Source organism: Streptomyces sp. NPDC002734, from assembly GCF_040295685.1.
Lineage (GTDB): Bacteria > Actinomycetota > Actinomycetes > Streptomycetales > Streptomycetaceae > Streptomyces.
Window position 1 is genome coordinate 168,791 of record NZ_JBEOVU010000002.1, and the last position, 57,538, is coordinate 226,328.

Below are 57,538 nucleotides of genomic sequence, written 5' to 3' on the forward strand. Positions count from 1 at the left end.
CGGTGCGCTCCAGGATGTTGAGGGCCTCGCCGACGGTGGTGCCGCCGGACGAGGAGGGCGCCATGCCGTGGACCGTGAGCCCGCGGTAGCGGACGGCCGTGGGCGCCTGCTCCTTGACGCGGTAGCGCGTCAGGTCCCGCTGCGAGAGCTGTCCGGGCCGTGCGCGGTAGTCCGAGGCGGGGTCCACCGGCGGGTGGTTGACCGTCTCGACGACGTCCTCGGCGATCGGGCCGCGGTACATGACGGCGGCGCCCTCCCGGGCCATCCGGGCGTAGGTGCGGGCCAGGTCGGGGTTCTTGAGGGTGGATCCCACCTCGGGCAGCCGCCCGCCGGGCAGGAAGAGCTCCGTGGTGGCCGGGAAGTTACGGAAGCGGGTCTCGTTGGCGGCCGTCTGCGAGCGGAACGTTTCGTCGACCGTGAAGCCGTCACGGGCCAGCCTCTCGGCGGGCGCGAGGACGCCGGACAGCCGCTTGCTGCCCCACTTCTCCAGGGCCTTCTCCCAGGTGGCGGGGGTGCCCGGAGTGCCGACGCTCAGCCCGCTGGTGACGGCCTCCGCGAAGGGGACGGGCTTGCCGGCCTCCAGGAACAGGTCGCTCCCCGCGCTCAGCGGCGCGGTCTCCCGCCCGTCCAGGGTGTGCACGCTGCGGGAGCGGGCGTCGTAGAGCACGAAGTAGCCGCCTCCGCCGACGCCGGCGGAGTACGGCTCGGTGACGCCGAGCGCGGCGGCCGTGGCGACCGCGGCGTCGACCGCGTTGCCGCCCTTCCTGAGGATCTCCAGCCCTGCGGCGGTGGCGTCGGCGTCGACGCTGGAGACGGCTCCGCCGTAGCCGGTGGCCACCGGTGTCTTGGCGGGGCTGTGGCCGCCCGGCGGGCCGGCCGGCGAGCCGTGGGCCGGGGCGGCGACGGTGAGCGAGGAGACGAGGGCGGCCGAGACCGCCAGGATCGCACCCCTTGTGCGCCGTCGTGCTCCGGGCGCTCCCGGCGCTCCGGTCCGGTTCCGTGTGACGGGCTGGGGTGTGACGGAAAGACGCACCTTTACCTCCGGTCATCGGTAATCGCCGCAGCCTAGCCCAAATTGCCGTGCACACTTCAGAGGCGCGCTCGAACGCCAGATGGACGCCCGCTAGGCTGCGCGCCCATGAACAACGTCGTGCTGTACCTCGTCCTCGCCGTGGTCGCCCTCTGCGCGGGCACGGCACTGGGCTGGCTGCTCCGCGGCCGCCTCGCCGAGCGCCGTCTGCGCCGCAAGCAGGCCTTCTTCGGTCTGCCCGACAACGCGGAGTCGCTGCTGGTCGTCAACCGCGACCCGGGGGCCGGTCCGGAGCTCACCGTGGTGCGGCACGACGCCTTCGCGCTGCTGGAACTCGCCGCGGTCGTGCGGGAGTGCAACGCCCACGCGCAGCTGGTGGCGCACGACGCGGCGCAGCAGAGCTTCGGCGAGCGGACCGAGTTCTGCGTCGGCGGGCCGGGCGCCAACCGGCGACTGGCGGCGCACCTGCACTCGCTGCTGCCCGGGGTGCGGATCAACACCGAGCCGGACGCGGGTCCGGACCGCAGCGCCTTCCAGATCGGCACCGAGCGCTACCGGATGGAGCCCGGCACGGAGGAGTACGTGCTGCTGGCCCGGCTGACGGCGGGCCAGGGCAAGGGGGCGCGGCCGGTGTTCCTCTTCTGCGGCCAGCGCGCCATCACCAACCAGGCGGCCACCCGTTACCTGGCCCGCAACCACGAGAAGCTGGCGCGCAAGTACGACGGCGGCTCGTTCGTCCTGCTGCTCAAGGTGGTGAACTCGGCCGCCTACGGCGCGGACGTCGTCGAACTGGTGGGCGACGTGACCAAGGCGGCGCAGTCGGCCCCCGCGGTCAAGGCCCTGCAGGCGCAGCCCAAGCACCGGGCGGGTTCGTGACACCGGGCGCCCTGAACGGGTCCGGTGCCGGGCGGCCGGGCTCGGATCCGGCCGGCGCGCAGCTGACCTTCTCCTCGCCCGTTCCGGACCGCCTTGCGGACGGTCCGGCACCGCGCGAGCAGTGATCTCCGGCTGCTGCCGGGCGGATCCAGGGGTGCCCTGTGAGCCGCCGCTCCCTACGGCCTGTCGGCCGTGGGCGGGGCCTCGCCCGGCAGCAGCGGTCCCGGTCGGTCCGGGGCCACGTCGACGGCCTCGGTCTTCGGGTTGCGCCGCTGGCGCCGGGCGACCCACCCGGCGAACCAGGAGAGCAACATGCACATCCCGATGTAGACCGGCGAGATCACCAGGACCACGGGGATGAAAGGCAAATCATAGTCAAGGTTCGACGCGATGAGTTTCCCGGCGTGCAGAAACTCCTCGTAGGTGATCAGGAAGCCCAGCGAGGTGTCCTTCAGGGCGACCACCAGCTGGCTGATGATCGAGGGCAGCATGGCCCGCGCGGCCTGCGGCGCCAGCACGTGGGTCATCACCTGCGACTTGCGCATGCCGAGCGCGTACGCGGCCTCCCGCTGGCCCCGGTCCACCGAGTTGACGCCTGAGCGGAAGACCTCGGCGAGCACCGAGCCGTTGTAGAGGGTCAGGCCGGTGACCAGCGCGGGCAGCGGGCGCACCTCGAGCGCCACGAACACGAAGAAGATCATCACCAGTACGGGCATGGCCCGGAAGAACTCCACCAGCAGGGTGGAGACCCAGCGCAGCGCCCGGTGGTCGGACAGCCGCCCCATCGCGAGCACCACGCCCAGCAGGAGCGAGAGCACCGCGGCGATGGCGAAGGCCTTGAGGGTGTTCCCCAGGCCGCGCAGCAGCAGTTCCTGGATGCCCTTGTACTGGAACGGCGTCCACTTGGCGGCCTCGAACTGCCCGGTGTCCACCAGCAGGTACACCAGCCAGCCGAGCAGCGCCAGGATCACCAGGGTGGCCGCCGCCCCGTAGAGACGGTGACGGGCGCGTGCCTTGGGGCCCGGGATGTCGTAGAGGGCGGTGGGCGTGTTCTCGGCCTGCGCGGTCGAGGTCATCGGGGCACTCCCCACTTGCGCTCCAGCACGTTGAAGAGCGCGCTGATGGCGAGGGTGATGATCAGGTAGCCGACGGCGATCCACACGAACGTCCACACGACGTCGTAGCCGAGCTCGCCGAGCGTCTTGTACACGCCGAGCAGTTCGGTGACGCTGAACGCGCCCGCGATGGCGGAGTTCTTGGCGAGGGCGATCAGGGTGGAGCCGATCGGCGGGATGACGGTGCGGAAGGCCTGCGGCAGGATGACGAGCGACAGGGTCTGGCCGAACGTCATGCCGAGGCTGCGGGCCGCCTCGCCCTGTCCGCGCGGCACGGTGTTGATGCCCGAGCGCAGCGCCTCGCAGATGAACGCCGAGGTGTAGCAGCCCAGCGCCAGCACCGCGAAGACGGTGAAGGGCAGCACCAGCCCGAAGCGGGGCAGGCCCAGCAGGACGGCGAAGAACAGCAGGGTCAGCGGGGTGTTGCGCAGCACCGTCACCCACACCGTGCCGATCACCCTGAGCGAGCCGACCGGGGCGACCCGGAAGGAGGCCATCAGGAAGCCCAGCACGAGGGCGAGCAGCGAGGCGAAGAAGGTGAGTTCGACGGTGCCGAGGAAGCCCTCGCCGTAGGTGGAGAAGTTGTCGATCAGTACGTTCACGTCAGGTTCCGGTCCTCGTCAGCCCGCCGGGTAACGGTCGATGGGGGGCGGCTGGGGCGCCGGCACCCCGGACAGGCCGAGGGTGGCCTCGTACGCCCGCTTCCAGTCGCCGTTCTTCTGCCGCTCCTCCAGGGCGTCGTCGAGCGCGAACCGCAGCGCGTTGTCCTCCCGGGGGACGCCGATGCCGTAGGGCTCCTCGGAGAAGGGCTTGCCCACCACCTTCAGCTCCTCGGGGACCTTCGCGGCGTAGCCGATGAGGATGGCGTCGTCGGTGGTCACCGCGTCGACCTGATAGGTCAGCAGGTTGTCGACGCAGACCGAGTAGGAGTCGTAGGCGACCAGGTCGGCCTCGGGGAAGTCGTCCCTGATCCGCTGGTAGGGCGTGGAGCCGGACGCCGAGCAGACCCGCTTGCCGGCGAGGTCCTCGGGGCCTTTGATCTCCTGCTCGTCCTTGCGGACCAGCAGGCCCTGGCCGGCCATGTAGTACGGCCCGGCGAAGCCGACCAGCTTCTTGCGGTTGTCGTTGATGGTGTACGTGCCGACGTAGAAGTCGACCTGGCCGTTCTGCAGCGCCGTCTCGCGGTTGGCGGAGGCGATGGTCTTGAACTGGATGCGGTCCGGGTCGAGCCCGAGGGAGGCGGACATCATGCGGGCGATCTCGATGTCGAAGCCGGTGAACTCGCCGGTGGCCGGGTCCCGTTCGCCGAGGAAGGGCTGGTCCTCCTTGGCCCCGACGACGAAGTACCCGCGGCGCTCGGCCCGCACCCAGGTGGGCGAGTCGGGCAGCTGGAAGTCCTCGTTCACGGTGTAGGTGGGGAGCTTGTCCTGGGCCGGGCCCTTCACCGGCGGGCTGCCGTCCTTGCCGCAGGCGGCCGCGGCGAGGAGCAGGGCGGCGGCGAGGAGGGCGCGGACGGCGGTCCGCGGGGGCCGGGCGGGCGTGCGGCGTGCGGGGTTCTTCATGGCGCGGCCCCGGTCAGTGCTTGAGGATCTTGGACAGGAAGTCCTTGGCCCGCTCGCTGTGCGGGTCGGTGAAGAACTCCTCGGGCGGGCGGTCCTCGACGATCTTCCCGTCGGCCATGAAGACGACGCGGTTGGCGGCGGAGCGGGCGAAGCCCATCTCGTGGGTGACCACCACCATGGTCATGCCCTCGTTGGCCAGCTGCCGCATGACCTCGAGCACCTCGTTGATCATCTCCGGGTCGAGGGCGGAGGTCGGCTCGTCGAAGAGCAGGGCGGTGGGCTCCATGGCCAGGGCGCGGGCGATGGCCACGCGCTGCTGCTGGCCGCCGGAGAGCTGGGCGGGGTACTTGTCGGCGTGGGCGGCGAGGCCCACCCGCTCCAGCAGCTCCCGCGAGCGCCGGTCGGCGTCCTCGCGCTTGCGGCGGCGGACCTTGATCTGCGCCAGCGACACGTTCTGCAGGACCGTCTTGTGGGCGAAGAGGTTGAACGACTGGAACACCATCCCGACCTCGGCGCGCAGTCCTGCGAGCGCCTTGCCCTCCTCGGGGAGGGGGCGGCCCTCGAGGTGGATGGCGCCGGACTCGACGCTCTCCAGCCTGTTGATCGCCCTGCACAGGGTGGACTTGCCCGACCCGGACGGGCCGATGACCACGACAACCTCCCCGCGGGAGACGGTCAGGTTGATGTCCTGGAGGACGTGCAGGTCGCCGTAGTGCTTGTTGACGCCCCGCAGTTCGATCAAAGGCTCGATCAGAGGATCGAAGGCCATGCCCAGCCCCATTGCTCATCGCCGTGTCGTCAGGTCCGTAAACTATCCGGGACCGGTCGATAAGTGACGGAGACACGCACTTCGGACACCGCCTCGGCGCGACCGCGCGGGAGAGCCCAGCCGGGGGGGCGACGGGGCGGGCGGTGGGACGCGGGTGCGGGGGCGTCAGGATTCGGCGGCCTCGGCGTAGACGTGGCACAGCTCCGGGGCGCCGTCCGTCGCCCAGTCACGGCCCGCCTCGACGACGTCCAGCTCGCGTCCGGAGGCGAGCCGGACCACCGGCCGCCCGTCGGGCCAGATCTCCCACACGGCACCCGGCACCGTGCGCACCACGACGCTGCCGAGGTACAGCCCCGCGTCGTTGCCCAGCCGCAGGACCGTCTCCTCGTCGTCGCGCCAGCGGGGCGCGAGCTGGTCGAGCGCCTCCAGGGACGCCGGGGTGTCGTCGAGTGCGACGCCCTCCCCCGCGGCGTGCGCGCGCAGCAGCTCGCACTCGGCGAGCAGCTCGGCGATCGCGCCGGCCGCCGCGAGGTCGCCCGCGCTCCCGCCGGTCCCCCGGCCGGGCCCGCCCGCGAGCAACGCCGTTCCCCGGGACGGACCGTGCTTCTTGCGCCAGTGGTCCAGGAAGGGAAGGTTCATGTCTCCCAGACTGGCACCGGCCCCGGCCCCTGACCATGGGGCGCGCGGGCCGGACGCGGCCCCATGGAGCTCGGGTCAGACCTCGAGGTCGACCACGACCGGCGCGTGGTCGGACGCGCCCTTGCCCTTGCGCTCCTCACGGTCGACGTACGCGTCCTTGGCCGCCTTGGCGAACGCCTGGTTGCCGAAGACCAGGTCGATCCGTATGCCGCGGTTCTTGGGGAAGGCCAGCTGGCGGTAGTCCCAGTAGGTGTAGGGGCGGTCGTACTTGAGCGGCCGCGGCACCACGTCCTCGAGCCCGGTCTCCCGCAGCGCGGCGAGCGCCGCCCGCTCCGCCGGGGTGACGTGGGTGAGCCCTTCGAAGGCCGCCACGTCGAAGACGTCCTCGTCGGCGGGGGCCACGTTGTAGTCGCCCATCACGGCGAACGGGCGGCTCCCCTGCGCGTCTCCGGCCACCGCGGCCCGCAGCGCCTCGAACCACTGGAGCTTGTAGGCGTAGTGCGGGTGCCCGACCTCGCGGCCGTTGGGCACGTACACCGACCAGACCCGCACGGGGCCGCAGGTCGCCGAGATCGCGCGCGGCTCCTCGACGCCCTCGTAGCCCGGGTCGCCCGGCAGGCCCTTGACGACGTCCTCCAGGCCGACCCTGGAGAGGATCGCCACGCCGTTCCACCGGCCCGTGGCGTTGACGGCGGCCTCGTAGCCCGCCTCGCGCAGCTGCTCGAAGGGGAACTGCGCCTCGGCGACCTTGGCCTCCTGAAGGCACAGCACGTCCGTGCCGCTGGTCTCGAGCCAGGCCAGCAGCCTGGGGAGACGGGCGGTGATCGAGTTCACGTTCCAGGTGGCGATACGCATGGGACCACGCTACCGGCTGGGTCCGACAGTCCCGCGTGGGACGGCACGGCCGTGCCGTCCCACGCGGCGAAGGTCACAGCTCGGCCGAGTCCCCGGAGGCGAGCCGCAGGTGCTCGGCGCCGCCGAGGGCGCCGATCTGCCGGTCGTAGATCGGCCGGGCCAGGTCGGTGAGCAGCGCGTCGTGCACGTCGTAGGCCCGCTGCGGCTTGACCTCGCGGACGTAGTCGATCACCTCGGAGAGCTTGCTCCAGGGCGCCTGCACCGGCAGCAGCAGCGTCTCGACCGTGGCGTACTGCGGGACGGTGAGCGCGTCACCGGGGTGGAAGACGCGGCCGTCGACCAGGTAGCCGACGTTGGTGACCCGCGGGATGTCCGGGTGGATCACCGCGTGCAGCTCGCCGTGCACCTGGACGTCGAACCCGGCGACGGAGAAGGCGTCGCCGTTGCCGACCGTGTGCACGCGGCCGGGGAAGGCGGCGGAGAGCGTGTCGGCGACGGCGGCCAGGGTCCAGATCTCGGCCCCCGGGTTCGCCTCCAGTGCCGTGCGCAGCCGGGCCTCGTCGAAGTGGTCGGGGTGCTCGTGGGTGACCAGGACGGCGTCCGCCCCCGCGAGGGCGTCCTCCTCGGTGAACATGCCGGGGTCGATGACGAGCACGCCGCCGTCCTTCTCCAGGCGGACGCAGGAGTGGGACTTCTTGATGAACTTCATGCCCCCATCTTGCCTCGCCGGGCGAGCGCGCGGTGTTCACTCCTGGGGCATGGTCTCCTCCCGCACCACCGTCCGGGCGATGGCGAACGCGCGGTTGGCGGCGGGCAGTCCGCAGTGCACGGCGGTCTGCAGCAGCACCTCGCGGATCTCGTCGGGGGTGAGGCCGCTGCGCAGCGCGCCGCGGGTGTGGGCGGCGAACTCCTCCCAGTGGCCGCCGGCGACCAGCGCGCCGAGGGCGACGCAGCTGCGGGCGCGGCGGTCCAGACCCGGCCGGCTCCACACGTCTCCCCAGGCGTGCCGGGTGACCATGTCCTGGAAGTCGCCGGAGAAGTCGTCCGCCTCGTCCAGCGCGCGGTCCACGTAGGCGTCGCCGAGGACCTCCCGGCGGAGCTTGAGCCCGGTGTCGTACAGGTCGGCGCGGTGGCCCGCCGCGGACCGGTCGGGGGCGGGGGCGAGTTCGGCGATCGGCATGGCCCGCGGGCGGGACACGCTCTGGCTCACGGAGGAGACCGACGGGCCGGCGAGGCCCTCGGGGCCGGTGGGCCAGGCCGACGAGAAGTGCCGGACCAGCAGGTCGGTGACGGCCGCGGGCTGTTCCACCGGCACCAGATGGGAGGCGCCGGGGACCACCGCGAGGCGGGCGTCGGGGATGCCTGCGACCAGGGTGCGCGCCTCGGCGGGGCCGGTGACCTGGTCGTCCGACCCGGCCAGCACCAGCGTCGGCACGCCGATCCGGCCCAGTTCCGCGCGCACGTCGAACCCGGCGAGCGCCTCGCAGGCGGCGATGTAGCACCCGGGGTCCGTGGTGCGGACCATCTGCACGGCCCACTCGGTGATGGCGGGCTGGGCGGCGGCGAACCCGCCGGTGAACCAGCGCTCCGGGGACGAACGGGCGATCTGCTCCAGCCCGTTGCTGCGCACCACCACGCCGCGCTGGCGGAACTCGTCCGGGGTGCCGAAGCGGGGCGAGGCGGCGATCAGCGCCAGCGAGGCGACCCGCTCGGGGTGCCGCAGGGCCAGCTCGAGACCGACCGCGCCGCCCAGCGCGCAGCCCGCGTACCCGAAGCGGCGCACGCCCAGCCCGTCGAGGGTGGCCAGCAGCCGGGCCGCCAGCTCGGCGACCGACCCGGCGGGGTAGGCGGGCGCCCCGCCGTGCCCGGGCAGGTCCCAGCGCAGCACGCGCCACTGCCGCGCGAGCTCGGGCACCTGCCGGTCCCACATGTGCCAGGTGGTGCCGAGGGAGGGGCCCACGATCAGCACCGGAGCGTGTTCCGGCCCGTCGAAGCGGAATTGGAGGGCCGGGGTCTTCGTCTCACTCACCCGCCCAAGCCTCTCATCTCCCACGCACACCCACCGACGCGGGTCGTCGACAGGTCCGCGCCGGGGGCGGGGCGGTCAGGCCTCCGCGAGGGGGAGCGTCACGTCGAAGCGGCAGCCGCCGGGGACGTTGCGCACGGCGGCCCGGCCCCGGTGGGCCTCCACGATGCCCCGGACGATGGCCAGGCCGAGGCCCGCGCCCGCGGGAGGGGTCCGTGCGTGGCCGCCGCGCCAGCCGGTGTCGAAGACCCGTGCCAGGTCCTCCTCGGGTATCCCGCCGCACCCGTCCACGACGGACAGGACGACCGCGTCGGAGCGACGCTCGGCGGTGACCGCGACGGTGCCGTCGGAAGGGGTCCTGCGGATCGCGTTCACCAGCAGGTTGCCCAGCACCCGGCTCATCTCCTTGCCGTCCACCTCGACCGGCACCGGCTCGACGCGATCCCCCACCAGCCGCACCCCGCACTCGCGGGCGAGGGCGTCCGCTCCCGCCAGGGCGTCGCCCACGAGGTCGTACACCGACATGCGGGACGGGCTCAGGGCCAGCGCCCCCGCGTGGATCCTGGACAGCTCGAAGAGGTCCCCCACCATGCCGTTGAGGCGTTCCACCTCCGTCCGCATCTGCCGGAGGTAGCGCTGCGGATCGGTGGCGACGCCGTCCTCCAGAGCCTCGGACATGGCGCGCAGCCCGGCGAGGGGGGTGCGCAGGTCGTGCGAGATCCACGCGACCAGCTCCCGCCGGGACGCCTCCAGGGCCCGCTCCCGGTCACGCGACTCCGCCAGCTTGGCGCTGGTCGCGGCCAACTGCGCGCTCAGCGCTTCCAGTTCGGCGGTGGCGGCGCCGTGCGGCGCCGAGAAGCGGCCGCCTTCGCCGAACGAGCGGGCGGCGTCGGTGAGGGCCCGGCTGCGGGCGACGACCCAGCGGCCCAGCAGCAGAGCGGTGGCCAGGGAGACGACGGCCGCCATCGCGACCACCGTGGTGACGACCCCGAGGTCGTGCGGGGACAGGAACATCGCCTGCGCCACGGCCAGCGTGCCGGCCAGCATGGCGGTCACGGCCACGGCCGCCACGACGGCGAGGGAGGTGGTCAGCGACCGTCGCCGGATCAGCCACAGCAGGCCCGCGCCCAGCAGCCCGGCCGCGACCGCGCCGAGAAAGGCGAAGAGGGCGATGAGGAGGGTGTCGCGCACGGTCAGACCGCCTCCTCGTCGGGCGTGGCGTCGAAGCGGTAGCCGACCCCCCACACCGTCTGGATCAGCCGGGGTCGGGCCGGGTCGTCCTCCACCTTGCCCCGCAGCCGGCGTACGTGGACGGTGACGGTGGAGAGGTCGCCGAAGTCCCAGCCCCACACCTCCCGCATCAGTTCCTCACGGCTGTGGACGCGGCCCGGGTGGCGCAGGAGGAAGGCGAGGAGGTCGAACTCGCGGAGCGTCAGCGCGAGTTCCACGCCGTTCCTGGTGGCGCGGCGGGCCGCCGGGTCGACGGTGAGCCCTGCCACCCGCACCGGGCGCGACGCGGCCGCGGGACCGGTCCGGCGCAGCACCGATCCGACGCGCAGGACCAGTTCACGCGGGCTGAAGGGCTTGGTGACGTAGTCGTCGGCGCCCACCTCGAGGCCGAGGATCCGGTCGTCCTCGTCACCGCGGGCGGTGAGCATGATGACCGGCACGGGCCCTCGGGCGCGGATCCGGCGGCACACCTCGAGTCCGTCCATGCCGGGCAGCATCAGGTCGAGCACGACCAGGTCCGGCCACCGCTCCGCGGCCCGGGCGAGCGCGGCGTACCCGTCCCCGGTCGTGTCCACCTGGTACCCGGCGCGGTCGAGGTAGCCGGAGACCACCTCGGCGACGGTGGGATCGTCGTCCACGACGAGGACGCGGGCCGTCCCTCCCTGTCCGCGTGGGACAGGACGAGGGCCGGCCGGTTCGTGCGGCTGCTGCATGACCTCAGCTTCTCACCGGCCTCGTCACGGTGCGCCGGGGGCGGCCCCGACGTCCGCGATTCGTAAGACCTGGACGCCTGCGGCCGGTAGGACGTGCACGTCCGCGGCCGGGAGGACGTGCACGTCCGCGGCCGGAGTCGCGCGAGGCCGGTCCTCGCGGTCACCAGCCCGTCAGCAGCAGGTGGTTGAGGAGCAGGGCGAGAGCGGCCTGCGCCGCGAGCCAGGCGCGCGGCCGGGGCAGGAGCGCGCAGGCCGGGAGCAGCCAGATCGCGAACGGCAGCCAGATGCGCTCCGTCTCGGCCTTGCTCATGCCGGAGAGGTCGGCGGCGAGGAGCGCCAGGAGGGCGGCGAGCACGAGCAGGGCGAGGCGTGGCTCGGGCGTCGGGTGGCGCAGGCACCCGCGCAGGCCGCGGCGTACGGGAGCCGCGCCGGCGCGTCGCAGTCCGGCCACCGTCGCCGGGCCCACGACGAGCGCCGTGCAGGCGAGGTTCGCCCACACCCAGTAGCCGTACGGGCGGATGCCGCCGGCCCCCTGGTAGTAACGGGTGACCAGCAGACGGTACGCCTCCCACCAGTCGAAGCCCGCGACCGTGAAGACGACCGGGACGACGGCGCATCCCGCGAGAAGGGGGGCGAGCGGCCGCAGTCGCCCGGAGCCGAGCAGCACGACGCCCGCGGCCACCACCGCGAACAGCGTCAGGCCGTAGGAGAGGTACACGGTGAGGCCGAACAGGACTCCGGAGGCGAAGCCCGTCGCGCGCGGGCGGCGGCCTGTGACGGCGAGGGCGAGGAAGGCCACGGCCCAGGCGGCGACCGCGGCGAAGTAGGCGTCCGCGGACGTCCCCAGCCACACGGCGGCCGGGGCCAGGACCAGGAAGGGTACGGCGCGGCGGGCGAGCGCCTCTCCGCACAGCGCCCGTACGGTGACCAGCACCGCCATCACGGCCGTCGTCCCGACGGTGATGCACCAGACTCCGGCCCAGGCGCCGCCGCCCAGCCCGGCCCGGTCGAGGAGGACGAAGGTGAGGGTGGCGCCCGGCGGGTGTCCTGCCACGTGCGCGGGCCAGGCGTCGGGCGCGTGCATCAGGATGTGGTGGGTGAAGTCCCGCAGGGCGGCCGGGATGTCGTGGAAGCGGTCGACCGGGTCGATGACCTGGAGGTATTCGTACCGGGTGGTCAGCCGTCGGGCGATGCCCCGGTGCCATCCGTCGACCAGGGCGAGCGAGAAGGTCCAGGCCATGGCGGCGCCCCAGGCGGCGCCCAGCAGCACGCGCCAGGACAGGCGGCCGGCGAGCGACGGCCCGTACCCGACCACCGCGAGGGCGAGGGCCACCGCGGCGGGCGTGCCCGGGCCGAGGTGCGGATCCCAGCGGGCGTACAGCGGCGGCCAGTTGACGTGCAGGTTGCCGTAGCGGCTCTGCAGCACGGCGCCGATCACGGCAGCCGTCGTGACGAGCAGCGCCGCGGCCAGGGCCGCGGACAGGTCGCGCAGGTGATCGCGGTTCACCCCTGCACGCTAGGCCCGACCGCGCCGGTGGCCGATGCGGAGTGCCGGGACGTCAGCGTTTCGTCATGGGTCGCCGGCCCTCCCCCGGGGCCGTCGCGCCCTACGGTCGGTTCATGCGCGACGACAGACTCCCCACCTCCCCCCGTTTCTGGCGCAGCCCGGTGCGCGGCGCCCGGTTCACCTCCGTCCTCGGTGTCGTGCTGCTCGCCGGGATCACGGTGGTCTTCGCGACGGGTCTCGTCTCCTACGCCGCCTACAACCCGGATCTGTCGCCGGTGAACGACACGACCCCGGGCAAGGGACTGCTCGGCTTCTACCTCTTCGCCTGGCCGACCGACCCGCCGTGGCTCTACCGGCTCACCCAGGGCGTCCACGTGACCCTGGGCATCACGCTGATCCCCGTCCTGCTGGCCAAGCTGTGGTCCGTCCTGCCGAAGCTGTTCACCCTGCCGCCCGTGCGGTCCCTCACGCACGGGCTGGAGAGGATCTCGCTGCTCCTGCTGGTGGGGGGCGCTCTGTTCGATTTCGCCACGGGTGTGCTGAACATCCAGCTCGACTACCTCTTCCCCGGCTCGTTCTACCCGCTGCACTTCTACGGCGCGTGGGTCTTCTTCGCGGCGTTCGTGACCCATGCGGTGCTGCGGACGCCGGCCGCGCTGCGCAATCTGCGGAGCCTGCGGGCCGAGGAGGGCCCGGACGGGCTCGCCTCCCCGGACCCCGCGCCGCCCACCGTCTCGCGCCGCGGCGCCCTCGCCTTCGTCGGCGGCGGCTCCCTGCTCCTGCTGGTCACGACCGCGGGCCGGAGTTTCGACGGACCCCTGCGGGCGACGGCCCTGCTCGCCCCGCACGGCGGCCCCGAGCCGGGCACGGGGCCCGGCGGCTTCCAGATCAACAGGACGGCCGCGTCGCGCGGGATCCGGGCGGCCGAGACGCACGAGGACGCGTGGCGACTGGTCGTCGAGGGGCGGGGGCGGACGGTGCGGCTGAGCCGGGCCGACCTGCTGCGCCTTCCGCTGCACACGTCGGCGTTGCCCATCGCGTGCGTGGAGGGCTGGTCGACCTCCGACCAGCTGTGGCGGGGCGTACGGCTGCGCGACCTGGCGGAGCTCGTCGGGTACGGAGCCGGCGAGGCGCCCGGCGTGCTGGTGGAGTCGCTCCAGCGGCAGGGGGCCTTCCGCCGGGCGGCCCTGCGCGACAACCAGGTACGCGACCCGCGTTCCCTGCTCGCCCTGGCCGTCAACGGTGCTCCCCTGAGCCCGGACCACGGCCACCCGGCCCGCGTCATCGTGCCCGCGGCGCCCGGTGTGCTCAACACCAAGTGGGTGGCGCGGATGACCTTCGGAGAACTGTGATGCGACCCCCCGCCCCCAGGCCGCCCCGCGGCGGCTCCCCCTTCCCTCTCCTCCTGCTGCTGTGCTCGTTCGCGCTGGCGGGCTACGCGGGGGTGCGTCTGCTCGCGGGCGACCCGCTCGCCGTGGTGCTGTGGTTCGTGGGCGCGGCACTGTTGCACGACCTGGTGCTGTCGCCGCTGTACGCCGGAGCGGACCGGCTCCTCACGCGGGGGCTGGGCGCGGTGGGCCGCCGGGAGCGGACCGTCTTCGTGCGGGTCCCGGCGGCGTTCTCCGGCCTGCTGCTGCTGATCTGGTTCCCGCTGGTCAGCGGGCGGGTGGCGGAGCGCTACCGCGCTGCCACCGCGCTGCCCGGTGATCAGTTCCTGTCGCGCTGGCTGGTGGTCACGGCGGCGCTGTTCGGCGGCTCGGCGGTGCTGCTCCTGCTGCGGTCGCTGCGGTCACGGCGCTCGCCGTCGTCGCGGTTGCGCAGGGCGACGAAGGAACGGCCGCCGGACGTCCACTGACGGTCCGGGCGCCAGCCGTCGCCCGTCGCGAGCCGGAGCAGGGCCGGGGTGCCGAGCCGAGCCCAGGGGAAGGGCGGGCCGGCCGCGCCGGGGGCGCCGGAGTCGGCGCGCACGACGTGGACGGTGACGCGTTCGTCCACCTCTCCGTCCGCGACCGTCTCGACGATCAGCCGGCCGGCGGGCCGCAGGAGCTGGGACATCCTCCTCAGCAGGGCGCTCGGGTCGCCTCCTATGCCGATGTTGCCGTCGACGAGGAGGACGGTGTCCCAGCGCCCTTCGGCCGGGAGCGGATCGAACACGGAGCGCTGCAGGGCCTGACCGCCGAGCCGCACGGTGCGGGCGACGGCGGCTCCGCTCACGTCCACGCCCAGCGCCGGCCGTCCGCGGGCCGCGAGTTCGGCGACGAGCCGCCCGGGACCGCATCCGGCGTCGAGGACGGCGCCTTCGCAGTACTCCAGCACGCTCATGTCCGCGGTGTCCGGCGAGGCACACCAGCGTTCCACCTCCAGCGGCAGCAGCCAGCCGTCGGTGCGGCGCAGGAAGAGCGGGCCCCGGCCGGTGGCCAGGGCGTCGGAGTAGGGGTCGGCGGCCCAGGGGCGCGGTGCGTCCGTGGGCAGGGCGGTGGCGCGGCCGTCCACGGTGAGCGTCGTCGGCGGTGTGACCTCGTGTGCGGTGCTCATCGGGCGGCGGCCGCCTGGAGAGTGCGCAGCCGGGTGGCGAAGCGGCTGGTCGGCGCGGCCGCGGCGACCGCCCGCGCGTCGTGGGCGGTGTCCACGTCCCGCAGGCGGGGCAGCTCGCGTACGCGCAGGCCCGCCGAGACGAGGCGGTCGCGCTGCGCCGCACCCGTCGTGGGCGTCGACATCGGCACGCCCCGCAGCAGCCCGGGCTCCGGGCGGGCGAGGCCCAGCGCCCAGAAGCCGCCGTCCTCGGCCGGGCCGAAGTACGCGTCGCAGTCGGCGAAGTCGACGGTGAGCAGCGCGGGTGTCACCTGGGGGGTGTCCATGCCGATGAGCAGTGCGGGGCCGTCGCAGCCGGCGAAGGCGGTGGCCAGCCGCTCGTCGAGACCTCCTTCGCACTGCGGGACGACGTCGAAGCCCGGCGGCAGCCAGGGGCCCGGGGCTCCGTCGAGCACCAGCACACGGCGTGCGGCGGGTGTGGCCGCCACCGTCAGGAGGGTGTCCACCAGCGCCGCCTCGGCGAGTGCCGCCGCCTCCCGCGGTGTGAACGGCGGCGTGAGCCGCGTCTTGACGCGCCCGGGTCGCGGTGACTTGGCGATGACGAGGAGAGTGGTCACGGAGCGCTTCCTTCGGGGAGTACGGCGGACGCGTCGGCGCCGGTCTGCTTCCGGGGCGCCGGCGGTTCGGCCAGGACGCGCCGCATGTCCCGCACCGCCTGCCAGGTTCCGCGCCAGGTGCCGGTGACCTTGGAGGCGCCGGTGCGCGGCAGATAGGGCACGTCGTGCTCGACGACCCGCAGGCCGGCGTCGGCGGCGCGCACGACCATCTGGAGGGGGTAGCCGCTGCGGCGGTCGGTGAGCGCCAGGGCGAGCAGCTGCTCCCGGCGTCCGGCGCGCAGCGGGCCGAGGTCGTGCAGGCGGAGTCCGGTGCGCCGGCGGAGCATCCGCGCCAGCGCCAGGTTGCCCGCCCGGGCGTGCGCGGGCCAGGCGCCCCTGCCCTGGGGGCGGCGCCTGCCGAGCACCAGGTCCGCCTCGCCGTCGCGCACCTCACGGACGAAGGGCACGAGCAGGGAGGGGTCCAGGGAGGCGTCGCAGTCGCAGAAGCACACGATGTCCGCGGTGGCCGCGGCCAGCCCGGCGTGGCAGGCGGCGCCGAAGCCGCGGCGCGGCTCGCGGACGACGGTCGCGCCGAGGTCACGTGCCAGTTCCGGTGAACCGTCCGTCGATCCGTTGTCCACCACCAGCGCGCGCCAGGTGGACGGAATGCGGGCGAGGACCCAGGGCAGGGCCTCGGCCTCGTTCAGGCAGGGGAGCACCACGTCGACGGTCGCGGCGGCCGCGTCGGCCCGACGTCGCGGTGCGGAAGAAGTCGTCACAGCTGTCACCTCACGGATGCGGGAAGGCCACAGGGGGCCGGGGTCTCACGGAACACGGACGTCGCCCGGGCGCCTCTCCTCTCCCGGCCCCGCTCCCGCGAACTCCCGCATGCCTGCCTCGAAGGGGACCTCGGCCTTCCAGCCCAGTTCGGCCCGCAGGCGCGAGGAGTCCGCCGTGATGTGCCGTACGTCGCCCAGGCGGTACTCCCCCGTGACCCGGGGCTCGGGTCCGCCGTGCGCGGAGGCCAGCGCCCGCGCCATCTCACCGACCGTGCGGGGCTCACCGCTGCCGGCGTTGCGGGCCGTCAGCGCGCCCCTCGGGGTCTCGGCCTCCAGCGCCGCCACGTTGGCCGCCGCGATATCGCGTACGTGCACGAAGTCCCGTCGCTGGCCGCCGTCCTCGAAGACGCGGGGCGCCTCCCCGCGGGCGAGCGCGGACCGGAAGAAGGAGGCGACGCCGGCGTACGGGGTGTCGCGCGGCATGCGCGGCCCGTAGACGTTGTGGTAGCGCAGCGAGACCGCCGATCCGTCCGTCGACCGGGCCCAGGCCGAGGCCAGATGCTCCTGGGCGAGCTTGGTCGAGGCGTACACGTTCCGGGGATCGGCCGGGGCGTCCTCGGTGACCAGCCCGGGTGTCAGGGCCTCCCCGCACCGCGGGCACCGGGGCTCGAAGCGCCCCGCGTCCAGGTCCGCCGCGGTGCGGGGCCCGGGTCGCACCTCGCCGTGCCGCGCGCACCGGTAGGCGCCTTCGCCGTACACGACCATCGAGCCGGCCAGGACGAGCCGCCCGATCCCCGCGTCGGCCATGGCGGAGAGCAGCACGGCGGTGCCGAGGTCGTTGTGCGACACGTAGTCGACCACGTCGGCGAGTCCGTTCCCGAGCCCCACCATCGCCGCCTGGTGGCACACGGCGTCCACACCCGGCAGAGCGGCCGCGACCGCCTGCGTGTCGCGCACGTCCATGCCGTCGCGCAGGTCGAACACGACCGCCTCGTGCCCTCGCGCGGTCAACGCCTCGACGATGTGGCTTCCGATGAATCCGGCTCCGCCGGTGACCAGTACTCGCATGGTCGGACGCTACGGACACGGGCACGCCGCGGGACAGCGGCGCGCCCGTCACGTCACCGGTCCGTAAGACCTCCGGGCCCCGTCCGGTCGTGCCGGCGCCTCAGGCCGGGGCGAGGGTGAACGACTCCCAGGTCCCGATCGAGGTGCGGCTGGCGATCAGGGGGGAAGCTCCGCCGTTCTCCGCGCTGACGTACCGGTCGTTGGCCCGTGCGCGCAGGCTGACGGTGCCGTCGGCGTTGTTCACCCGGCGGAACGTCTCCCAGCTGCCGGCGCTGGTGCGGTTGGCGATCAGCGGGGAAGCGCCGGCGTTGTCGGCGGAGACGTAGCGGTCGTTGGCGCGGGACCGCAGCGCGACGTCGCCGTTGCCGAGGTCGACGAGGTCGAACGTCTCCCAGACGCCGACGCTCGTGCGGTTGGCGATCAGCGGGGAGCCTCCCGCGTTGTCGGCGCAGACGTAGCGGTCGTTGGCGCGGGCCCGGAGGCTGACGGCGGAGGTGGCGGCGGAACCGGACCCCGCCGCCAGTTCGAAGCGCTCGACGCGGACCGAGCCGCCGAGGGCGACGGTGGCGTAGTTGAAGATGCCGAAGCGGTAGCCCATGAAGAACTGCCACTCGTTCTTGAGGGTGAGGGCCGGGCCGAGCGGCGAGAAGGTGACGCCGTCGGTGCTGTAGGAGAAGTGTCCCTGGCGACCGCTGCCGGGACGGATGTCGGCCGTGGCGCGCAGCCAGATCCGGCTGCCCGTGACGGAGGCTCCGGCGGCCTCGGCGCCCGTGTTGCTGGTCTTCCACTCGCCGTCCATGGTGATGCCGTTGACCATCACCACGCGGGTCGTGCCGTTGTCGCGCTTGAGGCCGATCCAGGCGGAGGAGTCGCGCAGCAGGGCGAGTCCGCTGCGGTCGCCGTCGCGCATCCCGGAGTGGTCGAGGACGATCGTCGCGGTCGAGGTGGGGCCCTGGATGCGGTGGGTGAGCGTGTTGCGGGCGGAGTACAGGTCGAAGGTGGTGGTGGCGGTCCGCAGCGTGAGCCCGCCGCCGACGGTGAACCGGCTGGTGTCCGGGTTGTGGTTCCACTCCCACTGGGGGCCGAGCGCGGGCCCCGGGAAGGTGTCGACGCCGGTCAGCGGCCTGGTCGCGCGGGGCGGGGCCGGCAGCTCGGGGGCGGGGTACGAGGACCCCCAGGCGCCGTTGACGAGCTGGAGCACCGGCCACCCGTCGGAGGTCCAGGTGACGGGGGCGAGGGCCGGCACCCGGCCGCCGGGATAGGCGTCCACGAACGCCATGTAGTACCACTGGCCCTGCGGGGTGCTCACCAGCCCTCCCTGGTGCGGGACACCCCCGCCGGGTATGGGCCCCGGCAGGTCCAGCAGCAGCTGCTTCATCGTGTAGGGGCCGAACGGGCCGGAGTCCGACTTCAGGACGTACTGGCCGTTCGCCGGGCGGGTGACGAAGATGTAGTAGCGGCCGTTGATCTTGTAGAAGCGGGAACCCTCCAGCGTCCCGACGGAGGAGGGGGTGACGAACACCTCCTGCGCCCGGACCTGGCTCCGGGCGTCGCCGGAGAGCTGGGCGACGCTGATGCGGGTGTTGCCGTAGGCCACGTACATCGTGTCGTCGTCGTCCACGAGCAGCCCCGCGTCGTAGTAGACCTGCGGCAGCTCCGCGCGCCGCGTCCACGGGCCCTCGACGGTGCGGGCGGTGTACACGTAGGTCCGCGCGAAGTCGATCTGGCCGATCCAGTAGAACGTGTCGTCGCTGCGGCGGTGGTTGAGCGAGGACGCCCAGATGCCGCGCACGTAGCCGCGCCCGCCGGACAGGTCGTACTTGGCGCCGAAGTCCAGCACCGGCACGGAGTGGCCGGCGAACTCCCAGTCGACCAGGTTCCACGAGCGCAGGACGGGGGCTCCGGGCGAGTAGTGCATGGTGGACGCCGACATGTAGTAGGTGTCGCCGACGCGGATGATGTCGACGTCCGCGAAGTCCTGCCAGACGACGGGGTTGGTGTAGGCGGCCGCTGCCAGGGCGCCCGCCGCGGAGGCGGTGGCGTCGGGGGCGGGGGCCGCGTGGGCGCGGGGCGTGGCCGCGGCGAGGGCGGCGCCGGTGGCCGCCGTGAACACGGTTCTGCGGCTGAGGGGGTGGTGGAGCCAGGACATGGGGGTGCTCCTTCGTGACCAGGGGGAGGGCGGGGGCCGGCGGCGCCCCGGCCGGACGGACGGTCCGGCCGGGAACGTGCGCGGCGGCGGTGGCTGCGGTGAGCGCGGTGACGAGGGCGGGGGGCGCCGTCAGGCGGTGAACTGCCACCAGTTCACGTTGAAGAGGTAGCCGCTGCCGCCCGTGTAGCGGAAGTAGACGTCGCGGGTGCCTCCGGCGCCGGTCACCGGGCAGGAGACGGTCGTCCACGTCTGCCAGCCCCCGGTGCCCGGGACGGTGCAGGTGCCGGCGAGGGGACCGGTGGCGCTGTCCAGACGGACCTCGATCCTGCCGCCCGAGGTCGCCGAGGCGACCCTGGCCTGGAAGGAGCGGGCTCCGGAACCGAAGGCCGCGCCCTTGACCTTGATCCAGTCACCGTTCTCGACGTAGCCGACGTCCATGCCGCCCTCGGTGGACGCCTCGGTCTCCACGCCGGTGGCCCAGGCGATCGTCTCCGCCTCCTGCCGGACGTACGGGTTCAGCGTGCCCACCTGCGGAGCGCCTGCCGAGGTCATGTTGATCGTCGGGATCGTGCCGTCGGCGTTGTAGGAGAACTTCTCCACGGCCACCGAGCGGGTGAATCCGCCCCCGCCGGGGAGCGCGCCGTTGTGGTAGAAGAGGTACGAGTTTCCGGCGAAGTCGACGATGCCGGGATGGTTGGTGAAGCTGGAGCCCTGCGTGGGCATGATCGTGCCGCGGTAGGTCCAGGGTCCGGTGGGGCCGGGTGCGGTCGAGTAGGCGATGAACTCGGAGCAGCAGGCCGCCGCGAACACCAGGTGGTAGAGGCCGTTGCGCTTGTAGACCCACGGCCCCTCCTCGTACAGGGTGGGGCGCTCCGTGTTGCCGGTGCGGGTGCCGAACCCCTGGGTGGTGAGGGGGATCTGCGTCGGCGAGCCGGAGTAGGAGGTCATGTCGGCGTTCAGCCGTACGTACCAGAGGTTCGGGTTCCCCCAGTACAGGTACGCCTGGCCGTTGTCGTCGATGAACACGGTGGGGTCGATCTCGCCGTTCTCCACCAGGGGCCGTCCCAGGGCGTCCCGGAAGGGGCCGGTGGGCGAGTCGGCGACCGCCACGCCGATGGCCATGCGGCCGGTGGCCCGGTTCTTCATCGGGGCGTACCAGTAGAACTTCCCGTTGCGCGCGACGACCTGGCCCGCCCAGGCGTCGGCGCTCGCCCAGCTGAAGGTGGCGAGACTCATCGGGGAGCCGTGGTCGGTCCAGTTGACCATGTCGGAGGACGAGTAGACCCGCCATTCCTTCATGGTGAACCAGGTCGAGGCGTCCTCGTCGTGGCCGGTGTACAGGTACACCCGGCCGTTGTGGACCAGGGGCGCCGGATCGGCGGTGTAGACGGTCTGGACGAGGGGGTTGTCCGCGTGGGCGACGGACGGCTGGAAGAGCGTCAGGAAGCACAGGAGACTGATCACCCAGGCGAGGCCGCGGCGGGAGACGGGCCCGGGGCGGAGCGCTGAGCGGAGCGAAGACAGGTGCGACACCGGTCGTCCTCCTTCGGTGTGGGGGCAGGGGGCGGTGTGCGAGCGGGTGCACGGACCCGCGGGGGGTGCGGCGTCGCCGGGCAAGGGCTCGGGGCATGGCCGTGCCCGGGCGGCCGGGCAGGGGCCCCGCTCGGCCGGGAGGACCGTCGGTGCGGGGCGCCCTGCTGCGGTCAGTTCGTCAGGTACGGGTCCACTTCTGGTTGCTCTGCCCGTTGCAGCTCCACAGGACGAGCCGGCTCCCGTTGGCCGTGGCGGCCTTCTCGACGTCCAGGCACAGACCGGAGAGGGTGTTGCGGATCGACCCGTCGGAGGCCAGGGTCCACTTCTGGTTGTCCTGGCCGTTGCACGGCCAGGTGATCACCCGGGTGCCGTTGGTGGTGCCCCGCTCGTAGGCGTCGAGGCACTTGTCCCCGAACACCCGGATCTCGCCGCCCGCCCATGTCGTCCACAGTTGGTTGGCGGCGGTGTGGCAGTCCCAGACGAGGACGGTGGAGCCCGACGCGGTGGAGGCGTTGTCCACGTCCACGCAGCGGCCGGAGCCGGCGCCGCGCAGCCGCGAGGTCTGGTGGGCCAGCGGGGTGCCGCCGGACACCCGGAACACGGCGATGCCGTGGGAGGGGACGGAGGCGGAGATCTGGCCGCCGCTCGTCGAGTTGGCGCCGGTCCACAGGTCGGTCAGCGTGAACGAGCTGCCGGACAGCCCGATCTGGGCCGCCGTGGTGCTCACGGTGGCGGTGCCGCCGCCGCGGTTGAGCAGCCCCACGGCCACCGAGCCGTCGGCCAGCTCCTTGGCGAAGACCTCGGTGTCGCCGTCGTCGCGCACCCGCCGCCCGCCGGCGCCCAGCGAGTCCTGGTCGACGGCGATCAGCCGGGGGTTGCGCAGGACGGCGCTGATGTCGGCGGACATCGACCGCACGTCGTTGCCGGCCATCAGCGGCGAACCCAGCAGGGCCCACAGCGCGAAGTGCGAGCGCGACTCGTTCAGGGTGAGTCCGGGCCGTCCGACCACCAGCATGTCCGGGTCGTTCCAGTGTCCGGGACCGGCCTGTGCGGCCAGGGGCGCCGTGACGTCCAGGACGTTGCCCACACCCATCGGGTAGCTGTTGACGTTGCCGTTCTGCCAGATGTCGAGCAGGTCCTCGGTGGTGCGCCACATGTCGGCGACCTCACCCCAGTTGTACTTGTCGCCGGTGATGGCGTGGTAGCTGTTGGGGTTGACGCTGTAGACGATCGGGCGCCCCGTGGCGCGCAGCGCGTCCCGCATGATCGCGAACCGGGCGACCTGCTCGTCGCGGGTTCCGTTGCCGGAGCACCAGTCGTACTTCAGGTAGTCCACACCCCAGGAGGCGAAGGTGCGGGCGTCCTGCGCCTCGTGGCCGAGGCTTCCGGTGGCGCCGGGGAAGGCACCGCCGCCCTGGGCGCAGGTCTTCTCGTTGGGCACCTGGTAGATGCCGAACTTCAGGCCGAGGGAGTGGATGTGGTCCCCGAGCGCCTTCATGCCGCTGGGGAACTTGGTGGGGTGTGCGCGGAGGTTGCCCTGGGCGTCGCGCTGCGGGTCGAACCAGCAGTCGTCGACGACCACGTACTTGTAGCCCGCGTCCCGCATACCGGAGGAGACCATCGCCTCGGCGGCCTGGCGGACCTGTGACTCGGTGATCTGGCACCCGAAGCTGTTCCAGCTGTTCCACCCCATGGGCGGGGTGAGGGCCGGACTGCCGGGGGCGGCCTGCGCCTCGGGCGCGTGGGGGGTGGCCACCAGGAGCGCCAGTACGGCGGCCACTGTGGTGAGGAGGCATGCCAGTCGTCTGGGTAATCGTTCCGTCATCGTCGTCCTTTCGACATCGAGCGGCTCAACATTGTTACCGCTAACACGAGCCGTGAGCCAGGTGCGTGACGTCAAAATCACCCTCCGGCACCGAAGCGCTCTGCCGGGGTGGCCGCTGAGCTGGGGATGATGATGTTTCCGAATGTCCGGTGACGGTGCGCCGGATCAACCGCCGACCAGGGCGACTACCTGTCTTGTTATCGCTAACACCATCACCCGGCGGGCTCCTGCGCCTTGTTCAGGCCCAGCACACGCAGGGCGTTCTCCTTGAGGATCAGCGGGCGCACCTCGTCCTTGATGTCCAGTTCCTCGAAGTCCGTGAGCCACCGGTCGGGGGTGAGGACGGGGAAGTCCGAGCCGAAGAGGACCTTGTGGTGCAGCAGGCTGCCGGCCTGCCGGACGAGTTGCGGCGGGAAGTACCTCGGGGACCAGCCCGACAGGTCGAGGTACACGTTGGCCTTGTGGGTGGCGATCGAGATCGAGGAGTCCACCCAGGGCACCGAGGGGTGGGCGAGCACCATGGTCAGGTGGGGGAAGTCCGCCGCCACGTCGTCGAGGAGCATCGGGTCGGAGTACCGCAGCTTGATGCCGCGCCCGCCGGGGAGTCCGGCGCCGATGCCGGTCTGTCCGGTGTGGAAGAGGGCGACGACGCCGAGTTCCTGGAGCGTCTCCCACAGCGGACGGTGGGCGGGGTCGTTGGGCGCGAAGTTCTGGAGGCTGGGGTGGAACTTGAAGCCGAGGACGCCGTACTCCTCGGCCAGGCGTCGGGCCTGTCGCACGGCCCGGTCGCCGCGCAGCGGGTCGACGGAGCCGAACGGCAGGAGCACGTCGGCGTGTTCGGCGGCGCCTTCGGCGATCTCCTCGCTGGAGAGCGGCGGGTGGCCGAGGCCGGTGGTGGCGTCGACGGTGAAGACGACCGCGGCCATGTTCCGGGCGCGGTAGTGCTCGGCGATCTCCTCCAGGGTGGGCGTGCGCGGATGCCCGGATCGGAAGTACTGGGCCGAGGCGTCCAGGAGTTCCTGGTCGAGGGAGAGGCGGCCGTGGCCGTCGCACTCGATGTGGACGTGGGTGTCGAGCGCGACGATGGCGTCGGGGTCGATGCGGGGGCGGTAGCGGACAGTCACGTGCGCGCTCCTCATCGGGGCGTCGGGGGGCGGGGGGTCGGGCGTTGGGGTGTCGGGGCGTCGAGGCATCGAGCGTCGGGGTCGGCCGAGGATCGCTGTCAGGGCAGGGAGCGGCGGCGGCGCTTCTCCTCGATGAGCCGGACCAGCAGGTCGTCCCGCTCGGCCACCATGCGCGCCTGGTCGACGCCGGTGAGTTCCTCGTCGACGCCGCGGACCAGTGCCTCGGTCAGGGCCGGGGTGAGCTGTGGCGTGCCGAGGTCGTCCATCCAGCGCTGGGCGGGCGGTCCGAGGTGTTCCAGGGTGTGGGCCATGCCGCCCGGCCCGCCGGACAGGTGCTGGTTGACCAGGGGACCGAGCAGCGCCCATCGCAGGCCGGGGCCCTCGGAGACGGCCGTGTCGATGTCGGCGACGGTGGCCACGCCGCGTTCCACCAGCGAGTAGGCCTCGCGCCACAGTGCGGCCTGGAGCCGGTTGGTGACGTGGCCGGGCACCTCGCGCCGTACCAGGACCGGCCGTTTGCCGAGTGCGGTGTAGAAGCGCAGGGCCTCCTCGACGACGGACCGCTCGGTGCGCGCACCCGGCACGACCTCGACCAGCGGGATCAGGTGGGACGGGTGGAAGGGGTGGCCGACCAGCACCCGTTCCGGGCGGCGCGCGCACATCGTCTGGAGCGTGGTCGGCGTCAGCCCGGAGGAACTGCTGGCCAGCGGGGCCGACGGCGGGGCCGCCTCGTCGAGTTCGGCGAGCAGCCGCCGCTTGGCGTCCTCCCGCTCCGGGCCGCTCTCCTGCACGAAGCACGCACCGTCGGCGGCCTCCGCCGCGCTGTCCGTGAAGCGCAGCCGGTCGGGGTCGGCTCCCTCGGCGAGGCCGAGCCGGGTCAGGGCCGGCCACGCTCGGCGCACGGATTCCCTCAGCCGCTCCCGGGCGCCGGCGGCGGGGTCGTGGGCGAGGACGTCCAGGCCACGGGCCAGGAACAGGGCGGCCCATCCCGCGCCGATGACGCCGGCGCCCACCACGGCGACGTGCCCGGCGCCCGCCGCCGCGGGCCCGGGCTCCCCCACGGCGGCGTGCCCGGCGCTCATCGGGCGTCCTCGGCGCGGCGGCGGCCGTACTCGGCGAACGCGTCGAGGGCCGACGGGTCGACGAGCGCGCCCGGGGAGGCGACGGCGGCGGGATCGGCGCCGAGCAGGATCCGCTTGACCGGCACCTCCAGCTTCTTGCCGGTCCGCGAGTACGGCACGGACGGCACGGCGACGATCCGGTCCGGCACATGGCGTGGCGACAGGGCGGACCGTATCCGCGCGGACAGTCGTTTCCGCAGGCCGTCGTCGACCCCGGTGCCGGGGCTGGGCACCACGAAGAGGATCAGTTCGCCGGTGCCTCCCGCCGGGTCCTCTAGGTGGACGACGACGCTGTCGGTGATCTCGTCGGCGTCCTGCAGGACCCGGTAGAACTCACCGGTGCCGAGCCGCACCCCACCCCGGTTGAGGGTGGCGTCGGACCGGCCGGTGATCAGGCAGGAGCCGGCGGCGGAGAACCGGCACCAGTCGCCGAAGCGGAACGCGCCCGGATAGGCCGAGAAGTAGGCGTCCCTCAGCCGGCTTCCGTCCGGGTCGCCCCACAGGCCGACCGGCATGGACGGCATCGGGGAGGTGATCACCAGCTCTCCCAGCTCCCCGACGACGGCCTCGCCGTCCCGGTCGTACGCCTTGACGTCGACGGCCAGGCTCGGGCCGGACATCTCGCCGGCGTACACCGGTGTGAGCGGCGACGCCTGCACCAGTCCGGTGCAGACGTCGGTGCCGCCGCTGCCGACGTTGAGCAGGACCCGGCTGCCGAACTGCCCGGCCACCCACCGGGCGCCCTCGGGCGGGAAGGGACTGCCCGCCACGCCGATCTGCCGCAGCCTGGAGAGGTCGAACTCCTCGGCGGGCCGCATCCCTTCCTTGCGGCAGGCCATCAGGTAGCCGGGACTCGCACCCATGAGGGTCGCGCCGGTGCGCTCGGCGAGCCGCCACTGCTCCCCCAGGCCGGGATGGAGCGGGTTGCCGTCGATCATGACGATCGAGGCACGGACCAGCAGCGCCGACACGAGCGTGTTCCACATCATCCAGGCCGTGGTGCTGAACCACAGCAGCCGGTCGCCGGGGCCCAGGTCCCAGTGGAAGGCGTGGTTCTTCAGGTGCTCGAGCAGCAGTCCGCCGTGGCCGTGGACGATGGCCTTGGGCCTGCCGGTGGTGCCGGAGGAGTAGAGCACGCACAGCGGATGGCCGAACGGAACGGGCTCGAAGGCGAGGGGTTCGTCGGTGTCGGCCAGCAGGTCGGCGAAGGGCACCGCCCCGTCCAACGCGTGCCGTCCGTACGGGACATGGACGACATGGCGCACGCCGGGCAGCGCGGCGCGGATCTCCGCGACCTCGGCCCGCTTGTCGGCCTCCTTGTCGCCGTAGGTGTACCCGGCGACGGCGAGCAGGACCTTGGGCTCCACCTGTCCGAACCGGTCGTGCACGCTGCGGGGCCCGAACTCCGGTGCGCAGGCCGTCCATACCGCGCCGAGACTGGCGGTGGCCAGGTAGGCGACCAGCGTCTCGGGGATGTTGGGCAGGTAACCGGCGACCCGGTCGCCCCTGCCGACGCCCAGGCGGCGCAGCCCGGCGCGTACCCGCCGTACCCGCTCGGCGAGTTCGGCGAAGGTCAGCTCGACGGGCTCCCTGGTCTGGGAGTGCGCGACGACGGCGACCGTGTCGGCGTCCTCGGGCCGGCCGAGGGCGTGCTCCGCGTAGTTGAGGGTGGCGCCCGGGAACCAGCGGGCGTCGGGCATCTCCCGGGTGGTGAGGACCTTCTCGGCGGGGGTGTGGAACCGGACGCCGAAGTACTCCCGGACCGACTCCCAGAAGTCCTCCAGGTCGCGGACCGACCAGGCCCGCAGTTCCTCCCAGGAGGCCAGGTCGGCCCTGCGGTTGTCGCGCAGCCAGGTCAGGAACTCCCGGGCGCGGGCGACGCGGGCCCGCTCCGGGACGGGCGGGTGGAGGAGTTCGGGTTCCCGGGGCGGGTGGGGGGTGCTCATCGTGCCTCCTCGTCGACGGAGGTGAGGGGGGAGGTGGGAGCGGGAGCGGGAGCGGAAGGGGAACGGGGAGCGGGCGCCGGTGGGGAGACGGGCGCCGGTGGGGAGACGGGCGCGGATGCGGGGGCGGATGCCGGTGCCGGTGCGGGCGCGGATGCCGGTGCCGGTGCCGGTGCGGTGACCTTGGCCGCGCGGCCGGACAGGAAGGCGTTCATCCGGTCCTTGGCCTCGGGGCTGCTCTGGGCGACGCCGGCCATCAGGGATTCCAGGAGCAGGCCGGTCTCGGGCGCCGCCTCGGCGATCCTGGGCAGGGCGTGGATCACGGCGTAGTTGGTGACGGGGCTGTTCCGGGCGACGCGGGCGGCGAGTTCGAGCGCCTTGGCCAAGCCCTCCCCCGTCGCGGTCCGGTAGGTGGCGAGCCCGGCGGCGGCGCCCTCGTCGGCGTCGAGCACACGACCGGTGAGCATCATGTCGGCCATCAGGGCCACACCGGTGAGCCGCGGCACCCGGACGGAGGCGCCTCCGCCGACGAACAGGCCGCGCTCACCCTCCGGCAGGGCGAAGAAGGCCGAGTCCTCGGCGATCCTCAGGTGGGCGGAGGCGGCCAGCTCCAGGCCGCCTCCCACGACGGCCCCCTTGAGCACCGCGATCACCGGCACGGTTCCGCACGCGATCCGTTCGAAGGCACGGTGCCACATGCGGGAGTGGTGCAGGCCCTGCACCGCGTCCCGTTCCCTGAGTTCCGCCAGGTCGAGCCCCGCGCAGAAGTGCTCGCCGTCGGCGGCCAGCACCACGGCCTTCGCCCAGGCGGGCGGGGCGTCGAAGAAGCGGCCGAGGCCCCGTACGGTGGCGTCGTCCAGGGCGTTGCGCTTGGCGGGGCGGCTCAGGGTGAGGATCGCGACGTCGCCGTGACGGGCCGGCGAAAGAGACGCCGGCGAGAGGGATGCGGGGAGGTCGTTCTCTGCGGTCACACCATCTCCAGACCATCAGGAACCTTGATGATCAACCATGGTTGGTACCCTCAAGATTCCTGTCAATACCCGGGAGGGAAACGGTGGAGGAAGCCGAGGGCCGGCGCGCGCCGTCCTTGCTGTATGCGGTCAAGCGGCTCGAACTCGTCATCCGTGCGCGGCTCGACGAGATGCTGCGCGGCTCGGGGGTGACCACCCTCCAGTACACGGCGCTCACCGTGCTCGAACGGCGTGGCGGCATCTCCGCGGCGCAGCTGGCCCGCGACTCCTTCGTCACCCCCCAGGCCATGGCCGACATGCTGCGGGCGCTGGAGCAGCGTGAGCTGATCTCCCGCTCCCCCAACCCGGCCAGCCGCCGCGAACTGCTGGTCCACCTCACGGAGGAGGGCCGCCGCCTCCTCGCCGAGTACGCCGACGCGCACGCCGCGATCGAGGAGCTGATGCTCTCGGGGCTGAGCAGGGCGGAACGCACGCGTCTGCGCTCGTCCCTCGACGGTTCCTGGCGGGCGTTGCGCCCGCCCCGGTGACGGAAGGCTCCGGGACGGGCACGCGCCTCAGGCGTTCTCGCGTTCCTCCGGCCGTCTCCCCGCGGGCGCGGCGAGTTCGTTGCGGCTGGTCTCGCCCAGCGCCAGCACGCAGACCACGGTGAGCGCGCAGAACGCGGCGATGACCAGGGAGATGGCGTTCGTGCCGCCGCCGAGCGCCTGCGCCTCGGCGAAGATCAGTGGTGCGAAGCCGGCTCCGAGCCCGGCGAGCTGGTAGCCGAGCGAGGCCCCGGTGTAGCGGCTGCGGGTGGTGAAGAGTTCCGCGTACAGCGCGGCCAGCGGCCCGTACATCATCGGGTGCAGGAGCGACTGCCCCACGACGACGGCCACCACCAGCGCGGTGGTGCTGCCGCTGTCGACCAGCGGGAAGAGCACGAAGGAGTAGGCGCCCACCGCCACCGCGCCCGCGGCCACGACGGGTCTGCGGCCGAAGCGGTCGCTGGCGGCGGACCAGCCGAGGATGCCGGCCACGGCGAGCGTCGACGAGACGGTGAGGGCGTGCAGCACCGTCTCCCGGCCGTAGCCGGCCCGTACCGCGTAGGAGATGATGAACGTGGTGAGGGTGCCCTGCACCACGAACGCGCTCAGGCCGACGCCCACGCCGAGCAGCAGCACCCGCGGATGGTTGCGCAACACGTCCGCGAGCGGCGCGCGCCGGGGCGCCTCCTGGGCGGCGGCCGACGTGAAGACGGGGGTCTCGGCGACCCGCAGCCGCACGAACAGGCCGATGGCCAGCAGCACGAGGCTCAGCAGGAACGGTATGCGCCAGCCCCAGGCGAGGAACGCCTCCTCGCCGACGGCCGCGGCGGTCGCGGACATCGCCACCGTGGACACCGCCATGCCGCACGGCGCGCCGGCGTTGGTGAAGCTCGCCCACAACCCGCGCCGCTCCTTGGCGTGTTCGGCGGACATCAGCACCGCGCCGCCCCACTCGCCGCCCACCGCGACGCCCTGCACCACGCGCAGCACGACCAGCGCGATCGGGGCCAGGCTTCCGGCGCTCGCGTGGGTGGGAAGCACGCCGATCAGGAAACTGGCGACGCCCATCAGGACCATCGACAGCACCAGCATGTTCTTGCGGCCCAGCCGGTCCCCGAAGTGGCCGAACAGCACACCGCCCAGCGGTCGGGCGATGTAGCCGGTGGCCAGGGTGCCGAAGCTGGCCACCGTGCCGGCCAGCGGGTCGAGGTCGGAGAAGAACACGTCGGCGAAGACCACCGCGGAGGCGGTCGCGTACAGCAGGAAGTCGTAGTACTCGATGACGCTGCCGAGGAAGCTGGACGTGACGGCGCGGCGCAGTTGGGTGCTGTCGCCGGGGGTGGGGGGTGCGGGCTTCATGCCAGGGCTCCTTCGCGCTGCCGGCCGGGGAGACTGTCAGGTTTCCTGATCGACGGTCAGTGTCGGGACGATCAGGAAACCTGTCAATGCTTCGGACGTGCGCGACCGCTTCGGCGTAGGAGGGCCGCCGGTTCACACGGATGCGGGGCCGTGCGGCCCGACGGCACGGGGACGGGCCGGAGCCCCTTGGAAGGGCTCCGGCCTGTCCGGTGTCCGGTCGGTCCGTGCGTCAGCTCGTGGTGCAGGCGGCGCCGTTGAGGGTGAAGCCGGTCGGCGAGGCCGTGTTGCCGGTGTGGGTGGCCTGGAAGCCGATCGTGGCGGACTGGCCCGCCGCGAGCGTGCCGTTGAAGCCCACGTTGGTGGCGGTCACCTGCCCGCTGGTCCCCTTGTAGGTGGCGTTCCACCCGTTGGTGATCGTCTGCCCGCCGGGGAGGGTGAACGCGAGCGACCACCCGTTCACGGTCGACGTGCCGGTGTTGGTGAGGGTGAGGTTCTCGGTGAGTCCGTTGTTCCAGGCGGTGACCGCGGCGGTCACCTTGCACGCGGCCGCGCCGGGCGGCGGGGTGGTGGGGGTACCGGTCGTCGGGCCGGGGCCCGGGGTACTGCCGGTGAGGCCGAAGAACTGGACGGCCTGGGCGGCCATCCCGGTCGACGGCAGGGAGTGACCGGCGCCCTGGATGCTGTACGCCTCGACGTTCACCGCTCCGGAGGCACTGGCGAACCGCTGCCGGTTCCAGCCGGACTGCGGGGTGTCGGAGGACGTCGGGGTCTGGCTCAGCCCGAACACGTCGGTCCACTGCTCGACGCTCTCCTGCAGCAGCGAGTAGGGCACGAGGGTGTCGCTGGTGCCGTGCCACAGCTGGATCCGGGGCCGCGTCCCGCTGAACCCGGGGTAGGCCTGCCGCACCAGGTCACCCCACTGCTGGGGGGTCCTGTTCATGCTTCCGCCGGTGCACTTGCTGGTGCTGGGCGGGTAGTCCGCCGCGTTGGCGAAGCATCCGAACGGAACGCCCATGAAGGAGGCGCCGGCCTTGAACACGTCCGGGTACAGGGCGAGCATGTGCTGCGTCATCATGCCGCCGGACGAACTGCCGGTGGCGAACACCTGGTTCGGGTCGGCGTTGTACTGCTGCTTCACGTAGTTGATCATCGAGATGATCGAGACGGGGTCGCTGCCGCCGCCGCGGCGCTTGGCCGCGTCCGACCAGGTGTCGAAGCACTTGCCGAAGCCCGCCGACTGGGTCGCGGTCGGGTAGACGACGATGAACCCGTACCGGTCGGCGAGAGAGGCGAACTCGCTGCCGGAGTAGAAGTTCGGGCCGGTGCCGCCGCAGCCGTGCATGGCCACCACGACCGCCGGCTTCGCGGGACGACTGTCCGGCACGTAGACGTGCATCTGCATGTTGCCCGGGTTGTCGCCGAAACCGGTCACCTGGGTCAGCGACGCGGCCTGCGCGGGCACCACCGTGACCAGGCCGATCAGCGCGATGCCGACCGCCACCACGACGGCGGCCAGCCTTGTTAACGGCGTTGACGGTCTGCGTGATCTCTTCACTGCGGACTCCTCGGAAATGCGCCGTACGGCATCCGGCCGAGGCCGACCGTGCCGGCGGTGGGGGGAGCGCCCACGCGCGGGATCACGACGCGGGCGCGGCTGTCTGCGGCCGGCGGACCCGCGGGCCGATGGAGCGGTGAACGTCGAGGCCTCGGCCGATGGAGGGGGACCGGCCCGCGGCCCTCGCGGACAAGGACCGAGGGCCGCGGGCGGCCACCATGAGGCCCAGGAGCCCCATGCCTCATATAACAATGACCGTATCCCCCGGACACAAAACCGTCAATCAATCTGCCCCGAACGGGAGTTGGCCTTGGAGGACCCGCCGAGCCGCACTCCCGCGAGCAGGTCCGCGGTGGTGTGCGCCCCGATGCCGCCGTCCGCGCCGGAGGGCAGCGCGGCCACCGCGCGGACGTGCTCCTGGGCGGTCCCGGCGAGTCCGTCGTAGACGGCCGTGAAGAGGTCCCTGACCTGCTCCCTCCGCCAGCCCGGCGGCATGCACCGCATCGGCAGCCGCGGGTCGAGGACGTGGAACCGGCGGTAGGTGTCCATGACCTCGGTACGCGCGCACACGGCCTCGACGCCGCCCACGCCACCGGCCCGCATCCGGTCGAGCAGCGGACTCCAGCGGTCGACGAAGGACGTGTACTCCTCGGCGATGGCGTCGACGTCCCAGGCCTCCAGCGGATCGCGGCGGGCGGTCGACTCCAGTTCCACGTGCCGGGCCCGGAAGACCGTCAGCGATCCCGGGCCGACCTGGGCCAGCTCCTCCCGCGCCCTCGGGCTGAACGGCCGGGGCGACAGCCACAGCCCGTCGTACAGCGGCGCGTACCCGAGCCAGCGCAGTCTCCCCCGCAGCGTCCGGCGCTCCGCGCTGCGCCCCTCGGGGAGCGAGAAGGAGATGACCGTCCACGTGCCGTCCCACTTCTCGGCCCGCTCGGTGAACGCGACGATCGAATGCCCCGAGAGGGAGAGGTTGACCGCGGCGGGGTCACTGAGCCGGTAGGAACTGTGCCGCCCCTGCCGGCTGCTCTCCAGCACGCCCCGCCGGGCCAGTCGGCTGATGGCGGTGCGACCGGCGGCGGGCGTGACGCCGAACTCGCCCAGCAGCGCCACGATCGCCCCGGAGGGAACGGGCGCGCGGGTGCGCAGGGTGTAGTCGGCCAGCAGCGTCACCGTCAGGCTCTGCGGTGAGCCCCCGGCCCGTCGGCGGGGAAGCCGCACCGAGTCGGTCGGGTCGTCGGGATAGATCTCGTTGACGTCGAAGGGACGGGCCACGACACTCCCCGGCACGGCTGCGTACGGCTGGTTCGGTAACTCCCGCAACCTACCGGCCGGTTGGAACAGCCGCGAACCTGCCCCGCCCTCCCGGGACCTCCTCGCCGCACGCAGCGGAGGAACCCCGGCCGCAGTGCGGCCGGGGTTCCTCACGTGGTGTGCGTCAGCGCTGGAGGGTGAGGATGCCCGGCCGGTACGGGAGGGCGTTGTAGTCGCCTCCCGAGTTCGGGGCCTTGCCCTGGTAGAGGAGCTGGAGGTTGCAGGGGTCGATGGTCATGGTCTGGTCGGGGTTGGAGCGGACCAGGTCGCCGTGGCTGATGTCGTTGGTCCAGGTGGCGCCGCTGTTGGCCTTGCCCGCGAAGGGGTTGCTCTCGCTCGCCGCCTGCGGGGTCCACGACCCGCTCAGGCTGGAGGACGTGAAGGAGCGGAAGTAACGGCCGTTGGCGCCCATGGCCTCGACGATCATCAGGTACTGGTTCTGGCCCTGCACCTTGTACACCTGGACGGCCTCGAACAGGTTGGCCTTGGTGTCGCTCATGACCGTCGTGTACGAGGAGCCGAAGTTGCCGGGGAAGTTCCCGATCGGCATGCTCGCCCGGTAGATCTTGCCGTTGTCACCGGCGAAGAACAGGTACATGTTCTGGCCGTCGGCGATCAGCGTCTGGTCGATCGGACCGGTGTCGGAGCCCGAGATGCTGCCGGTGAACAGCGCCTGCGGCGAGGACCAGCCGTTGACGTTGGTGGGGTCGCTGGACGTGCGGTACATGAAGGCCGCGGAGCCCCACTGGTAGGCCAGCACCCAGATGTTCTTCGGCGCGAAGTAGAAGAGCGTCGGCGCCACGGCCGCCTGGCTCATGCCGTTCTGGCCGGCCGACGCCATGTCGGACGGGTTGGTGAACGGGCTGAAGGCCATCGAGCCGTAGGAGGAGCCCGTCGAGTACGACCCGTAGACCAGGTACTTGCCGTTGTGCTTCACCGCGGTGAAGTCCTTCAGCGAGACCCACCCGTTCTTCGGCTGCGCCAGCGCGCCCGTCGAGGACCACCGGTACGACGACGGAAGCGAGCACGAGCCGCCTGTCGGCGGAGGCGTCGTCGGGGTGGACCCGCCGCCGGCGGTCAGGCCGCTCCACTTCTGGTTGTTCTGGCCGGTGCACGTCCACAGCTGGATCCTCGTGCCGTTGGCCGTGCCGTTGTCCTTCGCGTCCAGGCACAGGCCGGACTGCACGCCGACGATCGTGCCGTCGGAGTTCACCCGCCACTGCTGGTTCGCGCCGCCGCTGCAGGCGTAGATCTGCAACTGGACACCGGCCGTGGTGGAGCTGCCCGGGACGTCCAGGCACCTGCCCATCACGGTCAGCTGGTTGCTGTCGGTCAGCGTCCACTGCTGGTTGGACTGCCCGTTGCAGTCCCACAGGTGCAGGTACGTGCCGTTGGCGGTGTTGGAGCTCGGCAGGTCCAGACACCGGTTGGACGGTAGGTGGCGCAGTGCGCCGGTGGATGCGGCCTGAGCCGGCTGGGCCACCAGCATCGCCGCCAGCGCGGCGAGCACCGCGACCGCGGCGGAGAACACCGCGGACAGATGCCTGCGGGGGAGATTCTCTCTGCTCATGAGACTTCCTCGTCTTGGGCAAAGGGTTCCGGCCCGACCCGTGGGGGGACCGTCCGGACTGTCGATGTGGTGCTGTGCGTCGGCGGTCCGTCGGGTCCGGGTCAGGCCGTGCGGCCTCCCCGGCCCCGCGGGACCGTGAACGGACCGGCGCAACCCGGCGGCTCCTCGTGCCCGAGAAACGCACCGGCCTGCGCCGGACCTCGAACTCAATGCACACCGTGCCCCACCCCCCGAAGGGGGTCGAGTGCCATCAAGCGAGGTGGAACGGATGGGACTGTGACGCCGTTGATTGTTACCGCTAACACCGCCGGGAAGCCAGGCTCGTGCAGCGGAAATCACGGACGGTCCGAGAACCACAGCGCGCCCGCCGTCGCGGGTGAGGGTCGGCGGACATCACCTCTCCACCCGCCCTGGGCACACCACTTCACGGCGTCTACCAGTGCTTACCTGCTCCTGCGGAGCACCGATCCAGGCGCCGCCCGGATGCCCGGGCGGGTGCGGGTAGCCCACGGGCCGGTTCTCCGACCACTCCACTCGGCCGCACCCGGCCTCGCCCAGCCGTGCGGCACGCTTCGGCGGACTCGGCAGCTAACGCGACTGTCGGGGTGAGTTGTTACCGCTAACACGGAATCCGCAGGTCCGGGAGCCCGAGCCGTGGCTTCGCGCTCCGGGGACCGCCCTCAGGCGCTGGCGCGGATGACCAGCCGGGTCGGCAGGATCAGCGCCGACGGGTCCTGCCCGTTGACGAGGGCGGCGAGCATCCGCGCCGTCTCCCGCCCGAGGGCCTGTATGGGCTGGTGCACGGTGGTGAGCGGCGGATCCGAGACCTGCGCGACCGCCAGGTCGTCGAAGCCCACCACGGCGACGTCGTCCGGGACCCTTCGGCCGGCCTCACGCAACGCGCGCAGCGCCCCCACGCCCATGTTGTCGTTGGCCGCGAACACCGCGTCGACGTCCGGGCGGTCGGCGAGCAGCGCGGTCATGGCGGCGGCGCCGCTGCTCTCGGTGAAGTCCCCCGCGCGGGGCGGGAACGGGTCGAGGCCGGCGGCCAGCACCGCGCCCCGGTACCCGCGGTACCGGGCGCGACCGGCTTCGGTGTCCAGCCGCCCGCAGAGCGCGGCCACCCGCCTCCGGCCGAGCGAGATCAGGTACTCGGTCGCCTCCCGCGCGCCTCCCGCGTTGTCGACGTCCACGTACCAGCGCGGTACCGAGCCGACCGGCCGTCCGCCGAACACGACAGGCATCGTCGCCCTTTCGGCCATCCGGGCGAGCGGATCGTCCTCGCGGAGCGCCATCAGCATCACGCCGTCCGCGCCGTTGGAGCGGAGGAGCTCCTCCACCCTCCTGCGGCCCCGGTCGGAGGCGGCCAGACAGAGCATCAGGTGCAGGTCCGCCTCCTCCAGGGCGGCCGACGCCCCGACGATCACCTGGGCGAAGAACGGGTCGGCGAAGATCGACGGGTCCTCCCCGGAGACGACCAGGGCGGCCGCCCCCGTCTGCCGGGTGGCCAGCGCCCGGGCGGTCGAGTTGGGCACGTACCCGAGGCGGCGCACGGCCCGCGCGACCGCCTCGCGCTTGACCCGGCTGACGTGCGGGGCGTTGTTGAGCGCGCGTGAGGCCACCGAGCGGGACACGCCTGCCAGTTCGGCCACCTCGTCGAGCGTCGGCTGCCGGCGCGGCGCATCCTGTGCCATGGAACGCGTTCCTCCCCTGTCGACCCGACGGCGTCCATCCTCGCCCATGACGTCGCCTCCCCCCGGCAGGGGTCGGCCCGGCCCGGACGACGACGTCAGGACGGCCGTGAGGGTGCTCCCAGGACAGAACTGGGAGCGCTTCCAGACAGATACGGCGCCTTACCGACGGTAAGAGTGCCGCTCTCTCCCTGACTCTTGACAGCACAAGCGGAACGCCACAACCTTACCGATGGCATCCCCCTGAACCTCCGGGCTGGAAGCGCTTCCAGTATGGGAGCGCTCCCCCGAGGTCGTGTTCGACTCCTGCCTGTGTCGCCCCCACGGAGGACCGGCACCGCGCGGGGACGCCGCACCACCGCACTTCCTTCAGCGCGTCGCACGCTCGGGACGAGGCCGGCGGCGCGTCACTGCCAGGAAAACGAGGTACCGACATGCGCCGCAGATTCCGCACCCTGCTGGCAGCGTTCTCCGCCCTGCCGCTCGCGCTCGCCGCCGCCCCGTCCGCCCACGCGGCCGATCCGACCACCCTGACCAGCGGGTTCTACGTGGACCCCGACTCCAGCGCCAAGCGGTGGACCGCCGCGAACCCCGGCGACGGCCGGGCGGCGGCGATCAACTCCTCGATAGCCAACACCCCCATGGCCCGTTGGTTCGGCTCCTGGAGCGGCACCATCGGCACGGCCACGGGGGCGTTCGCGGGCGCCGCGGACAGCCGGGACAAGCTGCCCGTCCTCGTCGCCTACAACATCTACAACCGCGACTACTGCGGCGGACACTCCGCGGGCGGGGCCTCCTCGCCCTCCGCCTACGCGAGCTGGATAGCCCAGTTCGCCGGGGGCATCGGCAGTCGCCCCGCCGTCGTCATCCTGGAACCGGACTCCCTCGGGGACTACGGGTGCATGACGCAGGCCCAGATCGACGAGCGCGAGGCCATGCTCACCGGCGCCCTCTCCGAGTTCAGCCGCCAGGCCCCCAACACCTGGGCCTACCTCGACGCGGGCAACCCGGGCTGGACCGATGCGGCGACGATGGCCCGCCGTCTCCACGAGGCCGGTCTCCGGCAGGCCCACGGCTTCTCGCTGAACGTCTCCAACTACTTCACCACGGCGCAGAACACGGCCTACGCCAACGCCGTCAACAGCGCGCTGAGCTCCCGCTACGGCTACACCAAGCCGTTCGTGGTGGACACCAGCCGCAACGGCAACGGCTCCAACGGCCAGTGGTGCAACCCGTCCGGCCGCCGGATCGGCACGCCCACCCGCCTCGGCGGCGGCGCCGAGATGCTGCTGTGGATCAAGACGCCGGGCGAGTCCGACGGCAACTGCGGTGTCGGATCCGGCTCCTCGGCCGGCCAGTTCCTCCCCGAGGTCGCCTACAAGACGATCTACGGCTACTGATCCGGAGAGCATGGCACGGCCGGCCCCGTCGGACGGCGCGCCCCCTCTCACCGCAACACCTCCCCAGATGTCCACCCCCCTGGAGGTACAACCATGGGCTCCTACGCCCTTCCCCGACCCTTCGTCCACCGGAGGATGCGCAGCCTGTTACTGGCGCTGCTCGTCGGCGTCCTCGGCGCGTCCCTCGCCCTGATCGGACCGCCCGAGGCGCGCGCCGCCGAGAGCACCCTCGGCGCGGCGGCGAAGCAGAGCGGCCGGTACTTCGGCACCGCGATCGCCTCGGGCCGGCTGAGCGACTCGACGTACACCACGATCGCCAACCGCGAGTTCAACTCGGTGACGGCCGAGAACGAGATGAAGATCGATGCGACCGAGCCTCAGCGCGGTCAGTTCAACTTCACCTCCGCAGACCGCGTCTTCAACTGGGCCACGCAGAACGGCAAGCAGGTGCGCGGCCACACCCTGGCGTGGCACTCCCAGCAGCCGAGCTGGATGCAGAACCTCAGTGGCAGCACGCTGCGCCAGGCGATGATCGACCACATCAACGGCGTGATGGGCCACTACAAGGGCAAGATCGCCCAGTGGGACGTCGTGAACGAGGCCTTCCAGGACGGTAGTTCGGGAGCGCGGCGCGACTCCAACCTGCAGCGCACCGGGAACGACTGGATCGAGGTGGCCTTCCGCACCGCGCGGGCCGCCGACCCGGCCGCCAAGCTCTGCTACAACGACTACAACGTCGAGAACTGGACCTGGGCCAAGACCCAGGCCATGTACAACATGGTCAAGGACTTCAAGCAGCGCGGCGTGCCGATCGACTGCGTGGGCTTCCAGTCGCACTTCAACAGCGGCAGCCCCTACAACAGCAACTTCCGCACCACGCTGCAGAACTTCGCGGCCCTCGGCGTCGACGTGGCGATCACCGAACTGGACATCCAGGGCGCCTCGTCCACGACCTACGCCGCCGTGGTCAACGACTGCCTGGCCGTGTCGCGCTGCCTCGGCATCACCGTCTGGGGTGTGCGCGACAGCGACTCCTGGCGGTCCGGGGACACCCCGCTGCTGTTCAACAACGACGGCAGCAAGAAGGCCGCCTACACCGCCGTCCTCAACGCGCTGAACAGCGGCACCTCCAACCCCGACCCCACGCCGACGCCGACGCAGCCCTCGGGCGCCGGTCAGGTCAAGGGCGTGGCCTCGGGCCGCTGCCTCGACGTGCCCAACGCGAGCACCACGGACGGGACCCAGGTCCAGCTGTGGGACTGCAACAACGGTACCAACCAGCAGTGGTCGTCCACCGCGGCCGGTGAGCTCAGGGTCTACGGCAACAAGTGCCTGGACGCCGGAGGCACCGGCAACGGCGCCAAGGTCCAGATCTACTCCTGCTGGGGCGGCGACAACCAGAAGTGGCGCCTGAACTCCGACGGATCGATCGTCGGCGTCCAGTCCGGTCTCTGCCTCGACGCCGTCGGCGCCGGAACCGGCAACGGCACCCTGATCCAGCTCTACTCCTGCTCGGGCGGCAGCAACCAGCGCTGGACCCGCACCTGACGGGCCCGCGACGGACGCACTCCGGTGGGGCCCCCGGACGCCCGGGGGCCCCATCGGGGCGTCGTCACTCTCCCCCGTCCAACGCGGCTGCCCGGCGGGCGTATTCGCGGGCGATCGCCGTGTTCGGAGCGGCACTCTCCGCCGCCCGGTACATCCGCGCCGCGTCGCCCGGACGACCGAGGCGGCGCAGCGCGTCGGCGCGGACGGCCGGCAGGGCGTGGTTGCCGGCCAGCTCCTTGGGCGTTCCCAGGGCCTCGACGGCGTCCAGCTGGGCCTGCGGACCGTCGCGCATCCCGACGGCGACCGCGCGGTTGAGCGCGACCACCGGATTGGGGCTGAGGGCCGCGAGCCGGTCGTACAGACCGACGATCCTCCCCCAGTCGGTGGCGGCGGCGACCGGGGCGAGGGCGTGCTGCGCGGCGATCGCCGCCTGGAGCGCGTAGGCGCCGCCCGCCGGCAGCGCCTCGCCGGCGAGGGCCACGCCCTCGGCCACGAGCGCCCGGTCCCACAGTGTCCGGTCCTGGTGCTCCAGCGTGACCAGGCCGCCGTCCTCGTCGAGCCGGGCAGCGCGCCGGGAGTGCTGGAGCAGGAGCAGCGCGAGCAGGCCCCGCGCCTCCGGTTCCTCCGGTGCCTCGGCGGCGACGAGCCGGGCGAGCCGGATCGCCTCCTCGGCGAGGGCGTCGCGGGTGGTGTTGCCGTCGCTGGGCGCGTACCCCTCGGTGAAGACGAGGTAGATGACGGCGAGCACCCCGCCCAGCCGCTCCGCGCGTGCCCCGGGCGGCGGCACCCGGTAGGGGATCCCCGCGGCCGCGATCTTGCGCTTCGCCCGCAGGATCCGCTGCGAGACGGTGTCCTCGGCGACCAGGAAGGCGCGGGCGATCTCGCGTGTGGTGAGGCCTCCGACCGCCCGCAGGGTCAGTGCCACCCGGCCTTCGACGGGGAGCGCCGGGTGACAGCAGGTGAACACCAGCCGCAGCCTCTCGTCCCCGGGCGGTCCCGGTTCGCGGGCCGCCTCCAGCGCGGCGGCCTCGGCGAGCTTTCCGTGTTCGGTCGTCCGCCGGCGCAGCACGTCGAGGGCGCGGTTCCGGGCCGCGGCCACCAGCCACGCTCCCGGTTTCCGTGGCACCCCGTCCCGCTCCCAGGCGGGCAGGGCGCGGGCGAACGCCTCCTGGGCGCAGTCCTCGGCCAGTTCCCAGTCGCCGGTCAGGCGCACGATCGTGCCGAAGACGACGCCCCACTCGCCGCGGTACGCCTCGGCCAGCGCCGCCCGGACCTCCGACGGACCGGTGGTCACGTGAGGTCCGTCCAGAACTCGCGCAGCTCGGCGGTCCCTGCCCGTGCCATGGGACAGCGGGCCAGGTAGTCGACCGCTTCCTCCCACTCGCCGTCGATGAACACGATGCCCGACACCCACTCCGGCACGTCCGCGTACGCCCCGTCGGTGACCAGCAGTTCCCCCGCACGGCGGCGCACGAGGGTGGCGTCGTGGACGGGACGCAGGTGCTCGCCGCCGAGGTAGCGGCCGGAGGCGATGCCGTCGAGGACCCAGTGGGCCACTGCGGCCGGGTCGGGGGTGAAGGGCGGCGCGGCGGGGTCGGTCCGGAGGATCCCGAGGAAGCGCGCGACGGGCACGTCACCCTCGTGCGGGACGTTCCCGGTGCCCGGGCCGAGGTCGAGCGGTGCGACCGGCCGGATCTCGATGCGTCCGCCGGTCGCCATCGGGTGCGAGGCGGCGACCTCGATCGCCTCGTCGAGGTCGGCGGCCTCGATGAGGTCGTATCCGGCGATCCACTCGTTCGTCTCGGCGAACGGGCCGTCGGTGACCAGTACGCGGTCGCCGCGGACGCGGACCGTCCTGGTCTCGTCGACGGGCCTGAGCGGCATCCCCTCCGCGCGGACGCCGCGGCCGTTCCACTTCTCGACCCATGCCTCCGGGCTCTCGTCGGTCGGTTCCCCGGCGGGGTCGGTGGCGACGAACAACACGTACTTCATGACCGTTCTCCTTCCGAACGTCTCATGAGGACGACGAAGAGGTTCCGCCGGATCCGACAGTGCGGCCGATGTTTCTTCGAGGAAATCTTCCTCGCACCCCTCCGCCCCCACCCTCGCCCCGTCCCCGAGGCAGCCGACGGCTCGAGCTCGCCGGCACCCCTCGTCATTCCGTGAAGATGCGGAACTCGAGGACGGGACGGTCCCACGGCACGGCGGGCGGGTTCGCCGGTGCCGTCCCGGTCCGCACCGCGCCGACGAGGCGGTAGAAGTCCTCGGCGGGAGGGTGGGACACCACCTCGACCCGGTCCAGCCCGGCGGCACGGGCCTCCGCCTCCATGTGCGCGACGAGCAGGCGTCCGATGCCCCGTCCTTGCGCCTCGTCGGCGACGAACAGCAGATCCAGTTCCGGTGGAGCGAGGACCAGCGAGTAGAACCCGAGGACCCGCCCTCCGTCGTCGTCGCCTCCGACGGCGACGAACACGCGGTGGGCCTCGATGTAGTCGGGACCGACCCGGTAGCCCGCGACCGCGGCCGCGTACTGCCCCTCGTACGCGCCCGATCCCCGCACGAGCCGGGTGAGCCGTCTGGCGTCCCCCGCGACAGCCCTGCGGATCGTGACCGGCCGGCCGCCCCGTGACGTGCGTGAACCCATCCGAGGAGTATTCCGCACCGGGGAGTGGCCTCGCTCCCCCGGGGCGGGCCGGGGCGGCGCGGCGGTCGGTTCGCGGGGCTGCGGGACGGTTACCGGTCGAGCGCGGGCGGCCCCGCCTCGATGCGTCGCAGCACGGGGGCCAGGCGTTCCACGTCGGGGCCGGGATCGAGTTGCCGTTCGTCCCACCAGGTGGCGCCTGCGTCGCGCAGCGGACCGATCACGTCCTTGGTCCGGGCGGCGTCCGCCGGCGTGGCACCGCCGACGACGAGGTCGAAGGGGCGCCGTGCGCCGCCTTCCCGATGGCCGCGCACGTAGGCGAGCAGCTCCCGCACCTCCTCGCGGTCCGGCGGGTGACCGTGCGGCGCGTTCTCGAACAGCGGGACCGCGCCGTCCCACCGCGCGGCCCGTCGCATGGGCGCGCGGTTCGGCCAGAAGCCACCGATCCACACCGGCGGCCGGGGCCGCTGGACCGTGGCGGGCGTCAGGCTCACCTTCCGTGCCCGGTAGTGCCGGCCCTGATGGTCGACGGTCTCGCCCGTCCAGAACCGCCCGAGCAACTCCAGTCCCTCGTCGAGCCGTTCGGCGAGCACCCGGCGGTCGGTGGTGTCACCGAAGCTGCCGTACTCGTCCTCGACCGGCCCGCCCAGCCCCGCCGCGAAGACGACCCTGCCTCCGCTGAGGTGGTCCAAGGTGGCCACCTGCCGTGCGAGTTGCTGCGGCTTGTAGCGGGCCACCGGAGTGAGCAGCGTCCCCAGCCGGATCCGCGACGTCGCGAGCGCGGCCGCGGTCAGCAGCATCCACGCGTCCCCGAAGGGCCGCCCCGAGTAGGTCCGGTAGTGGACGTGGTCCCAGACGAAGAGCCCGTCCCACCCGGACTGCTCGGCCGCCGCCGCCACGGTCGCCACGTTGCGGGGGTCGGCGAAGTCGCCGAAGTTCGGGATGTTGATCGAAAAACGCATTCCGGCATGGTGGACCGGCCGCGCCTTCCCGGGCAACGGCTTTCGCGCTGCCCGGGGCGGCGACGGAGGAGGCGTCCCCGATGTGGGCGGCTCCGAGGTCGATGACGACCCTGTCCGGGTCGCCGGCGTGGTCGAACCGGCCGACCAGGTCGTTGGACGAGGCGAAGAACAGCGCGCCGGTGAGCCGGTAGACACGGTGCTGCCGTCGGGGTCGGTCACGGCGGTGACGCCGGCGAGGTGGGCGATCGCCGCGGCCCGGCCGTGCCGGCCCGCAGCTCCCTACCCCCACCCCGCCCACCGTGCGGGACCGTTTCCGCCGGCCCGCCGCGCCGCGGCGCGCCGTCGTCGCCCGCTCGCTCCGCGCCCGCAGGCTGGGCTCCACGACCACATCACCGGCGCCCTTACGGGCACCCGCACGGTGTCGTCGCCGCCGAGGAAAGGAGTGCCCGTGCCGAACGCAGGATCCGCAGAGCCCGCGCGCCGACGGGAAGGAGCACGGTGGCCCGTCCTGCTGGGCCTCCTCGTCGTCTGCTACGCCGTCGCCGCACTCGGCGCGCTGGCCACCGGGGACTCGGGAGAGACCTACCGGGCGCTGGACCGGCCGGCCTGGGCCCCGCCCGGATGGCTGTTCGGCCCCGTGTGGACCGTGCTGTACGGCACCATCGCCGTCGCGGCATGGCTGGTGCTCCGGAACCCTCGCGGGTCCACCCGCGCCGCCATGACCTGGTGGTGGGTCCAGCTGCTCCTCAACCTCGCCTGGTCGCCGCTCTTCTTCGCCGCCGGGGAGTACGGGCTGGCCTTCCTCGACATCTGTCTCCTCCTGGCGGCCGTGGTGGTCACGATCGTCCTCTTCGCCCGCCACCGCCGGGCCGCCGGCCTCCTGCTGGTCCCCTACGCGCTGTGGGTGGCCTTCGCCTCGGCCCTCAACCTCGCGATCTGGGTGTCCAACACCTGACGGACCGCCCGGGGCGACACCGGCCGGAGCCCCGCCCGGGCGGGGCTCCGGCCGGCCGGTCAGCGGCCCGCCGCCAGTGCGCGCAGGGCGACGTTGAGTTCGAGGACGTTCACCCGCGGATCGCCGACGAAGCCGAGGGTCCGCCCCTCGGTGTGCTCGGTCACCAGCCGCTCCACCTCGGCCGGCGACAGGCCGTTGCGCGCGGCGACGCGGTGGGTCTGAAGCCGCGCGTAGGCCGGGGAGATGTGCGGGTCCAGGCCGGAGCCGGAGGAGGTGACGGCGTCCGCGGGGACGTCGGCGGCGGCGACGGGGTGGCCGGGCACCGAGTTGTCACGCACCACCGCCTTCTGGGCGGCCTCGACCTGGGCCACCAGGTCCGCGTCGCCGGCGGACAGGTTGGTGGCGCCGGAGAGCAGCAGCCGGTACCGGGTGTTGAGGGTGTTGGTGCCGAGGCCGTGCGCGGGACGCCCCTGGAACCACCTGAGGTCGGGCTCCGGCGTCTGCCGCCCCTCGGCCCGCGGCAGGGTGAAGGACTGCCCGATCAGGGAGGAGCCGACGACCCGGCCGTCCGCCTCCACCTGCGAGCCGTTCGCCTGCCGCGGGAAGAGCCCCTGGGCGACGCCGGTGACGGCCAGCGGGTAGAGCACGCCGGTCACCAGGGTGAGGACCAGCAGGGCCCGCAGACCGGCGCCGAGCAGCCGGGCGGTGGTGGTCACGGTGTTGTTCATGGGATCAGCCTTCCTCCGGTCAGAATCCGGGCAGCAGGGAGACAAGCAGGTCGACGGCCTTGATGCCGGCGAACGGCGCCAGGAGGCCGCCCAGTCCGTAGACGCCGAGGTTGCGGCGCAGCAGGCGGTCCGCGCCCAACGGCCGGTACCGGACCCCCTTCAGGGCGAGCGGTACCAGCGCGACGATGACCAGCGCGTTGAACACGACGGCGGACAGGATCGCCGAGTCGGGCGAGGACAGCCGCATCACGTTGAGGGTGTCCAGGCCCGGATACACGGCGGCGAACAGCGCGGGGATGATCGCGAAGTACTTCGCCACGTCGTTGGCCACCGAGAAGGTCGTCAACGCTCCCCGCGTGATGAGGAGTTGCTTGCCGATCTCGACGATCTCGATCAGTTTCGTCGGGTCGGAGTCGAGGTCGACCATGTTGCCGGCCTCCTTGGCGGCCGACGTGCCGGTGTTCATCGCGACGCCGACGTCGGCCTGGGCCAGGGCGGGGGCGTCGTTGGTGCCGTCGCCCGTCATCGCGACCAGCTTGCCGTCGGCCTGCTCACGCCGGATGAGGGCCATCTTGTCCTCGGGGGTGGCCTCGGCGAGATGGTCGTCGACCCCTGCCTCCTCGGCGATCGCCTTCGCGGTCAGCGGGTTGTCCCCCGTGATCATGACGGTGCGGATGCCCATGCGGCGCAGCTCGGCGAAACGTTCCCGCATCCCTTCCTTGACCACGTCCTTGAGGTGGACGACGCCCAGGACCCGGGCGCCGTCGGCGTCCTCGACGGCGACGAGCAGCGGGGTGCCGCCGCCCCGGGCGATCCGGTCGGCGATCCGCTCGGCCTCGCCGGCGAACTCGACCGGACCTCCCCGCTCGCGCACCCAGTCGAGCACGGCGGCGGTGGCGCCCTTGCGGATGCGGCGCCCGTCGGCGTCGACGCCGGACATGCGGGTCTGTGCGGTGAACTCCACCCAGTGGGCTCCCGCCAGTTCACCCTTGCCGCGCTCCCGCAGGCCGTACCGCTCCTTGGCCAGCACCACCACCGAGCGTCCCTCGGGCGTCTCGTCGGCCAGCGACGAGAGCTGGGCAGCGTCGGCGAGTTCGGCCTCGGTGACGCCGTGCAGGGGCACGAACTCGGCGGCCCGGCGGTTGCCGAGGGTGATGGTGCCGGTCTTGTCGAGGAGCAGGGTGGAGACGTCCCCGGCGGCCTCGACGGCGCGGCCGGAGCGGGCGAGGACGTTGCGCTGCACCAGGCGGTCCATGCCCGCGATCCCGATGGCCGGGAGCAGGGCGCCGATGGTGGTGGGGATCAGGCACACCAGCAGCGCGACCAGGACCACCGGCGTCAGGTGCGCGCCCGCGTACCGGGCGAACACCGGCAGGGTGGCGCAGACGAGCAGGAAGACGATGCTCAGCGAGGCGAGCAGGATGTTCAGCGCGATCTCGTTGGGCGTCTTCTGCCGCGCGGCGCCCTCGACCAGGGCGATCATGCGGTCGATGAAGGTCTCCCCCGGCCGGGTGGTGACGCGCACGACGATGCGGTCGGACAGCACCCTGGTGCCGCCGGTGACGGCCGACCGGTCGCCGCCGGACTCGCGGATGACGGGGGCCGACTCGCCGGTGATCGCCGACTCGTCGACACTGGCCACGCCCTCGACCACGTCGCCGTCCCCGGGGACGACGTCGCCCGCCTCGCAGACCACGAGGTCGCCGATCCCGAGGTCGGTGCCCGGGACGCGTTCCTCGCTGCCGTCGGCGCGCAGCCGGCGGGCGACCGAGTCGGTCCTGGCCCGGCGCAGGGTGTCGGCCTGGGCCTTGCCGCGGCCCTCGGCGACCGCCTCGGCGAGGTTGGCGAAGAGGACGGTCAGCCAGAGCCAGCCGCTGATGATCCAGCCGAACGCGTCGCCCGGGTCGGTGAGGGAGAAGGCGGTGGTCAGCACGGAGCCGATCCACACCACGAACATCACGGGCGATTTGATCATCACCCGCGGGTCGAGCTTGCGGAAGGCGTCCGGGAGGGACCCGAGCAGCTGCCGGGGGCCGAAGTGCCCCGCGGCGACGCGGCCTCCGGCCGGCCCGTGCCCGGCGGGGCGTTCACCGGGAGCGGTGGGGGGACCGTCGTGCGGCGCCCGGGTCCGGGTGCCTGTGGGCATGGAGTTCTCCGCGGTGTCGAGGTGGTCGGCGGTGTCGAGACGGTCGGTCATCACGCGAGCCCTTCGGCGAGCGGCCCGAGCGCGAGGGCCGGGAAGTAGGTGAGACCGGTGACGATCAGGACCGCGCCCACCAGCAGGCCGCTGAAGAGCGGCTTGTCGGTGCGCAGGGTGCCCGCGGTGACCGGGACGGGCCGCTGCGCGGCGAGCGAGCCGGCCAGGGCGAGCACGAACACCATCGGCAGGAAGCGGCCGAGCAGCATCGTGAGTCCGGTCGTGGTGTTGAACCAGTCGGTGTTCGCGTTCAGGCCGGCGAAGGCCGATCCGTTGTTGTTGGCGGCCGAGGTGTAGGCGTACAGGACCTCGGAGAAGCCGTGCGCGCCGGAGTTGAGCATCGAGTGGGGCGGGGTGGGCAGCGCCAGGGAGGCGGCCGTGAGGACGAGTACCAGGGTGGGCGTGACCAGCAGGTAGCAGGCGGCGAGCTTCATCTCGCGGGCGCCGATCTTCCGGCCCAGGTACTCGGGCGTGCGGCCGACCATGAGTCCGGCGAGGAAGACCGCGATGACGGCCATCACGAGCATGCCGTACAGGCCGGAGCCGACGCCGCCGGGCGCGATCTCGCCCAGCATCATGCCGAGCAGCGTGATGCCGCCGCCCAGGCCGGTGTAGGAGGAGTGGAAGGAGTTGACCGCGCCGGTGGAGGTGAGGGTGGTGGCCACGGCGAAGAGCGACGAGCCGCCGGTCCCGAAGCGGACCTCCTTGCCCTCCGCCGCCGCGCCCGCGGCCTGGAGGGCCGGGCCGTGGTGCGCGAACTCGGTCCACAGCATCAGCGCGCTGAAGCCGACCCAGAGTGCGGCCATGGCGGCGAGGAGGGCGTAGCCCTGCCGGACCGACCCGGCCATCACGCCGAAGGTGCGGGTGAGGGAGAACGGGATCAGCAGGATCAGGAAGATCTCCAGGAGGTTGCTGAGCGGCGTGGGGTTCTCGAAGGGGTGCGCGGCGTTGGCGTTGAAGTAGCCGCCGCCGTTGGTGCCGAGCTCCTTGACGGCCTCCTGCGAGGCGACCGCCCCGCCGTTCCACTGCTGCGGGCCGCCGGTGAACTGCCCGACCTCGTGGATGCCGGAGAAGTTCTGGATCACGCCGCAGGCGACCAGCGCCACCGCGGCGACCGCCGCGAGCGGCACCAGGATCCGCACGGTGCCACGCACCAGGTCGGCCCAGAAGTTGCCCAGTTCGCCGGTGCCGGACCGGGTGAACCCCCGGACGAGGGCGACCGCGACGGCCATGCCGACGGCGGCCGAGACGAAGTTCTGCACGGCCAGACCGGCGGTCTGCACGACGTGCCCCATGGTCTGTTCGCCGTAGTACGACTGCCAGTTGGTGTTGGTCACGAACGACACGGCCGTGTTGAACGCCTGCGCCGGCCCGACCGCGGAGAACGCCGGCGAGCCCGGCAGGAGACCTTGAAGCCGTTGCAGGAGGTAGAGGAGGAAGACCCCGGCCACGGAGAAGGCGAGGACGCCGCGCAGATAGGCGGGCCAGGTCATCCCGGCCGCCGGGTCGGCGCCGATGCCCCGGTAGATCCACTTCTCGACCCGGAGGTGCCGTGTCGAGGAGTAGACCCGGGCCATGTGGTTGCCGAGCGGAACGTAGGCGAGCGCCAGCGCGCCGGCCAGGGCGAGCAGTTGGAGCGCTGCGGAGAGAAGGGGACTCATGGCGGCCGTCAGAACCTCTCCGGGGCGAGGAGGGCCAGGACGAGAAGGCCCAGCAGGGCGACGGCCACGACCAGGCAGACGACGTTCTCGGCGGTCACAGCTTCGTCACCCCCTTGGCGACGAGGACCACCAGCGTGAACGCCGCGATCGTGGTGACGACGAAGGCCACATCGGCCATCGTGAGCTCCTGGAATGAGGTGCGGTGGAGTGGACCTCCTCAGCGAAACCCCTGGCGAGCCGTGGTGGGCCGGGCGTTGACGGGCCCCTGACGGCGGCCGCACGATCCTTGACAGCTCCCTGACGCCGGGCCGTCGGTCGCGCCGGGCGCCGGGCCCCTACCGGAGGCCGGCCGGGTCCGGGGCGGTGGCCCGCGGCAGGTCGAGGACCATCGTGAGCCCACCGCCGGGGGTGTCCTCGGCCCGCAGGGAGCCGCCCATGGCCTCGGCGAAGCCGCGCGCGACGGCCAGCCCCAGGCCGACGCCGTTGCCGCGCGGCGCGTCGCCGTGGCGCTGGAACGGCGCGAAGACGCGCTCCTTGTCCTCGTCGGGTACTCCGGGACCGCGGTCGACGACGCGGACCTCCACCCGGTCGCCGAGCGCGCCGGCCGACACCAGCACGGGGACGCCGGGCGGGCCGTACTTCACCGCGTTCTCCACGACGTTGGCGACCACTCGCTCCAGCAGACCCTTGTCGACGGACACCATGGGCAGCGACTCGGGGATCTCCAGGTCCACCTCGGCCCGCGGCACGCCTTCCAGCGCCATCGGCACCACCTCGTCCAGGTCGACGGCGCGGATCAGCGGCGTCACGGTGCCGGTCCGCAGGCGGGACATGTCCAGCAGGTTGCCGATGAGCTGGTCGAGTCGGTCGGCGCCGCTCTCGATGCCCGCGAGCAGTTCCGCCCGGTCCTCCTCGGACCAGACGACGTCCGGCGAGCGCAGCGAGGTCACCGCCGCCTTCACGCCCGCGATCGGGGTGCGCAGGTCGTGGCTGACCGCGGCCAGCAGGGCGGTGCGGATCCGGTCGCCCTCGGCCAGCACCTTCGCCCGGTCCGCCTCCTCCCGCAGCCGGCGGCGGTCCAGGACGACGGCCGCCTGGGCGGCGAACGCGGCCAGCACCCGGCGGTCCTCGGCGGGCAGCACCCGCCCGGTCAGCACCAGGGCCATCCGGTCGCCGGCCGGCACGTCGACGTCCGCGTCCTCCGGCTCGGCGGGCGCGTCGGGCCCCACGCTGCCGGCCAAGATCCACGGAGAGGTCCCGTCCTCGCGTTCCAGGATGGCCGCCGAGCGCATCCCGAAGGTCTCCCGGACCCGCTCCAGCAGGCCCTGGAGGCCGGTCTCCCCGCGCAGCACGCCGCCGGCCAGGTGGGAGAGGATCTCCGCCTCGGCCCGCAGCCGGGCCGCCTGGTGGGCACGCCGGGCCGCGAGGTCGACCACGGACGCCACCGAGACGGCCACCACCACGAACACCGCCAGGGCCAGGATGTTGGTGGGGTCGGCGATGGTCAGACGGCTGACCGGCGGGGTGAAGAACCAGTTGATCAGCAGCGATCCGACGACCGCGGAGGCCAGGGCGGGCAGCAGGCCGCCGAGCAGGGCGGCCGCCACCGTCAGGGTGAGGTGGAGCAGCATGTCGTTGGCCAGGCCCAGCGACACGTCGGTCCGGGCCAGCAGCGGTGTGAGAAGCAGAGGGCCGCCGACGCCGGTCAGCCAGCCCAGGAGGATGCGGGTGCGGCCCAGCCGGGCGCCGCGGGCCGCGGGCAGGCCGCGGCCCTTGCCCGCCTCGTCGTGCGTGATCAGGTGCACGTCCAGGTCCGGTCCGGACTCCCTGGCCACGGTGGCCCCCACGCCGGGGCCCAGCACGTACTGCCAGCTCCTGCGGCGGGAGACGCCGAGGAGGATCTGCGTGGCGTTCGCCCCACGGGCGAACGCGAGCAGCGCGGCGGGCACGTCGTCGCCCACCACCTGGTGGAAGGTGCCGCCGAGGTCCTCGACGAGCTTGCGCTGCACCGCCAGTTCCTTCGGCGAGGCCGACATCAGGCCGTCGCCGCGCAGCACGTGCACGGCCAGCACCTGGCCGCCGGCGCCCTTCTCCGCGAGACGGACCGCGCGCCGTATCAGGGTGGCTCCCTCGGGCCCGCCGGTGAGCCCGACGACGATCCGCTCGCGCGAGCCCCAGATGGCCGAGACCTCGTGCTCGCTGCGGTAGGCGTTGAGGTACTCGTCGACCCGGTCCGCCACCCACAGCAGCGCCAGCTGCCGCAGGGCGGTGAGATTGCCGGGGCGGAACCAGTGGGCCAGGGCCGCGTCGACCTTGTCCGGCCGGTAGACGTTGCCGTGTGCCAGGCGGCGCCGCAGCGCCTGCGGAGACATGTCCACCAGTTCGATCTGGTCGGCCCGGCGGACCACCTCGTCGGGGACGGTCTCCTGCTGCCGGACGCCGGTGATCGATTCCACCACGTCGCCCAGCGACTCCAGGTGCTGGATGTTGACCGTGGAGACGACGTCGATGCCGGCCGCGAGCAGTTCCTCGACGTCCTGCCAGCGCTTGTCGTTGCGCGATCCCGGCACGTTGGTGTGGGCCAGCTCGTCGACCAGGGCGGTCCGGGGCCGCCGGGCGAGCACGGCGTCCAGGTCCATCTCGGTGAACTCGGCGCCCCGGTGCACGACGGTCCGGCGCGGCACCCGTTCGAGACCGTGCAGCATCACCTCGGTGCGGGGCCGGTCGTGGTGCTCGACCAGGGCCACCACGCAGTCGGCGCCGCGTTCGACGCGGCGGTGCGCCTCCGAGAGCATCGCGTAGGTCTTGCCGACACCCGGCGCCGCGCCGAGGTAGATCCGCAGCTTGCCGCGCGCCATCGCGTTCCGTCCTTCTTCACTCGGCCGTGGGGCCCTCGCCGCTCACGGCTCGAAGCGGTAGCCCATGCCGGGCTCGGTGATCAGGTGCCGGGGGCGGGAGGGGTCGGCCTCCAGCTTGCGGCGCAGCTGCGCCATGTAGACCCGCAGGTAGTTCGTCTTCCTGCTGGAGTACGCGCCCCACACCTCGCGCAGCAGCTGCTGCTGGCCGACGAGCCGGCCCGGGTGGGTGACCAGGATCTCCAGCAGGTGCCACTCGGTGGGGGTCAGGCGCACGTCCTGGCCTGCCTTGGCGGCCTTCTTGGCCATCAGGTCGACGCTGAAGGCGTCGGTCTCCACCACGGCGGTCCCGGACTCCGGCGGGGCGGCCTCCTTGCGGCGGACCGCGGCGCGCAGCCGGGCGAGGAGTTCGTCCATGCTGAACGGCTTGGTGATGTAGTCGTCCGCCCCGGCGTCCAGCGCGGCGACCTTCTCCGCCGACGCGTCCCGCGCCGACAGGACCAGGATGGGCAGCCGGGTCCAGCCGCGCAGCGCCTCGATGACCGTCGCCCCCTCCATGTCGGGGAGCCCGAGGTCGAGGATCACCACGTCGGGCCGGCGGGCGGCCGCCAGGCGCAGCCCGGTGACGCCGTCCGGCGCCGCGTCGGCCTCGTACCGGCGGGCCCGCAGGTTGATCACCAGGGCCCGCACGAGCTGCGGGTCGTCCTCGACCACCAGTACCCGGGTCATCGGTGGGGGTCTCCTTCGCTGTGTCGCTCCCGGGCCGCGGTGCGGCAGGCACCGATCCCGACGACGAACAGCAAACCCCCGGATCCGTCATCAGTCGCTGTTTTTGACGCATCCCATACGAGACCGGCCCTGACCTTGACGTTTCACTGACGTGGGGACGTCGTGCCGTCCGCGGCGCGGGCGGGGGGTCACGTCATGTCCGCCCCTCGGAGGAGGAGTTGCAGGACGGCGACGGCGGCCACGGCCATCGCCGCGCGGAACGGCCGTCGGCTGCCCGTGCCCGCCGGCGCGGCCATGCCGGCGAAGGCGGCGATCGCGGCCGTCGCTCCCAGCGCCCACGCCCAGGGCCCGGCGCGGCCGGCGGGTCCCGCGGTCAGCACCCCCACGGCGGTCAGCATCAGGGTGGGGGCCAGCCACCGGCAGACCGGGCGGCCCAGTCGCTGCGGCAGCCCGCGCACCCCCGCGACGAGGTCGTCCTCGATGTCGGGCAGGACGTTGGCCACGTGGGCCCCCACGCCCAGGAGCGCCGCCGCGGCCGTCGCCCACCAGGCGGGCAGGGCGCCGTCCGGCAGGCCGAGGGTCACGAAGGCGGGCAGTGACCCGAAGGACACGGCGTAGGGCAGCGGGGAGAGGACCGTGCGTTTCAGCGCCAGGTTGTACGCCCAGGCGGAGGCGACGCCCACGAGGTGGACCGCGCCGGCGGCGATTCCGCCGAGCAGGGAGAGCGGCACGCACAGTGCGAGGGCGGCCGCCGCGGCGAGGCCGGCCGTCCGGGGCGACAGTTCCCCCGCCGCGACCGGCTTGTCGCGGCGCCCGCAGTCCCGGTCGCGTCCCGCGTCGAGCGCGTCGTTGCACCACCCCACGGACAACTGGCCGGCGAACACGGCCGCGGCCACCGCCGCCGAACCCGCCGTCCCGCGGCCGGCCGTCACCGCCAGCGCGGTGACGAACCCCGTCACGGCGAAGGCGGGCTCCGGGTGGCTCGCCCGCAGCAGCAGCCGCCAGGCCGCGGTGCGGCGCGGCGCGAGAGGCAAGGGCGTCGCGGGTGGCGGGGGCGTCGTGGGTGGCGGGGGCGGCGCGGGCGGCAGGGGTTCGGACGGGTGGAATGTCACGAGGAGAAGCAATAGGCCACCCGCCGCGTGGAAGACATCACCGACATGCCGGTCTCCGCGATCACCGACCCTTCCGTCTCCTCCGAGGGCGCGTCCCGCCCGGTCGGCCGGACGGGCGCGGTGAGCACGGTCGCCGGTGTGCACACCGTCCTGCCGCCGCACGTCTACGCGCAGGAGGACCTCACCGAGGCGATCGGCGACCTGTGCCTGGCGCCGGGCGCCGACCGCGCCCTGCTGCGGCGCCTGCACCGGTCCTCCGGCGTGCGCACACGCCACCTCGCCCTGCCGATCGAGCGGTACGCCGAGCTCGCCGACTTCGGGGAGAGCAACGACGCCTGGGTGTCCGTGGGCACACGGCTGGCCGAGGAGGCCGTCGCGGGCGCCCTGCGGCAGGCCGGCCTGCGGCCCGAGGACGTCGACCTCCTGCTGTGCACGTCCATCACCGGGATCGCCGCTCCCTCGCTCGACGCCCGGACGGCGGGCCGTCTCGGACTGCGGCCCGACGTCAAACGGCTGCCGGTCTTCGGCCTGGGGTGCGCGGCGGGGGCGGCCGGGCTCGCCCGGATCCACGACTACCTGCGCGGCCACCCCGAGGACACGGCCGTACTGCTCAGCGTCGAACTGTGTTCCCTGACCCTGCAGCGGCGCGACGACTCGACGGCCAACCTGGTGGCCGGAGCGCTCTTCGGCGACGGCGCGGCCGCCCTGGTCGCCCGGGGCGGCGCCTGCGCCGGGCCCGCGGCCCCGGGAGCGGCGGGCCCCGCCGTCGTGGCGGCCCGGAGCCATCTCTACCCGGGCACCGAAAGGCTCCTGGGGTGGGACGTGGGGGCCGGCGGGTTCCGTGTCGTGATCGACGCGGGGATCCCGGACCTGGTCCGCGACCACCTCGGCGACGGCGTGCGCGCCTTCCTCGCCGAACAGGGGCTGACCACCGCCGACATCGGGACCTGGGTGTGCCATCCGGGCGGTCCCAAGGTCCTGGCCACGCTGACCGGGACGCTCGGCCTGCCCGCGGACGCTCTCGCCGCCTCGTGGTCGTCACTGGCCCGGGTCGGGAACCTGTCCTCGGCCTCGGCCCTGCACATCCTCCAGGGCGTCCGGGACGCGGGCCGCCCGGAGCCCGGCTCCTGGGGACTGCTGATGGCCATGGGTCCCGGCTTCTGCTCCGAACTCGTCCTTCTGCGCTGGTGAGGACCACTCATGCCCTGGTACGCCCTTCTGCTCCTCGCCGCCGTCTGCCAGCGGCTGGCCGAACTGGTGCTCACCCGGCGCAACGCGGCGTGGGCCCGCACGCGTGACGGGGTGGAGCACGGCCGGGGCCACTACCCGGCCATGGTCGCGCTCCACTCGGGCCTGCTCGTGTGCTGCCTGGCCGAACCCCTGCTCCTGCACCGGCCGTTCCTGCCCGCCCTGGGCTGGCCGATGCTGGCGCTCGTGCTCCTGGCGCAGGCGGTGCGCCTGTGGTGCATCGGCACCCTCGGACCCCGCTGGACCACCCGGGTCGTCGTCCTGCCCGGCGCGCCCCTGGTCCGCACCGGCCCGTACCGGTTCCTGCACCATCCCAACTACGCCGTCGTCGTGATGGAGGTCGCCGCACTCCCCCTGGTGCACTCCGCGTGGGTGACCGCGGCGGTGTTCTCGGCGGCCAACGCGCTGCTGCTGACGGTTCGGGTGCGCTGCGAGAACGCGGCCCTGGCCTCCGCCGCGCCGGCGTGAGCGGCCGCTGCCACGACCTGGTGGTCGCCGGAGGCGGGCCGGCCGGGCTGGCCACCGCGCTCCACGCGGCGCGCGCCGGCCTCGACGTCGTCGTGGCCGAACCCCGGTCGGCCCCCATCGACAAGGCGTGCGGGGAGGGCCTGATGCCCGGGGCGGTGCGCGCCCTGGCGCGGCTGGGTCTGCGGGTGCCGGGGCATCCGCTCACCGGCATCCGCTACGTGCAGGGCGACCGCCGCAGCCACGCGTGCTTCCGCGACGGGGGCGGCCTGGGCGCCCGCCGCACCGAGCTCCACGAGGTCCTGCACCGCGCCGTCCTCGACGCCGGTGTACCGGTGCTGCCGGTCCGGGTGGGCGAGGTGCGCCAGGACGCGACCGGCGTGAGCCTGCCGGGATGCGGGCTGCGCGCCCGGTGGCTGGCCGCCGCCGACGGCCTGCATTCACCGCTGCGGCGCTCCCTCGGCCTCGAGGTGGGCACCGGCGCGCCGCCCCGGTACGGGCTGCGCCGCCACTACGCCGTCGCTCCGTGGACCACGGCCGTCGAGGTGCACTGGGGGCCCCACGCGGAGGCCTACGTCACCCCGCTCGGCCGCCGCCTGGTCGGTCTGTCGCTGCTCACCGGCCGGCGTGCGCCCTTCGACGTCCAGCTGGCCGACTTCCCGCACCTGCTCGACCTGCTCCCGCCCCGTACCGCGGTCACCGCGGTACGCGGAGCGGGACCCCTGCGCCGTCGGTCCCGCACCCGGCGTCACGGGCGGGTGCTGCTGGTCGGCGACGCGGCGGGCTACATCGACGCGCTGACCGGCGAGGGCGTCTTCCTGGCGCTCGCCGGGGCCGAGGCCCTGGTGCGCAACCTGTGCCGCGGCACACCCGAACGGTACGAGAGCGACTGGAAGCGGGCGACGCGCCGCCACCGGTACCTGACGGAGCTGCTGACGGCGGCGCGCCGCCGTCCCGCGCTGGGTTCGCTGATCGTCCCCACGGCCGAACGCCTGCCGCGCCTGTTCGCGGCGGCGGTGAACGCCCTGGCCCACGACGTCGGCCCGGACCCGATGCGCCACGGGGACGGCGAGGCGGCCGCCCGCTGACCGCACCCCTCGCCTCCTGCCGGGCGCCTCCCGCCCGGGCCGGCGGTCCGTCAGTGCGGCGGCTCGGCGGGTGGGGCGAGCGCCTGTTCGGTCCAGATGGTCTTGCCCTCGGGGGTGTAGCGGCTGCCCCACCGGTCGGTCATCTGGGCGACGAGGAAGAGGCCGCGTCCGCCTTCGTCGGACAGGCGCGCCCGGCGCAGGTGCGGCTGCGACTGACTGGGGTCCGACACCTCGCAGATCAGGCGCTCGTCCTTGACCAGGCGCACGCCGATCGGTCCGCCCGCGTAGCGGATCGCGTTGGTGACCAGCTCGCTGACGATCAGTTCGGTGGTGAAGGCGGCCTCCTCCAGCCCCCAGCGGGCCAGCTGCGACGTGACGAGACCGCGGACGCGGACGACCTGGTCGGGGTCGGCCGGCAGTTCCCAACAGACGAAGTCGTCGTCCGGCAGCCGGTCGACCCGGGCCAGCAGGAGTGTCAGGTCCTCGGCCCGGGGCCGGTCCCGCAGGCGGTGCAGCAGCCGGTCGGTGACGTCCTCCAGGGGCTCGCCGCCGTCGGCGGCGGCGCGGGCGCTGTCCGCGATGAGGCGCAGGTCCCCGGCGTCGGCGGAGGGAGCGGCGTCCGAGGGGCCGCAGTGGAAGGCGAGGACGTCACCGGGGTCCAGGCGCAGTTGCACCGCTTCGAACGGCTGGTGGTCGCCGCTTCCGAGCGGCGGGCCGGGCCGGAGGTCGACGCGGGTGACGCCGTCGGTGCCCCGCCGGGCGAGCAGGGGCGCCGGGTGACCGGCGGTGGCCATGCGGCACAACCCCGTGACCGGATCGTAGGCGGCGTACAGGCAGGTCGCGGCGTACAGGGAGCCGGAGAAGGAGGCGGGCCGGTGTCCCTCGTCCCCGCCCATGCGCGACACCAGGTCGTTGAGATGCCCGAGGAGCTCGTCGGGAGGCAGGTCCACGTCCGCCAGGGTCTGCACCGCCGAGCGCAGCCGCCCCATGGCGCCGGCGGCGTGCACGCCGTGTCCGGCGACCCGTCCGACCACGAACGCCGTCCTGGCGCCGGACAGCCGGATCACGTCGAACCAGCTCCCCCCGCTTCCCTCCGCGCTGCCGGCCGGCAGGAAGGCGCCCGAACTCTGGGCGGCCGTGGTCCGGCTGACCGGTGGGGGCAGCAGGCTCCGCTGGAGTTCCTCGACCGTCCGGCGTTCGCGGGTGTAGCGGCGGGCGTTGTCCAGGCTCAGCGCCGTGCGGGAGGCGACGGCGTCGATCAGCGGGACGTCGCTGTCGCCGTAGGGCAGCTGGTCCGGTCCCCGCCACGCGCACAGCACGCCCAGGACGTGGCCGCGGGCGAACAGCGGGACGAAGAGGGCGGAGGCGGCCGTGGCGGGGAAGAGGAGCCGCATCCGTTCGGGGTCCGTGTCGAGCCGCCGCCGCAGTGCGGCCAGGTCGGGCACGACCGCCGTGCCGCCCGCTCCGACCGCCTCGGTCTCCACCTCCCTGGCGCGCACCCGGTCGCCCAGTTGATAGATCTCCGGGGGCCAGGTGCCGTCCACGGACGCGACCGCGACCCGGTGCAGCGGTGTGCCGGGCACGAAGGTGGCGGCGTCGCCGCCCTGACGCACCGGCTCGGTCAGGTCCACGCAGGCGAGGTCGGCGAACCCCTCCTCCACCAGGAGGCGCACGACGTGCTCGGCGTTGCGGGTCACGTCCAGCGACCTGCCCAGCCGGCGTGCCGAGGCGTGCAGGAGGGTGAGTTCCTGCTGGGCGGCGTTCCGCCCGGTGACGTCGACGAGCAGCGCGGCGGCGCCGTGGGGCCGGCCGCGCCGGGCCTCCAGCGGGAACGCCGACACGGAGACGAGCCGTTCCTTGCCGGGCAGGCAGTGTCCGCGGGCCGGGACCATGGGGTGGGCGGCGGGCTCTCCCGTCTCCCGCACCCGCCGCAGGCAGGACTCCAGTCGCGCGGCGTCCTCGTCCACCAGGAC

The 57,538-nt window shown here is 73.2% G+C and carries 48 protein-coding genes and 2 pseudogenes (2 of these 50 cut by a window edge); 9 read left to right on the forward strand and 41 right to left on the reverse strand.

Features of this window, described 5'->3' with window-relative positions:
* Window positions 1–940, reverse strand: partial view of a gamma-glutamyltransferase gene (gene ggt, locus ABT026_RS02460; RefSeq protein ID WP_502967888.1) — the 5' portion only. It extends 848 nt beyond the left edge of the window; the window shows 940 of its 1,788 coding nt (coding positions 1–940); its start codon is at window positions 938–940; the stop codon falls past the left edge of the window.
* A 198-nt stretch (window positions 941–1,138) separates the two neighbouring features.
* On the opposite strand from ggt, the gene ABT026_RS02465 reads away from it, so the two are divergent.
* Window positions 1,139–1,906, forward strand: a complete 768-nt coding sequence (locus ABT026_RS02465; protein ID WP_351111312.1) for a hypothetical protein — start codon at window positions 1,139–1,141, stop codon at window positions 1,904–1,906.
* A gap of 176 nt (window positions 1,907–2,082) precedes the next feature.
* Here ABT026_RS02465 and ABT026_RS02470 read toward each other — a convergent pair whose 3' ends face one another.
* The 11 genes from ABT026_RS02470 to ABT026_RS02520 form a co-directional block, all read right to left on the reverse strand.
* Window positions 2,083–2,982, reverse strand: coding sequence for an amino acid ABC transporter permease (locus ABT026_RS02470; RefSeq protein WP_351111314.1), 900 nt, complete (start codon window positions 2,980–2,982; stop codon window positions 2,083–2,085).
* On the reverse strand, window positions 2,979–3,623 hold the full coding sequence (locus ABT026_RS02475) for an amino acid ABC transporter permease (RefSeq protein ID WP_351111316.1): 645 nt from the start codon (window positions 3,621–3,623) through the stop codon (window positions 2,979–2,981). Before ABT026_RS02475 ends, ABT026_RS02470 begins: the two co-directional genes overlap by 4 nt.
* An 18-nt stretch (window positions 3,624–3,641) precedes the next feature.
* Window positions 3,642–4,583, reverse strand: coding sequence for a glutamate ABC transporter substrate-binding protein (locus ABT026_RS02480; RefSeq protein WP_351111318.1), 942 nt, complete (start codon window positions 4,581–4,583; stop codon window positions 3,642–3,644).
* 13 nt (window positions 4,584–4,596) lie between these two features.
* Window positions 4,597–5,352, reverse strand: coding sequence for an amino acid ABC transporter ATP-binding protein (locus ABT026_RS02485; RefSeq protein ID WP_351111319.1), 756 nt, complete (start codon window positions 5,350–5,352; stop codon window positions 4,597–4,599).
* A 165-nt stretch (window positions 5,353–5,517) separates the two neighbouring features.
* Entirely contained in the window at window positions 5,518–5,991 is a 474-nt protein-coding gene (locus ABT026_RS02490; RefSeq protein ID WP_351111321.1) for a DUF6278 family protein, read from the reverse strand.
* A gap of 75 nt (window positions 5,992–6,066) precedes the next feature.
* Entirely contained in the window at window positions 6,067–6,846 is a 780-nt protein-coding gene (locus tag ABT026_RS02495; protein ID WP_351111323.1) for an exodeoxyribonuclease III, read from the reverse strand.
* A 73-nt stretch (window positions 6,847–6,919) separates the two neighbouring features.
* A complete protein-coding gene (locus ABT026_RS02500) occupies window positions 6,920–7,555 on the reverse strand; it encodes an MBL fold metallo-hydrolase (RefSeq protein WP_351111325.1) in 636 nt (211 codons plus the stop codon).
* Between the two features lie 36 nt (window positions 7,556–7,591).
* Complete coding sequence (gene pcaDC, locus ABT026_RS02505; RefSeq protein ID WP_351111327.1) at window positions 7,592–8,875, reverse strand: bifunctional 3-oxoadipate enol-lactonase/4-carboxymuconolactone decarboxylase PcaDC; 1,284 nt, start codon at window positions 8,873–8,875, stop codon at window positions 7,592–7,594.
* 75 nt (window positions 8,876–8,950) lie between these two features.
* A complete protein-coding gene (locus ABT026_RS02510; RefSeq protein ID WP_351111329.1) occupies window positions 8,951–10,063 on the reverse strand; it encodes a sensor histidine kinase in 1,113 nt (370 codons plus the stop codon).
* 2 nt (window positions 10,064–10,065) lie between these two features.
* Window positions 10,066–10,815, reverse strand: a complete 750-nt coding sequence (locus ABT026_RS02515; RefSeq protein ID WP_351111331.1) for a response regulator transcription factor — start codon at window positions 10,813–10,815, stop codon at window positions 10,066–10,068.
* Between the two features lie 160 nt (window positions 10,816–10,975).
* Window positions 10,976–12,322 carry a hypothetical protein gene (locus tag ABT026_RS02520; protein ID WP_351111333.1) on the reverse strand — a complete coding sequence of 449 codons (1,347 nt, stop codon included), beginning with the start codon at window positions 12,320–12,322 and terminating at the stop codon, window positions 10,976–10,978.
* A 113-nt stretch (window positions 12,323–12,435) separates the two neighbouring features.
* On the opposite strand from ABT026_RS02520, the gene ABT026_RS02525 reads away from it, so the two are divergent.
* Window positions 12,436–13,674 carry a molybdopterin-dependent oxidoreductase gene (locus ABT026_RS02525; protein ID WP_351111335.1) on the forward strand — a complete coding sequence of 413 codons (1,239 nt, stop codon included), beginning with the start codon at window positions 12,436–12,438 and terminating at the stop codon, window positions 13,672–13,674.
* Window positions 13,675–14,029: 355 nt separating this feature from the next.
* Here the strand turns inward: ABT026_RS02525 and ABT026_RS02535 are convergent, their stop codons facing one another.
* From ABT026_RS02535 to ABT026_RS02585, 11 genes and pseudogenes are all read right to left on the reverse strand, one after another.
* Window positions 14,030–14,857 carry a class I SAM-dependent methyltransferase gene (locus tag ABT026_RS02535; protein WP_351111337.1) on the reverse strand — a complete coding sequence of 276 codons (828 nt, stop codon included), beginning with the start codon at window positions 14,855–14,857 and terminating at the stop codon, window positions 14,030–14,032.
* Entirely contained in the window at window positions 14,854–15,471 is a 618-nt protein-coding gene (locus ABT026_RS02540) for a TIGR04282 family arsenosugar biosynthesis glycosyltransferase (RefSeq protein ID WP_351111339.1), read from the reverse strand. The genes ABT026_RS02535 and ABT026_RS02540 overlap by 4 nt, the downstream gene beginning before the upstream one ends.
* Window positions 15,468–16,238, reverse strand: coding sequence for a glycosyltransferase family 2 protein (locus ABT026_RS02545; RefSeq protein WP_502967879.1), 771 nt, complete (start codon window positions 16,236–16,238; stop codon window positions 15,468–15,470). Before ABT026_RS02545 ends, ABT026_RS02540 begins: the two co-directional genes overlap by 4 nt.
* A 36-nt stretch (window positions 16,239–16,274) precedes the next feature.
* The gene (locus tag ABT026_RS02550; protein WP_351111343.1) at window positions 16,275–17,297 is read right to left on the reverse strand and encodes an NAD-dependent epimerase/dehydratase family protein; all 1,023 of its coding nucleotides are present in this window, start codon (window positions 17,295–17,297) and stop codon (window positions 16,275–16,277) included.
* A 517-nt stretch (window positions 17,298–17,814) separates the two neighbouring features.
* Window positions 17,815–19,446, reverse strand: a pseudogene (locus ABT026_RS02555) (glycoside hydrolase family 43 protein); the annotation flags it as partial.
* A gap of 129 nt (window positions 19,447–19,575) precedes the next feature.
* The gene (locus ABT026_RS02560) at window positions 19,576–20,979 is read right to left on the reverse strand and encodes a glycoside hydrolase family 43 protein (protein WP_502967880.1); all 1,404 of its coding nucleotides are present in this window, start codon (window positions 20,977–20,979) and stop codon (window positions 19,576–19,578) included.
* Between the two features lie 178 nt (window positions 20,980–21,157).
* The gene (locus ABT026_RS02565) at window positions 21,158–22,804 is read right to left on the reverse strand and encodes a glycoside hydrolase family 27 protein (RefSeq protein ID WP_502967881.1); all 1,647 of its coding nucleotides are present in this window, start codon (window positions 22,802–22,804) and stop codon (window positions 21,158–21,160) included.
* 212 nt (window positions 22,805–23,016) lie between these two features.
* The gene (locus tag ABT026_RS02570; RefSeq protein ID WP_351111347.1) at window positions 23,017–23,928 is read right to left on the reverse strand and encodes an amidohydrolase family protein; all 912 of its coding nucleotides are present in this window, start codon (window positions 23,926–23,928) and stop codon (window positions 23,017–23,019) included.
* Between the two features lie 98 nt (window positions 23,929–24,026).
* Window positions 24,027–25,010 carry a 3-hydroxyacyl-CoA dehydrogenase NAD-binding domain-containing protein gene (locus tag ABT026_RS02575; RefSeq protein ID WP_351111349.1) on the reverse strand — a complete coding sequence of 328 codons (984 nt, stop codon included), beginning with the start codon at window positions 25,008–25,010 and terminating at the stop codon, window positions 24,027–24,029.
* Window positions 25,007–26,995: an acetoacetate--CoA ligase gene (locus tag ABT026_RS02580; protein WP_351111351.1), complete on the reverse strand. Its 1,989-nt coding sequence runs from the start codon at window positions 26,993–26,995 to the stop codon at window positions 25,007–25,009. Before ABT026_RS02580 ends, ABT026_RS02575 begins: the two co-directional genes overlap by 4 nt.
* A complete protein-coding gene (locus ABT026_RS02585) occupies window positions 26,992–27,963 on the reverse strand; it encodes a crotonase/enoyl-CoA hydratase family protein (protein ID WP_351111353.1) in 972 nt (323 codons plus the stop codon). Before ABT026_RS02585 ends, ABT026_RS02580 begins: the two co-directional genes overlap by 4 nt.
* A 170-nt stretch (window positions 27,964–28,133) precedes the next feature.
* Between ABT026_RS02585 and ABT026_RS02590 the strand changes: the two genes are divergently transcribed.
* Complete coding sequence (locus tag ABT026_RS02590; RefSeq protein WP_351111641.1) at window positions 28,134–28,490, forward strand: MarR family transcriptional regulator; 357 nt, start codon at window positions 28,134–28,136, stop codon at window positions 28,488–28,490.
* A gap of 27 nt (window positions 28,491–28,517) precedes the next feature.
* On the opposite strand, the gene ABT026_RS02595 is transcribed toward ABT026_RS02590, so the two are convergent.
* From ABT026_RS02595 to ABT026_RS02615, 5 genes are all read right to left on the reverse strand, one after another.
* Window positions 28,518–29,846 carry an MFS transporter gene (locus ABT026_RS02595; RefSeq protein ID WP_351111355.1) on the reverse strand — a complete coding sequence of 443 codons (1,329 nt, stop codon included), beginning with the start codon at window positions 29,844–29,846 and terminating at the stop codon, window positions 28,518–28,520.
* Between the two features lie 229 nt (window positions 29,847–30,075).
* Window positions 30,076–31,350, reverse strand: coding sequence for an extracellular catalytic domain type 1 short-chain-length polyhydroxyalkanoate depolymerase (locus tag ABT026_RS02600; RefSeq protein ID WP_351111357.1), 1,275 nt, complete (start codon window positions 31,348–31,350; stop codon window positions 30,076–30,078).
* Window positions 31,351–31,680: 330 nt separating this feature from the next.
* Entirely contained in the window at window positions 31,681–32,676 is a 996-nt protein-coding gene (locus tag ABT026_RS02605; protein WP_351111359.1) for a PaaX family transcriptional regulator, read from the reverse strand.
* 163 nt (window positions 32,677–32,839) lie between these two features.
* Window positions 32,840–34,285 (reverse strand): non-reducing end alpha-L-arabinofuranosidase family hydrolase, encoded by a 1,446-nt coding sequence (locus ABT026_RS02610; protein WP_351111361.1) that lies wholly within the window; start codon window positions 34,283–34,285, stop codon window positions 32,840–32,842.
* 680 nt (window positions 34,286–34,965) lie between these two features.
* Window positions 34,966–35,979 carry a LacI family DNA-binding transcriptional regulator gene (locus ABT026_RS02615; protein ID WP_351111363.1) on the reverse strand — a complete coding sequence of 338 codons (1,014 nt, stop codon included), beginning with the start codon at window positions 35,977–35,979 and terminating at the stop codon, window positions 34,966–34,968.
* 431 nt (window positions 35,980–36,410) lie between these two features.
* Between ABT026_RS02615 and ABT026_RS02620 the strand changes: the two genes are divergently transcribed.
* Together ABT026_RS02620 and ABT026_RS02625 are read left to right on the forward strand one after the other, a co-directional pair.
* The gene (locus tag ABT026_RS02620) at window positions 36,411–37,376 is read left to right on the forward strand and encodes a glycoside hydrolase family 6 protein (RefSeq protein ID WP_351111365.1); all 966 of its coding nucleotides are present in this window, start codon (window positions 36,411–36,413) and stop codon (window positions 37,374–37,376) included.
* A gap of 93 nt (window positions 37,377–37,469) precedes the next feature.
* On the forward strand, window positions 37,470–38,924 hold the full coding sequence (locus tag ABT026_RS02625) for an endo-1,4-beta-xylanase (RefSeq protein WP_351111367.1): 1,455 nt from the start codon (window positions 37,470–37,472) through the stop codon (window positions 38,922–38,924).
* A gap of 64 nt (window positions 38,925–38,988) precedes the next feature.
* On the opposite strand, the gene ABT026_RS02630 is transcribed toward ABT026_RS02625, so the two are convergent.
* The 5 genes and pseudogenes from ABT026_RS02630 to ABT026_RS02650 all read right to left on the reverse strand — a co-directional run.
* Window positions 38,989–40,218: an RNA polymerase sigma factor gene (locus ABT026_RS02630; RefSeq protein ID WP_351111369.1), complete on the reverse strand. Its 1,230-nt coding sequence runs from the start codon at window positions 40,216–40,218 to the stop codon at window positions 38,989–38,991.
* On the reverse strand, window positions 40,215–40,916 hold the full coding sequence (locus ABT026_RS02635) for a YciI family protein (RefSeq protein WP_351111370.1): 702 nt from the start codon (window positions 40,914–40,916) through the stop codon (window positions 40,215–40,217). The genes ABT026_RS02630 and ABT026_RS02635 overlap by 4 nt, the downstream gene beginning before the upstream one ends.
* 163 nt (window positions 40,917–41,079) lie before the next feature.
* Window positions 41,080–41,568, reverse strand: coding sequence for a GNAT family N-acetyltransferase (locus ABT026_RS02640; protein WP_351111372.1), 489 nt, complete (start codon window positions 41,566–41,568; stop codon window positions 41,080–41,082).
* Between the two features lie 89 nt (window positions 41,569–41,657).
* Window positions 41,658–42,527: an LLM class flavin-dependent oxidoreductase gene (locus ABT026_RS02645; RefSeq protein WP_351111374.1), complete on the reverse strand. Its 870-nt coding sequence runs from the start codon at window positions 42,525–42,527 to the stop codon at window positions 41,658–41,660.
* A gap of 55 nt (window positions 42,528–42,582) precedes the next feature.
* Window positions 42,583–42,782 (reverse strand): annotated as a pseudogene (locus tag ABT026_RS02650) (SulP family inorganic anion transporter); the annotation flags it as partial.
* Window positions 42,783–42,975: 193 nt separating this feature from the next.
* Here ABT026_RS02650 and ABT026_RS02655 point away from each other — a divergent pair.
* A complete protein-coding gene (locus ABT026_RS02655) occupies window positions 42,976–43,482 on the forward strand; it encodes a TspO/MBR family protein (protein ID WP_351111376.1) in 507 nt (168 codons plus the stop codon).
* A 59-nt stretch (window positions 43,483–43,541) separates the two neighbouring features.
* On the opposite strand, the gene ABT026_RS02660 is transcribed toward ABT026_RS02655, so the two are convergent.
* From ABT026_RS02660 to ABT026_RS02690, 7 genes are all read right to left on the reverse strand, one after another.
* A complete protein-coding gene (locus tag ABT026_RS02660; RefSeq protein WP_351111378.1) occupies window positions 43,542–44,210 on the reverse strand; it encodes a potassium-transporting ATPase subunit C in 669 nt (222 codons plus the stop codon).
* Between the two features lie 19 nt (window positions 44,211–44,229).
* Complete coding sequence (gene kdpB / locus ABT026_RS02665; RefSeq protein ID WP_351111643.1) at window positions 44,230–46,356, reverse strand: potassium-transporting ATPase subunit KdpB; 2,127 nt, start codon at window positions 46,354–46,356, stop codon at window positions 44,230–44,232.
* Between the two features lie 50 nt (window positions 46,357–46,406).
* Window positions 46,407–48,068, reverse strand: coding sequence for a potassium-transporting ATPase subunit KdpA (kdpA, locus tag ABT026_RS02670; RefSeq protein ID WP_351111380.1), 1,662 nt, complete (start codon window positions 48,066–48,068; stop codon window positions 46,407–46,409).
* A gap of 8 nt (window positions 48,069–48,076) precedes the next feature.
* Window positions 48,077–48,166, reverse strand: coding sequence for a potassium-transporting ATPase subunit F (locus ABT026_RS02675; RefSeq protein WP_351111382.1), 90 nt, complete (start codon window positions 48,164–48,166; stop codon window positions 48,077–48,079).
* Between the two features lie 237 nt (window positions 48,167–48,403).
* Entirely contained in the window at window positions 48,404–50,926 is a 2,523-nt protein-coding gene (locus ABT026_RS02680) for a sensor histidine kinase (RefSeq protein WP_351111384.1), read from the reverse strand.
* Window positions 50,927–50,968: 42 nt separating this feature from the next.
* Entirely contained in the window at window positions 50,969–51,652 is a 684-nt protein-coding gene (locus ABT026_RS02685; protein WP_351111386.1) for a response regulator, read from the reverse strand.
* Window positions 51,653–51,840: 188 nt separating this feature from the next.
* A complete protein-coding gene (locus tag ABT026_RS02690; protein ID WP_351111388.1) occupies window positions 51,841–52,686 on the reverse strand; it encodes a UbiA family prenyltransferase in 846 nt (281 codons plus the stop codon).
* A 198-nt stretch (window positions 52,687–52,884) separates the two neighbouring features.
* Between ABT026_RS02690 and ABT026_RS02695 the strand changes: the two genes are divergently transcribed.
* The 3 genes from ABT026_RS02695 to ABT026_RS02705 are packed head-to-tail and all read left to right on the forward strand — an operon-like array spanning window position 52,885 to window position 55,565.
* Window positions 52,885–53,955, forward strand: a complete 1,071-nt coding sequence (locus tag ABT026_RS02695) for a type III polyketide synthase (protein ID WP_351111645.1) — start codon at window positions 52,885–52,887, stop codon at window positions 53,953–53,955.
* Window positions 53,956–53,964: 9 nt separating this feature from the next.
* On the forward strand, window positions 53,965–54,480 hold the full coding sequence (locus ABT026_RS02700; RefSeq protein ID WP_351111390.1) for an isoprenylcysteine carboxyl methyltransferase family protein: 516 nt from the start codon (window positions 53,965–53,967) through the stop codon (window positions 54,478–54,480).
* A complete protein-coding gene (locus ABT026_RS02705) occupies window positions 54,477–55,565 on the forward strand; it encodes an NAD(P)/FAD-dependent oxidoreductase (protein WP_351111392.1) in 1,089 nt (362 codons plus the stop codon). Before ABT026_RS02700 ends, ABT026_RS02705 begins: the two co-directional genes overlap by 4 nt.
* Before the next feature lie 50 nt (window positions 55,566–55,615).
* Here ABT026_RS02705 and ABT026_RS02710 read toward each other — a convergent pair whose 3' ends face one another.
* Window positions 55,616–57,538: the 3' portion of an ATP-binding SpoIIE family protein phosphatase gene (locus tag ABT026_RS02710; protein ID WP_351111394.1), read on the reverse strand. The gene runs 501 nt beyond the window's last position; 1,923 of the gene's 2,424 nt are visible here — the last part of the coding sequence; the start codon falls outside the window, past its right edge; it ends in the stop codon at window positions 55,616–55,618.

Bases quoted from the DNA above. Each gene is read 5' to 3' on its own strand.
- ABT026_RS02465 (WP_351111312.1), top strand. From the start codon at position 1,139: ATGAACAACGTCGTGCTGTACCTCGTCCTCGCCGTGGTCGCCCTCTGC.
- ABT026_RS02470 (WP_351111314.1), bottom strand. From the start codon at position 2,982: ATGACCTCGACCGCGCAGGCCGAGAACACGCCCACCGCCCTCTACGAC.
- ABT026_RS02480 (WP_351111318.1), bottom strand. From the start codon at position 4,583: ATGAAGAACCCCGCACGCCGCACGCCCGCCCGGCCCCCGCGGACCGCC.
- ABT026_RS02485 (WP_351111319.1), bottom strand. From the start codon at position 5,352: ATGGCCTTCGATCCTCTGATCGAGCCTTTGATCGAACTGCGGGGCGTC.
- ABT026_RS02490 (WP_351111321.1), bottom strand. From the start codon at position 5,991: ATGAACCTTCCCTTCCTGGACCACTGGCGCAAGAAGCACGGTCCGTCC.
- ABT026_RS02495 (WP_351111323.1), bottom strand. From the start codon at position 6,846: ATGCGTATCGCCACCTGGAACGTGAACTCGATCACCGCCCGTCTCCCC.
- ABT026_RS02500 (WP_351111325.1), bottom strand. From the start codon at position 7,555: ATGAAGTTCATCAAGAAGTCCCACTCCTGCGTCCGCCTGGAGAAGGAC.
- ABT026_RS02515 (WP_351111331.1), bottom strand. From the start codon at position 10,815: ATGCAGCAGCCGCACGAACCGGCCGGCCCTCGTCCTGTCCCACGCGGA.
- ABT026_RS02525 (WP_351111335.1), top strand. From the start codon at position 12,436: ATGCGCGACGACAGACTCCCCACCTCCCCCCGTTTCTGGCGCAGCCCG.
- ABT026_RS02535 (WP_351111337.1), bottom strand. From the start codon at position 14,857: ATGAGCACCGCACACGAGGTCACACCGCCGACGACGCTCACCGTGGAC.
- ABT026_RS02550 (WP_351111343.1), bottom strand. From the start codon at position 17,297: ATGCGAGTACTGGTCACCGGCGGAGCCGGATTCATCGGAAGCCACATC.
- ABT026_RS02565 (WP_502967881.1), bottom strand. From the start codon at position 22,804: ATGACGGAACGATTACCCAGACGACTGGCATGCCTCCTCACCACAGTG.
- ABT026_RS02575 (WP_351111349.1), bottom strand. From the start codon at position 25,010: ATGAGCGCCGGGCACGCCGCCGTGGGGGAGCCCGGGCCCGCGGCGGCG.
- ABT026_RS02580 (WP_351111351.1), bottom strand. From the start codon at position 26,995: ATGAGCACCCCCCACCCGCCCCGGGAACCCGAACTCCTCCACCCGCCC.
- ABT026_RS02590 (WP_351111641.1), top strand. From the start codon at position 28,134: ATGCTGCGCGGCTCGGGGGTGACCACCCTCCAGTACACGGCGCTCACC.
- ABT026_RS02595 (WP_351111355.1), bottom strand. From the start codon at position 29,846: ATGAAGCCCGCACCCCCCACCCCCGGCGACAGCACCCAACTGCGCCGC.
- ABT026_RS02610 (WP_351111361.1), bottom strand. From the start codon at position 34,285: ATGAGCAGAGAGAATCTCCCCCGCAGGCATCTGTCCGCGGTGTTCTCC.
- ABT026_RS02615 (WP_351111363.1), bottom strand. From the start codon at position 35,979: ATGGCACAGGATGCGCCGCGCCGGCAGCCGACGCTCGACGAGGTGGCC.
- ABT026_RS02620 (WP_351111365.1), top strand. From the start codon at position 36,411: ATGCGCCGCAGATTCCGCACCCTGCTGGCAGCGTTCTCCGCCCTGCCG.
- ABT026_RS02625 (WP_351111367.1), top strand. From the start codon at position 37,470: ATGGGCTCCTACGCCCTTCCCCGACCCTTCGTCCACCGGAGGATGCGC.
- ABT026_RS02635 (WP_351111370.1), bottom strand. From the start codon at position 40,916: ATGAAGTACGTGTTGTTCGTCGCCACCGACCCCGCCGGGGAACCGACC.
- ABT026_RS02640 (WP_351111372.1), bottom strand. From the start codon at position 41,568: ATGGGTTCACGCACGTCACGGGGCGGCCGGCCGGTCACGATCCGCAGG.
- ABT026_RS02645 (WP_351111374.1), bottom strand. From the start codon at position 42,527: ATGCGTTTTTCGATCAACATCCCGAACTTCGGCGACTTCGCCGACCCC.
- ABT026_RS02660 (WP_351111378.1), bottom strand. From the start codon at position 44,210: ATGAACAACACCGTGACCACCACCGCCCGGCTGCTCGGCGCCGGTCTG.
- kdpB (WP_351111643.1), bottom strand. From the start codon at position 46,356: ATGCCCACAGGCACCCGGACCCGGGCGCCGCACGACGGTCCCCCCACC.
- kdpA (WP_351111380.1), bottom strand. From the start codon at position 48,068: ATGAGTCCCCTTCTCTCCGCAGCGCTCCAACTGCTCGCCCTGGCCGGC.
- ABT026_RS02680 (WP_351111384.1), bottom strand. From the start codon at position 50,926: ATGGCGCGCGGCAAGCTGCGGATCTACCTCGGCGCGGCGCCGGGTGTC.
- ABT026_RS02685 (WP_351111386.1), bottom strand. From the start codon at position 51,652: ATGACCCGGGTACTGGTGGTCGAGGACGACCCGCAGCTCGTGCGGGCC.
- ABT026_RS02700 (WP_351111390.1), top strand. From the start codon at position 53,965: ATGCCCTGGTACGCCCTTCTGCTCCTCGCCGCCGTCTGCCAGCGGCTG.